At 61.9% G+C, this 57,190-nt stretch carries 51 protein-coding genes and 1 tRNA gene (2 of these 52 running past the window's edge); 24 read left to right on the forward strand and 28 right to left on the reverse strand.

Annotated features, from left to right (window positions below):
- Positions 1-355, reverse strand: partial view of a tripartite tricarboxylate transporter TctB family protein gene (locus AC1RQ5_RS24660; RefSeq protein WP_398482500.1) — the 5' portion only. The gene continues 131 nt to the left of window position 1, outside the view; the window shows 355 of its 486 coding nt (coding positions 1-355); it begins with the start codon at positions 353-355; the stop codon falls past the left edge of the window.
- A 161-nt stretch (positions 356-516) separates the two neighbouring features.
- Positions 517-1,461, reverse strand: a complete 945-nt coding sequence (locus AC1RQ5_RS24665; RefSeq protein WP_493203553.1) for a tripartite tricarboxylate transporter substrate binding protein — start codon at positions 1,459-1,461, stop codon at positions 517-519.
- Between the two features lie 369 nt (positions 1,462-1,830).
- Between AC1RQ5_RS24665 and AC1RQ5_RS24670 the strand changes: the two genes are divergently transcribed.
- The 3 genes from AC1RQ5_RS24670 (at position 1,831) to AC1RQ5_RS24680 (ending at position 3,000) form a co-directional block, all read left to right on the forward strand.
- Entirely contained in the window at positions 1,831-2,250 is a 420-nt protein-coding gene (locus AC1RQ5_RS24670) for a VOC family protein (protein WP_493202484.1), read from the forward strand.
- Positions 2,251-2,264: 14 nt separating this feature from the next.
- The gene (locus AC1RQ5_RS24675) at positions 2,265-2,744 is read left to right on the forward strand and encodes a VOC family protein (protein WP_493202486.1); all 480 of its coding nucleotides are present in this window, start codon (positions 2,265-2,267) and stop codon (positions 2,742-2,744) included.
- A 179-nt stretch (positions 2,745-2,923) separates the two neighbouring features.
- Positions 2,924-3,000, forward strand: a tRNA-Met gene (locus AC1RQ5_RS24680).
- A gap of 98 nt (positions 3,001-3,098) precedes the next feature.
- Here the strand turns inward: AC1RQ5_RS24680 and AC1RQ5_RS24685 are convergent.
- A complete protein-coding gene (locus tag AC1RQ5_RS24685; protein WP_493202488.1) occupies positions 3,099-4,853 on the reverse strand; it encodes an acyl-CoA dehydrogenase family protein in 1,755 nt (584 codons plus the stop codon).
- Positions 4,854-4,945: 92 nt separating this feature from the next.
- Between AC1RQ5_RS24685 and AC1RQ5_RS24690 the strand changes: the two genes are divergently transcribed.
- A complete protein-coding gene (locus AC1RQ5_RS24690) occupies positions 4,946-5,647 on the forward strand; it encodes an SDR family NAD(P)-dependent oxidoreductase (RefSeq protein ID WP_493202490.1) in 702 nt (233 codons plus the stop codon).
- A gap of 136 nt (positions 5,648-5,783) precedes the next feature.
- Here the strand turns inward: AC1RQ5_RS24690 and AC1RQ5_RS24695 are convergent, their stop codons facing one another.
- Positions 5,784-6,674, reverse strand: a complete 891-nt coding sequence (locus AC1RQ5_RS24695; protein ID WP_398479233.1) for a LysR family transcriptional regulator — start codon at positions 6,672-6,674, stop codon at positions 5,784-5,786.
- A 119-nt stretch (positions 6,675-6,793) separates the two neighbouring features.
- Between AC1RQ5_RS24695 and AC1RQ5_RS24700 the strand changes: the two genes are divergently transcribed.
- Positions 6,794-7,633 carry an oxidoreductase gene (locus AC1RQ5_RS24700; RefSeq protein ID WP_493202492.1) on the forward strand — a complete coding sequence of 280 codons (840 nt, stop codon included), beginning with the start codon at positions 6,794-6,796 and terminating at the stop codon, positions 7,631-7,633.
- Here AC1RQ5_RS24700 and AC1RQ5_RS24705 read toward each other — a convergent pair whose 3' ends face one another.
- Positions 7,634-8,248 carry a GNAT family N-acetyltransferase gene (locus tag AC1RQ5_RS24705; RefSeq protein WP_493202494.1) on the reverse strand — a complete coding sequence of 205 codons (615 nt, stop codon included), beginning with the start codon at positions 8,246-8,248 and terminating at the stop codon, positions 7,634-7,636.
- A gap of 25 nt (positions 8,249-8,273) precedes the next feature.
- Positions 8,274-8,477, reverse strand: coding sequence for a DUF1127 domain-containing protein (locus AC1RQ5_RS24710; protein WP_493202496.1), 204 nt, complete (start codon positions 8,475-8,477; stop codon positions 8,274-8,276).
- A 128-nt stretch (positions 8,478-8,605) separates the two neighbouring features.
- On the opposite strand from AC1RQ5_RS24710, the gene AC1RQ5_RS24715 reads away from it, so the two are divergent.
- From AC1RQ5_RS24715 to AC1RQ5_RS24730, 4 genes are all read left to right on the forward strand, one after another.
- A complete protein-coding gene (locus tag AC1RQ5_RS24715) occupies positions 8,606-9,505 on the forward strand; it encodes a transcriptional regulator GcvA (RefSeq protein WP_493202498.1) in 900 nt (299 codons plus the stop codon).
- A 113-nt stretch (positions 9,506-9,618) separates the two neighbouring features.
- The gene (locus AC1RQ5_RS24720; protein WP_398479223.1) at positions 9,619-10,944 is read left to right on the forward strand and encodes an MFS transporter; all 1,326 of its coding nucleotides are present in this window, start codon (positions 9,619-9,621) and stop codon (positions 10,942-10,944) included.
- An 82-nt stretch (positions 10,945-11,026) separates the two neighbouring features.
- The gene (locus AC1RQ5_RS24725) at positions 11,027-11,965 is read left to right on the forward strand and encodes an MBL fold metallo-hydrolase (protein ID WP_493202501.1); all 939 of its coding nucleotides are present in this window, start codon (positions 11,027-11,029) and stop codon (positions 11,963-11,965) included.
- Positions 11,965-12,453, forward strand: a complete 489-nt coding sequence (locus tag AC1RQ5_RS24730) for a CinA family protein (RefSeq protein ID WP_493202502.1) — start codon at positions 11,965-11,967, stop codon at positions 12,451-12,453. Before AC1RQ5_RS24725 ends, AC1RQ5_RS24730 begins: the two co-directional genes overlap by 1 nt.
- Before the next feature lie 103 nt (positions 12,454-12,556).
- Here AC1RQ5_RS24730 and AC1RQ5_RS24735 read toward each other — a convergent pair whose 3' ends face one another.
- The 7 genes from AC1RQ5_RS24735 to AC1RQ5_RS24765 all read right to left on the reverse strand — a co-directional run bounded on the left by AC1RQ5_RS24735 (position 12,557) and on the right by AC1RQ5_RS24765 (position 19,843).
- Positions 12,557-13,531 carry an ABC transporter ATP-binding protein gene (locus tag AC1RQ5_RS24735; RefSeq protein ID WP_398479217.1) on the reverse strand — a complete coding sequence of 325 codons (975 nt, stop codon included), beginning with the start codon at positions 13,529-13,531 and terminating at the stop codon, positions 12,557-12,559.
- Positions 13,528-14,943, reverse strand: a complete 1,416-nt coding sequence (locus AC1RQ5_RS24740; RefSeq protein WP_493202504.1) for an amidase — start codon at positions 14,941-14,943, stop codon at positions 13,528-13,530. Before AC1RQ5_RS24740 ends, AC1RQ5_RS24735 begins: the two co-directional genes overlap by 4 nt.
- Positions 14,940-15,137, reverse strand: coding sequence for a hypothetical protein (locus AC1RQ5_RS24745; RefSeq protein ID WP_493202506.1), 198 nt, complete (start codon positions 15,135-15,137; stop codon positions 14,940-14,942). The genes AC1RQ5_RS24740 and AC1RQ5_RS24745 overlap by 4 nt, the downstream gene beginning before the upstream one ends.
- 1 nt (position 15,138) lies before the next feature.
- Positions 15,139-16,203, reverse strand: a complete 1,065-nt coding sequence (locus AC1RQ5_RS24750) for an ABC transporter ATP-binding protein (RefSeq protein WP_493202508.1) — start codon at positions 16,201-16,203, stop codon at positions 15,139-15,141.
- A gap of 4 nt (positions 16,204-16,207) precedes the next feature.
- Positions 16,208-17,095 (reverse strand): ABC transporter permease, encoded by an 888-nt coding sequence (locus AC1RQ5_RS24755; RefSeq protein WP_398479209.1) that lies wholly within the window; start codon positions 17,093-17,095, stop codon positions 16,208-16,210.
- A gap of 4 nt (positions 17,096-17,099) precedes the next feature.
- Positions 17,100-18,053, reverse strand: a complete 954-nt coding sequence (locus AC1RQ5_RS24760; protein WP_398479207.1) for an ABC transporter permease — start codon at positions 18,051-18,053, stop codon at positions 17,100-17,102.
- Between the two features lie 170 nt (positions 18,054-18,223).
- Entirely contained in the window at positions 18,224-19,843 is a 1,620-nt protein-coding gene (locus AC1RQ5_RS24765; protein ID WP_493203555.1) for an ABC transporter substrate-binding protein, read from the reverse strand.
- Positions 19,844-20,100: 257 nt separating this feature from the next.
- Between AC1RQ5_RS24765 and AC1RQ5_RS24770 the strand changes: the two genes are divergently transcribed.
- Positions 20,101-21,699 carry an ABC transporter substrate-binding protein gene (locus tag AC1RQ5_RS24770; protein ID WP_398479205.1) on the forward strand — a complete coding sequence of 533 codons (1,599 nt, stop codon included), beginning with the start codon at positions 20,101-20,103 and terminating at the stop codon, positions 21,697-21,699.
- A 143-nt stretch (positions 21,700-21,842) separates the two neighbouring features.
- On the opposite strand, the gene AC1RQ5_RS24775 is transcribed toward AC1RQ5_RS24770, so the two are convergent.
- The 3 genes from AC1RQ5_RS24775 to rocF all read right to left on the reverse strand — a co-directional run bounded on the left by AC1RQ5_RS24775 (position 21,843) and on the right by rocF (position 24,998).
- Positions 21,843-23,429 carry an alpha-amylase family glycosyl hydrolase gene (locus AC1RQ5_RS24775; protein ID WP_493202511.1) on the reverse strand — a complete coding sequence of 529 codons (1,587 nt, stop codon included), beginning with the start codon at positions 23,427-23,429 and terminating at the stop codon, positions 21,843-21,845.
- Between the two features lie 90 nt (positions 23,430-23,519).
- Positions 23,520-23,798, reverse strand: a complete 279-nt coding sequence (locus AC1RQ5_RS24780; protein WP_398479201.1) for a hypothetical protein — start codon at positions 23,796-23,798, stop codon at positions 23,520-23,522.
- A 234-nt stretch (positions 23,799-24,032) separates the two neighbouring features.
- Positions 24,033-24,998: an arginase gene (gene rocF, locus AC1RQ5_RS24785; RefSeq protein ID WP_493202512.1), complete on the reverse strand. Its 966-nt coding sequence runs from the start codon at positions 24,996-24,998 to the stop codon at positions 24,033-24,035.
- Between the two features lie 154 nt (positions 24,999-25,152).
- Between rocF and glgX the strand changes: the two genes are divergently transcribed.
- Positions 25,153-27,255: a glycogen debranching protein GlgX gene (gene glgX, locus AC1RQ5_RS24790; protein ID WP_493202514.1), complete on the forward strand. Its 2,103-nt coding sequence runs from the start codon at positions 25,153-25,155 to the stop codon at positions 27,253-27,255.
- 139 nt (positions 27,256-27,394) lie between these two features.
- Complete coding sequence (locus tag AC1RQ5_RS24795; protein ID WP_493202516.1) at positions 27,395-28,231, forward strand: transglutaminase-like domain-containing protein; 837 nt, start codon at positions 27,395-27,397, stop codon at positions 28,229-28,231.
- 1 nt (position 28,232) lies between these two features.
- Here the strand turns inward: AC1RQ5_RS24795 and AC1RQ5_RS24800 are convergent, their stop codons facing one another.
- Positions 28,233-29,756, reverse strand: coding sequence for a permease (locus tag AC1RQ5_RS24800; RefSeq protein WP_493202517.1), 1,524 nt, complete (start codon positions 29,754-29,756; stop codon positions 28,233-28,235).
- A complete protein-coding gene (locus AC1RQ5_RS24805) occupies positions 29,753-30,505 on the reverse strand; it encodes an ABC transporter ATP-binding protein (RefSeq protein ID WP_493202519.1) in 753 nt (250 codons plus the stop codon). The genes AC1RQ5_RS24800 and AC1RQ5_RS24805 overlap by 4 nt, the downstream gene beginning before the upstream one ends.
- 265 nt (positions 30,506-30,770) lie before the next feature.
- On the opposite strand from AC1RQ5_RS24805, the gene AC1RQ5_RS24810 reads away from it, so the two are divergent.
- The 3 genes from AC1RQ5_RS24810 to AC1RQ5_RS24820 all read left to right on the forward strand — a co-directional run bounded on the left by AC1RQ5_RS24810 (position 30,771) and on the right by AC1RQ5_RS24820 (position 35,772).
- The gene (locus AC1RQ5_RS24810) at positions 30,771-31,466 is read left to right on the forward strand and encodes a Crp/Fnr family transcriptional regulator (protein WP_398479188.1); all 696 of its coding nucleotides are present in this window, start codon (positions 30,771-30,773) and stop codon (positions 31,464-31,466) included.
- A gap of 179 nt (positions 31,467-31,645) precedes the next feature.
- Positions 31,646-33,607 carry a methyl-accepting chemotaxis protein gene (locus tag AC1RQ5_RS24815; RefSeq protein WP_493202521.1) on the forward strand — a complete coding sequence of 654 codons (1,962 nt, stop codon included), beginning with the start codon at positions 31,646-31,648 and terminating at the stop codon, positions 33,605-33,607.
- A 35-nt stretch (positions 33,608-33,642) separates the two neighbouring features.
- The gene (locus tag AC1RQ5_RS24820) at positions 33,643-35,772 is read left to right on the forward strand and encodes an ATP-dependent helicase (protein ID WP_493202523.1); all 2,130 of its coding nucleotides are present in this window, start codon (positions 33,643-33,645) and stop codon (positions 35,770-35,772) included.
- An 86-nt stretch (positions 35,773-35,858) separates the two neighbouring features.
- Here the strand turns inward: AC1RQ5_RS24820 and AC1RQ5_RS24825 are convergent, their stop codons facing one another.
- Positions 35,859-36,767, reverse strand: coding sequence for a LysR family transcriptional regulator (locus AC1RQ5_RS24825; protein WP_493202525.1), 909 nt, complete (start codon positions 36,765-36,767; stop codon positions 35,859-35,861).
- A gap of 262 nt (positions 36,768-37,029) precedes the next feature.
- On the opposite strand from AC1RQ5_RS24825, the gene AC1RQ5_RS24830 reads away from it, so the two are divergent.
- Both AC1RQ5_RS24830 and AC1RQ5_RS24835 read left to right on the forward strand, forming a co-directional pair.
- Positions 37,030-37,971, forward strand: a complete 942-nt coding sequence (locus AC1RQ5_RS24830) for a ring-cleaving dioxygenase (RefSeq protein ID WP_493202526.1) — start codon at positions 37,030-37,032, stop codon at positions 37,969-37,971.
- Positions 37,968-38,603: an alpha/beta hydrolase gene (locus tag AC1RQ5_RS24835; RefSeq protein ID WP_493202528.1), complete on the forward strand. Its 636-nt coding sequence runs from the start codon at positions 37,968-37,970 to the stop codon at positions 38,601-38,603. The genes AC1RQ5_RS24830 and AC1RQ5_RS24835 overlap by 4 nt, the downstream gene beginning before the upstream one ends.
- A gap of 164 nt (positions 38,604-38,767) precedes the next feature.
- Here AC1RQ5_RS24835 and AC1RQ5_RS24840 read toward each other — a convergent pair whose 3' ends face one another.
- From AC1RQ5_RS24840 to AC1RQ5_RS24850, 3 genes are all read right to left on the reverse strand, one after another.
- A complete protein-coding gene (locus AC1RQ5_RS24840; protein ID WP_493202529.1) occupies positions 38,768-40,429 on the reverse strand; it encodes a thiamine pyrophosphate-binding protein in 1,662 nt (553 codons plus the stop codon).
- A 218-nt stretch (positions 40,430-40,647) separates the two neighbouring features.
- On the reverse strand, positions 40,648-40,968 hold the full coding sequence (locus tag AC1RQ5_RS24845) for a hypothetical protein (protein ID WP_493202531.1): 321 nt from the start codon (positions 40,966-40,968) through the stop codon (positions 40,648-40,650).
- A 222-nt stretch (positions 40,969-41,190) separates the two neighbouring features.
- Positions 41,191-42,198: a class 1 fructose-bisphosphatase gene (locus tag AC1RQ5_RS24850; RefSeq protein WP_493202533.1), complete on the reverse strand. Its 1,008-nt coding sequence runs from the start codon at positions 42,196-42,198 to the stop codon at positions 41,191-41,193.
- Positions 42,199-42,351: 153 nt separating this feature from the next.
- On the opposite strand from AC1RQ5_RS24850, the gene AC1RQ5_RS24855 reads away from it, so the two are divergent.
- On the forward strand, positions 42,352-43,017 hold the full coding sequence (locus AC1RQ5_RS24855) for a biliverdin-producing heme oxygenase (protein ID WP_493202535.1): 666 nt from the start codon (positions 42,352-42,354) through the stop codon (positions 43,015-43,017).
- Between the two features lie 109 nt (positions 43,018-43,126).
- Here the strand turns inward: AC1RQ5_RS24855 and hemF are convergent, their stop codons facing one another.
- Positions 43,127-44,008 (reverse strand): oxygen-dependent coproporphyrinogen oxidase, encoded by an 882-nt coding sequence (gene hemF, locus AC1RQ5_RS24860; protein ID WP_493203556.1) that lies wholly within the window; start codon positions 44,006-44,008, stop codon positions 43,127-43,129.
- A gap of 178 nt (positions 44,009-44,186) precedes the next feature.
- Between hemF and hemE the strand changes: the two genes are divergently transcribed.
- From hemE to AC1RQ5_RS24880, 4 genes are all read left to right on the forward strand, one after another.
- Complete coding sequence (gene hemE, locus AC1RQ5_RS24865; RefSeq protein WP_493202537.1) at positions 44,187-45,227, forward strand: uroporphyrinogen decarboxylase; 1,041 nt, start codon at positions 44,187-44,189, stop codon at positions 45,225-45,227.
- 865 nt (positions 45,228-46,092) lie between these two features.
- Positions 46,093-46,329: a hypothetical protein gene (locus AC1RQ5_RS24870; RefSeq protein ID WP_398484452.1), complete on the forward strand. Its 237-nt coding sequence runs from the start codon at positions 46,093-46,095 to the stop codon at positions 46,327-46,329.
- 174 nt (positions 46,330-46,503) lie between these two features.
- Positions 46,504-47,808: a hypothetical protein gene (locus AC1RQ5_RS24875; protein WP_493202539.1), complete on the forward strand. Its 1,305-nt coding sequence runs from the start codon at positions 46,504-46,506 to the stop codon at positions 47,806-47,808.
- A 300-nt stretch (positions 47,809-48,108) separates the two neighbouring features.
- Positions 48,109-48,534: a DUF4145 domain-containing protein gene (locus AC1RQ5_RS24880; protein ID WP_493202541.1), complete on the forward strand. Its 426-nt coding sequence runs from the start codon at positions 48,109-48,111 to the stop codon at positions 48,532-48,534.
- Between the two features lie 212 nt (positions 48,535-48,746).
- On the opposite strand, the gene AC1RQ5_RS24885 is transcribed toward AC1RQ5_RS24880, so the two are convergent.
- The 4 genes from AC1RQ5_RS24885 to dnaG form a co-directional block, all read right to left on the reverse strand.
- Positions 48,747-49,310, reverse strand: a complete 564-nt coding sequence (locus AC1RQ5_RS24885) for a type 1 glutamine amidotransferase domain-containing protein (RefSeq protein WP_493202543.1) — start codon at positions 49,308-49,310, stop codon at positions 48,747-48,749.
- 481 nt (positions 49,311-49,791) lie between these two features.
- On the reverse strand, positions 49,792-50,037 hold the full coding sequence (locus tag AC1RQ5_RS24890; protein WP_398484667.1) for a hypothetical protein: 246 nt from the start codon (positions 50,035-50,037) through the stop codon (positions 49,792-49,794).
- A 218-nt stretch (positions 50,038-50,255) separates the two neighbouring features.
- On the reverse strand, positions 50,256-52,376 hold the full coding sequence (gene rpoD / locus AC1RQ5_RS24895) for an RNA polymerase sigma factor RpoD (RefSeq protein WP_493202545.1): 2,121 nt from the start codon (positions 52,374-52,376) through the stop codon (positions 50,256-50,258).
- A gap of 307 nt (positions 52,377-52,683) precedes the next feature.
- Positions 52,684-54,669, reverse strand: coding sequence for a DNA primase (gene dnaG, locus AC1RQ5_RS24900; RefSeq protein WP_493202547.1), 1,986 nt, complete (start codon positions 54,667-54,669; stop codon positions 52,684-52,686).
- Between the two features lie 263 nt (positions 54,670-54,932).
- Between dnaG and AC1RQ5_RS24905 the strand changes: the two genes are divergently transcribed.
- Both AC1RQ5_RS24905 and AC1RQ5_RS24910 read left to right on the forward strand, forming a co-directional pair.
- Positions 54,933-55,487 (forward strand): chlorite dismutase family protein, encoded by a 555-nt coding sequence (locus tag AC1RQ5_RS24905; protein ID WP_493202549.1) that lies wholly within the window; start codon positions 54,933-54,935, stop codon positions 55,485-55,487.
- A gap of 130 nt (positions 55,488-55,617) precedes the next feature.
- Positions 55,618-56,835, forward strand: coding sequence for an MFS transporter (locus tag AC1RQ5_RS24910; protein ID WP_493202551.1), 1,218 nt, complete (start codon positions 55,618-55,620; stop codon positions 56,833-56,835).
- Here the strand turns inward: AC1RQ5_RS24910 and AC1RQ5_RS24915 are convergent.
- Positions 56,832-57,190 carry the 3' portion of a gamma-glutamylcyclotransferase family protein gene (locus AC1RQ5_RS24915; RefSeq protein ID WP_493202552.1) on the reverse strand. It continues 37 nt past the right edge of the window, so the window shows 359 of its 396 coding nt (coding positions 38-396); the start codon falls outside the window, past its right edge — the gene reads right to left on this strand; it ends in the stop codon at positions 56,832-56,834. The genes AC1RQ5_RS24910 and AC1RQ5_RS24915 overlap by 4 nt on opposite strands.

The raw sequence follows: 57,190 nt of genomic DNA on the forward strand, positions 1-57,190 counted from the left end.
ACAAGAGCAGCATCAACGGAATGGTCGCGATCAGAAAGCCGAGCGGCTCCAATGCAAACGCATAAGCGATCAGGCACGCGATGATCAGCACCGGCTTGCTCCAGCGCGCATCCTCCCAGCGCGAGCCGAAGGTCGGGCCGCCTTCCGTCACCGATGCCAGGACGATGGTGACGGCGAACGCGCACATCAGGATGCCGATATAGAACAGCATGAAGCCGGAGCCGGGATCATTGATGGTGCCGAGCTTCAATTTGAGCCCGGAGCGGATCACGAACACGCCAAGCCCAAGGCCGATCACCCCGGTCCAGAATTCGGAATTGTTGAGACGGAAGGGAGGACGGGTGGTGGAGGCCATGGAGGAGCTTTCGGTCGTTCCACAATCACCGCTTCGTCCCCGCGCAGGCGGGGATCCATACACGCTGGCGATATGTGGCGGCGGATTGGAGAGGTCTTGCTTGCACGACAATGTCGGAGGGTATGGGTCCCCGCTTTCGCGGGGACGACACCTGGGATCTCCTACTTCTTCGCGAGCCCGATGCTGTCGATCACCTTGCGCTCCGACGCCGTCACCTCGACCACGAACTTCTTGTAGTCTTCGGTGTTCTTGTAATTCGGCACCATGTCATATTTCGCCAGCGTCGCGACGACGGCGGGATCCTCGATCGCCTTCTTGAAGGCATCATGCAGCTTGGCGACGATCTTCGGGTCCATGCCCTTTGGCCCGGCAATGCCGAATGGCGAGTCATAGACCATCGGATAGCCGCTCTCCTTCAGAGTCGGCGCATCCGGGAAATTCGGCGAGCGCTTGTCGGTCCACACCATCAAAAGACGCAGCTTGCCGGCATCGACCAGCGGTCGCCAGCCGGTGGAATCCGCCTGCAGCATGGTGTGATTGCCGAGCACTGCCGCGTTGGTCTCGGCGCCGCCCTTGAACGGCACCTGGGTCAACTTGATGCCGGCCAGTGCCGCGATCTGCTCCATGCCCACATGCAGCGAGGTGCCGGTGCCCGGCGTCGCATAGGTCACCTTGCCCGGATTGGCCTTGGCGAAATCGACCACGTCCTTCCAGGTCTTGAACTGCGAGTCCGCATTCGTCGTGATGCCGAAGGTGTAGCCGGTGAGATGGATGATGTAGGAAAAATCCTTGTCGGGATTCCACGACACTTCCTGCATCAACGGCAGGCGGAACACCGTGATCGGAATCTGCGAGATGGTGTAACCATCCGGCTTCGCCGCCGCCGCCATGGTCGCGGGGCCGACCGTGCCGCCGCCGCCGCCTTTGTTGTCGATGGCGATGGGCTGGCCGAGATGTTTCGACGCCGCATCCGCAATGGCGCGCATCGAGATGTCGGTGGAGCCGCCGGCAGGCCATGGCACGATCAGCGTGATCGGCTTGGTCGGATATTCCTGTGCGCGGACAATGGTGGCCGTGCCGAGCGTGGCAATCGCGGCGGCGGCCATGGCGACAGACAATGGAAGTGCAAAGCGACTGCGCTGCAGCATGAATTCTCTCCCTCTTTTATCTCTTGGCGGCCGCGGCTCATGACCGGACCTTTGTTGTGACGGCAGTGTAACGTCTAAATCCGTGTCGGAAAGTGCGTCTTCCGTCGTATCGCTGCCGTGTTGGCAATGAACGATGATTTGCCCGCGGTCGCAATTCCGATGGTGCAACGCGCATGCGACATACCGTCCGCATGACCTTGCACGTCATGGTGGAAAAGCGGCGGCTGTCGCATTGAAAATGCCGCCACAAAAAATGTCGGCACCATGTCGGATCGATATCGCCAGCTTCGTCCTTGGGACGACACCACATCATGCGAGGAAAACAACATGCCCAAGATGATCTTCGTGAACCTGCCGGTCAGCGACCTGCCCCGCGCGGTTGCCTTCTATGAGGCAGTCGGCGCGACCAAGAACCCGCAATTCTCCGACGACACCGCCGCCTGCATGGTGTTCTCCGACACCATCCACGCGATGCTGCTGACACACGACAAGTACAAGCAGTTCACCTCGAAGACGATCGTCGATGCGAAGACATCGAGCGAGGTGCTGATCTGCATCTCCGCCGACAGCCGCGACGAGATCGATGCGCTGGTGAGGAAGGCGACGGATGCCGGCGGCACGCCGGATCCGACCCCGACCCAGGATTTCGGCTTCATGTATGGCCGCAGCTATGAAGACCCGGACGGCCATATCTGGGAAGTGATGTGGATGGACATGGCGGCCGCCGAAGCCGCGATGGCGACCTGAGCGGAGGACGCGCGATGTCGAAGATTTCCCCTTGCATCTGGTACGAAACCGAGGCCGAAGAGGCCGCAAAATTCTACTGCTCGCTGGTGCCGAATTCCTCCATCGACCGCGTGCAGCGCGCGCCCATTGATTATCCCGGCGGCAAAGCTGGCCATGTGCTGGTCGTCGGCTTCACGCTGGCTGGCCAGAGCTTCATCGGCCTCAATGGCGGCAGCCCCGCCACCTTCAGCACGGCCGTGTCCTTCACCATCCATTGCGAGGATCAGGCGGAGGTCGATCGTGTCTGGGACGCCATTCTGGCCAATGGCGGCAAGGAAAATGCCTGCGGCTGGATCAACGACCGCTGGAGCGTGCCGTGGCAGATCGTCCCCAATGGCTTTACGGAACTGCTCGCCAGCGAGAATGGCGAGGGCGCCAAGCGGGCCATGGCCGCCATGATGGGCATGATCAAGCTCGATATGGCCGCGCTGCAAAAGGCCTTTGACGGCGTTTAGGGCGCGACCGAAGGCTCTCAAGCCGTTGGCAGAGCGCCGTAATCGGCGCTCTGCCGGAGACCGGCTAACCGAATGGCGGAAAAGCGGATTTTCGGTGGTCGCCTTGCTTGACAGGGCGTCCTCCCCGTCCCTATAAGCGGCCCGTTCGCGACGCGGCATTCTGGCCGTCGTGACCCTGTGGCGGGGTAGCTCAGCTGGTTAGAGCACGGGAATCATAATCCTGGGGTCGGGGGTTCGAGTCCCTCTCCCGCTACCAAATTCCTGCAACATCTCCAGCATGTCACCCAGCCCGCCGCCAAGCGGGCTTTCGATGTCGTGTTGGCGAACAACGCCGATTCCGCCACCAGTCACGGCTCACGCCGTCACCAGCCGTCCCGCCTCATCCATGCTCACATCGCGCTCGCCGAGCAGATGCGCGACAATGGCCCTCTGCACATCATTCTCCACCACCGCGAACGGATCCGGCGCCAGCAGACGATGCTCGATGACGAGGCGCGACATCAGCAGGCGGCGGGCATCGCCGCGCTGGAAGTGAATGCGATGCGCTTCCCACGCCATCGCGACGGCACTCGCCACGTGATAGAGCGCACTGGTGGCACGACGCGCATCACCCTCGTTGTCCGCGCGGGATGCAACCTCGCGGGCAAACGAGATCGCGCGGTCGGATAGCGCATGCAGCCGATCGCGCCAGGCTTGTGGGACACTCCGGGATTCGTTGAGCCGATTGTGCAGATCAGCGGCCAGCGCCGCTTCCGCACCATGCCGCCCAACAGCGCGCATCAGCGCGTCCAGGGCCACGATATTGCCGGTGCCTTCCCAGATCGAGCCGAGATGCGCGTCGCGCAGCAGACGTGCCGTGGCGAATTCCTCGATGTAACCGACACCACCGCGCATCTCCATCGCGTCGCCACAGACCTTGCGCGCATCACGCGTCGCGCGGAATTTCAAGACCGGCGTCAGGATGCGCAGCAGCGCCGCCGCATCCTGACTGCCGGCCTCCGCACGATCCAGTGCATCAGCGGTGACAAAGCTCATGGAGAGCCCCTGCTCCGTCGCCAGCAGGATCTTCATCAGCTGCCGCCGCGCCAGCGGCATATCGATGATGCGCTGGCCGAATACCACGCGGTTGCGGGCCACGGTGATCGCATCATGCCAGGCCCGGCGCATCAGCGCCGTGGACTTCACGCCATTGGAGAGGCGCGATGAATTCACCATCTCCGCCATCTGCACAAAACCGCGATCGAGCTTGCCGACCGCATAGCAGATTGCGCCTTCCAGCTTGATCTCGCCCGAGGCCATCGAGCGGGTGCCGAGCTTGTCCTTCAGACGCACGATCCGATAGTGGTTCTGCGTGCCGTCATCGAGGAAGCGCGGCATCAGGAACAGGCCGACGCCCTTGGTGCCGCCGACGGCGCCTTCCGGCCGCGCCAGCAGCATCACCACTTTCGCGTCGGCATTGGAGCAGAACCATTTCTCGCCATACAGCCGCCAGTGATCGCCTTCCTGCACGGCACGCGCTGTCAGCTTGCCGACATCGGAACCGCCTTCCTTCTCCGTCATGAACTGACCGCCTTGCGTGAGCTTGCTCATGTCGGTCTGCGTCAGCCCGTCCAGATATTTGGCCTGCAGCGCTTCGTCGCCGAATTTCGACAGCAGTTTCGCGGCGCCATCGGTGACATTGATCGGGCAGCCCATGCCGAATTCAGACTGGTTGAACAGGAACGTGAATGCGTGCTTCGCCGCCACCGGATAGGTCGATGGCCAGCCCATGATGCCCTTGCGATGCGACAGCGCGTGAATGCCGAACTGGCCAAAGGCGGCATTTTCCAGCTCGCGATAGGCCGGGTGATATTCCACCCACTGCGCATCCTGGCCGAACTTGTCGCGCTGGTGCAGCACCGGCCCATGCCGATCGGCCATCCGCCCCGCTTCATCCAGCGGCCCACCAACCAGTTCGCCCAGTTTTTCCAGATGCGGCTGGATGTGCTTGAACAGATCCTCCGGCAGATGAATGCGCAGGAGGTCGCGCAGCGCGGGATCAGCGTGGTAAAAATTCATCCCGGACGTATCCGGCGCGATCAGATTTTTGTTTTGCGCATGGGCGTTCATGGCGGCCTCTTGTGATGGGCTGATAGCGTTTCCATTTGCATCATGCACCCGCAACGCATGCGGATAAAGTGCTTAAGCCGGAGCGTAGGACCATGGATATCCCGCAATACGAAACGGCCCTGATCGTCGGCGCCGGCGAAGGCATCAGCGCATCGCTGGCGCGGCTGTTGTCGAAGCAAGGCATTCGCGTGGCGCTTGCCGCCCGCAACAGCGGCAAGCTTGACGGGCTAGCCCGCGAGACGGGCGCCAAAACATTTGCTTGTGATGCGACGCAAGCGGACGATGTCGCAAAACTTTTCGAGGATGTCGAAGCGCAGATCGGCAAGATCGACATCGTCGTCTACAATGCCAGCCAACGCGCCCGCGGCCCCTTCGTCGAACTGGCACCGAGCGACGTTGCGCAATCCATCGCTGTCAGCGCCTTCGGCGGCTTCCTCGTCGCGCAGCAGGCATTGCAGCGGATGCTGCCGAACAAGCATGGCGCCATCCTGTTCACCGGCGCGTCTGCCAGCATCAAGGGTTTTGCGCAATCGGCGCCTTTTGCCATGGGCAAATTCGCATTGCGCGGCCTCGCGCAGTCGCTCGCTCGCGAATTCGCGCCACAGGGCATCCATGTCGCGCATTTTGTGATCGATGGCGGCATCCGAAGTTCGGTGCGCACGGAGTCTGCGGACAAACCGGACTCGCTGCTCGATCCCGACGCCATCGCAGCAAACTATTGGCATGTGCTGCAGCAGTCGCGCAGTGCGTGGAGTTCCGAGCTGGAAATCCGGCCGTGGGTGGAGAAATTCTAGCGCGATGCCGTATCTCGATGCCGTAGGATGGGTTGAGCGCAGCGAGAACCCATCGGCGGAATCTGCCGCAACGACCGAATGATGGGTTTCGCTCCGGCGCTTCGCGCCTCCGCTCAACCCATCCTACGATCCCGCTCTACTTCGCCGCCTTCACGAAATCCACAAACGCCCGCAGCGCTGCCGGCAATTGTCGGCGGCTTGGGTAATACATGAAGAAGCCGGGATAGGCCGGGCACCAATCCGCTAGCACGCGCACCAGCTTCCGCTTCGCAATCAGGTCCTCGACCTGTTTCTCGAACACGTAAGCGAGCCCGGCACCGTCCAGCGCCGCATCCACCATCAGATCCTGATCATTCAGTGTCAGCGGACCCGCGACATCGATTTCCAATGCGACACCGCCGCGCTCGAATTCCCAGCGATACAGCGCCCCACCCCAGAAGCGGAAACGAATGCATGGCAGGTCTTTCAGTTCATGCGGCGTCCGCGGCTGTTTGTACTTTTTGAAAAACGCCGGCGTCCCCACCACGGCCGAGCGCTGCCGCGGTCCTATCGGCACGGCGATCATGTCCGCTGCAATCGTTTCACCGAAGCGAATGCCCGCATCGAATCCGGCGGAGACCATATCCACGAGCCCGTCATTCACCGCGATCTCGACATTGATTTCCGGATAGGCCTTCTGGAAGCGCGTCACGAGGGGCAGCAGCACCAGCTGCGCCGATTGCCTGGCCGCATTGAAACGCAACGTGCCGGCGGGCTTGCCGCGAAACGTATTCAGGTCTTCCAGCGCATCGTCGATATCCTGGAACGCCGGACTGACGCGCGCGAACAATCGCTCGCCCGCCTCGGTCAGCGCCACGCTGCGCGTGGTGCGATTGACCAGGCGCAGATCGAGCCGCTCCTCGATATTGCGCAAGGCATGACTGAGCGCCGAGGCGGATACGCCGAGCTCCACCGCCGCCGCGCGAAAACTGCGATGGCGGGCGATGGCCAGAAACGTTGCCAGTTCTGCCGGGCCGATCCGGTTCATTGATGAATTTCGCTCAATAAGACATGAAATAAATAGCGGATTAATTCAATTCTGGCGAGACCCTAGTGTCCCTCCCGTCAGCCCGGCGATGTCGCCGGGCCAGCCAAGGAGAGACGATCATGCGTGTCTGGTTCATCACAGGAGCATCCCGCGGTTTCGGCGCCCTCATTGCGGCCGAGGCACTCGCACGAGGCGACGCCGTGGTCGCCACTGCGCGCGATCCCGCGGCTGTCACCGCCCGCCTCGGCAGCCACGAGCGCCTGCTTGCCACCCGCCTTGACGTCACCAAGGAGGATCAGGCGCACGAAGCCGCCGGCCTCGCGGTGAAGACCTTCGGCCGCATCGATGTGCTGGTGAACAATGCTGGCTACGGCCTGCTCGGCGCCATCGAGGAATCCAGCGCCGCGGAAGTCGAGCGGATCTATGCAACGAACGTGTTCGGCCTGCTCTCTGTCACCCGCGCGGTTCTCCCGCATATGCGCCGGCAACGCGCGGGCCACATCATAAATGTCTCATCGATCGGTGGCTATGCGGGCTTCCAGGGCTGGGGTGTCTATGGCTCGACCAAGTTCGCGGTCGAAGGCATCAGCGAAGCATTGGGTGCCGAAGTTGCGCCGCTCGGCATCCATGTCACCGTCGTCGAGCCCGGCTTCTTCCGCACCGATTTCCTCGATGACAAGCCGCTCGTGCGCACCGGCATCGAGATCGACGATTATCACGACACCGTAGGCAAGACGCGCGTGCATGCCGCCGATGCCAATCATGCGCAGCCCGGCGATCCCAGCAAACTTGCGCAAGCCTTCATGCAGCTTGTGGCGGCAAAGGCGCCCCCGACACGCCTGCCGCTCGGCAGCGATACGGTGGCGCGCATCGAAGCCAAGCACGTCCATGTGGAGACGGAGCTCGCCGCCTGGCGCGATCTCGCCACCTCGACGGACTTTGCGAACGTGCCCGCCTGACTACTGCACGCCATGCGCACTGGCGGTCATCGCCGCCAGTCGCCAGCTCACGCAGGGAATATCCTGCGGCGCGAGCAAGATTTTCTTCGCGAAACGGATCTGCTTCCAATCACCCGGTGTCGGCGCAAGGGCAAATCCTGCCTTGCGCGCCAGCGCCAGCATCGCATCATTGGAGCGAAGCGTATCGCCAAGCAGGCGATCGGCACCAAGCGCTGCCGCACGGCATTCGAGATTGTCGAGCAGTGCCGCGCCGATGCCCTGCCCCTGCATCGTGTCATCGACGGACAGACCGATCTCAAGACTGCTGCTGTCTTCATCGACCGCATACCGGGCTTCGCCGATAATCAACTCGACGCCATCGCGCTTTGTGGTCGCGACAAGCGAAAAGCCGTCGTCTTCGCCCACATGGATGAAGCGATCGAGTTGGCCTGCCGGCAGCTCGCTCGCAGCCCCCATCAGCCGATTGTAGCGCGACTGCGCAGACAGACCGCGAAAATAGGATTGCAGCGCGTCAGCGTCTGTAAGTTCGGCGAAGCGCAAGGTGACTACCTCGTCACCACGCGACAGCAGGACATCGGAATACCGCCCGAGATTTTGCAGATCGATATGCTTCATGACATCCTCCTGCGCGACTGCTTGCTCAGGCCCGCCAGAACGGCTTGTCGGCTTCTGCCAGCATGTCCGACCAGCTGAGGCCGAGATCGTGCAGATCGCGTTCGGTCCACTGCGCCAGTTCGCGCCGCTGCTGATAGCGCTCGCGCCACACCCGGAGCGTCTCGGTGACGCCGGACAAAGCGGTATTCGCATGATGATTTGTCATCGATCCATGGGTGCAAATAGACATGTCGCTCTCCTGAAGCTAAATCTATGCGCATAGATATCTGCCTGAACGGCGCGTCCGACAAACGACATTGTGCGCCGCAACACATGAGATAAACTCATGGTTGAGATTGGGCTGCCGGGAGATGAGCGATGAGCCCCAGATTGCCGTCTTTGAATGGCCTGCGCGCCTTCGAGGCAGCTGCGCGGCATCTCAGCTTCACCCTCGCGGCGGAAGAACTGAACGTCACGCAGACGGCCATCAGCCATCAGATCAAGCGGCTGGAAGGAGAACTCGGCGTCAAACTCTTCATCCGGCAGAACCGCACTCTGGCACTCACCGAACAGGGCCGCGATTACCTGCCGGGTATACGCGCTGCATTTAATGATCTGCGCCTGGCCACTGATCGCCTGCTGCATCGCGACCGCGATCATGTGCTCACTGTCAGCACACTCGCGTCCTTCGCTTCAAAATGGCTGCTGCCGCGCTTGTCCGCTTTCCAGCAAGCAAATCCGCATATCGATGTGCGCATCACCACCTCAACCGCATTGGTCGATTTCAAGAGTGGCGATGTCGATGCCGCGATCCGCTACGGCCGCGGCCAGTGGCCCGGCCTGCGCGCGGACTGGCTGACGGCGGATCATCTGTTTCCGGTGTGCAGTCCTAAATTATTGATGGGCGATCGGCCGTTGCGAAAGCCCCAGGATCTCGCGCGCTACACATTGCTGCACACCAATGCCAGCCACGACGACGACTGGCGTCTCTGGCTGACGGCTGCGGGGTTACCGAATAATATCTCCAAGCAACCCGCGCTCGGCTTCGATCTGATCTTCATGACCCTGCAAGCCGCCATCGACGGCCTCGGCGTCGCCGTCGGACGCACGACCTATGTGGAAGGCGACCTCGCCTCCGGCCGCCTGGTGATGCCATTCGATATCAAGCTGCCGGCCGATGCCGGGTTTTATCTCGTCTCTCCGGAGGTCAGCGCGGACAGTCCCAACCTGCGCGCCTTCCGGCAATGGCTTCAGTCTCAGGTTCCACCTCGAATCTGATCGGTTTCGGCTTGGCCCACCCCGCCAGACTGTGGCATATTGCCGCAGATCGGCAGTTCAAAGCTGCCTGGCCGCGCATTTTGCCGGCCTCAATATTGCCGGGAGAAAGCCACATGGATGCCGCAAGAAATACCGCGCAAGACGCGGTTTCGACACCCGAAATCAAGTCACGTCTTGCGGCAATCTTGCGGGCAACCAGTGGCAATTTCCTGGAGCAGTTCGACTTCTTCCTGTTCGGCTTCTATGCCAGCGCCATCGCAAAGGCGTTCTTTCCGTCCGAGAACGAGACAGCAGCCCTCCTCAATACGTTTGGCGTGTTCTGGCTCGGCGCCCTGATGCGCCCGGTCGGTGCCATTGTGCTCGGCGCTTACATCGACCAGATCGGTCGCCGGAAGGGGCTGATCGTCACCCTTGCCATCATGGCCGCCGGCACCGTCACCATTGCGGTGTGTCCGACCTATGCCAGCATTGGCGTCGCGGCGCCGATCATCGTGCTGATCGGGCGATTGCTGCAGGGCTTCTCCGCCGGCGTCGAGCTTGGCGGTGTGTCGGTTTATCTCTCGGAGATTTCGACGCCCGGCAATCGCGGCTTCTACACCTCGTTCCAGTCGTCGAGTCAGCAGGTGGCGATCTTCGTCGCGGCCGTGCTGGGCTTCATCCTTAGCGAGTTGATGCCGAAGGATGTCGTTGATGCCTGGGGCTGGCGAATTCCGTTCTTCATCGGCTGCATCATCATCCCGTTCCTGTTCTTCCTGCGCCGCACGCTGGAAGAGACGCCGGAATTTCTGAAGATGAAGAAGCATCCGACCGCCAGCGAAGTGTTCGCTTCGGCCGCCGCCAACTGGCGCATCGTGCTGCTCGGCATGATGCTGGCAACCATGACGACGGTGACGTTCTATTTCGTCACCGTCTACACGCCGACATTTGGCAAGAACGTGCTGAAGCTCTCCACGCAGGACGCGCTCATCGTCACTTGCCTGATCGCGATCACGAATTTTATCTGGAATCCGGTCGGCGGCGCCTTGTCTGATCGCATCGGCCGCAAGCCGGTGCTGCTCACCATTACCATTCTCGCCTTTTTCACCGCCTATCCCGCATTGAGCTGGCTGGTGAGCGCACCGAGTTTCGGCAAGATGCTGGCCGTTGAAATGCTGTTCTCGTTCTATTTCGGCGTCTACAGCGGCACCATGCTGGGCGCCCTGGTGGAAATCGTGCCAGCGCATGTGCGCACGACCTGCTTCTCTCTGGCCTTCGCGCTGGCTGCCGGCCTGCTCGGCACGTTTACGCCCTTTGCCTCGACCTGGCTGATCGAGCACACCGGCAACCGCGCCTCACCCGGTTTCTGGCTGATGGCGGCTGCCGCAAGCGGCGCGATTGCGGCACTCGTGATTTATCGCAAGGGCAGCGAGGCCTTGGCGCCGAAGCCGGTCACCATATGAGGCACGGCGATTTGAACGCATAAGGGGATGGACATGGACGCTGGCGTGCTAAGACGTCAGCGTTCTATCTTTGGAGTCCCCCATGCGCAGCCTTGCGATCGTTCTCGCCAGCACCTTATTCGCTTTCGCCCCGCCCGCATTTGCGCAGCAGACGCCGCCAGCACCGCCGCCTCCGGATTTCTCCAAGGTGGACATCAAGTCCACCGATCTTGGCGACGGCGTCTACATGCTGGAAGGCATGGGCGGCAACATGACGCTCGCCACAGCGAAGGTCGGCGCCATCCTCATCGACAGCCAGTTTGCGCCGCTGCATGACAAGATCAAGGCGGCGATCGCCAAGATCACCCCGCAGCCTGTGAGATATGTGGTCAACACGCATTTTCACGGCGACCACACCGGCGGCAACGAAGCCTTCGTCAAGGAAGGCGCAACCATCGTCGCCAATATCAAAGTGCGGACGCGTCTTGCGAAGGGCACAGCGAATTTTCTGACAGGCGCGCAGAACGCGCCGGCACCGAAAGCTGCGCTGCCAACGCGGACTTTTCCGAACCGACTGTCGCTGAGCCTGCGTGGCCGCATCGCTGAACTCCGGCATATCAAGGACGCTCATACGGACGGTGATAGTTACGTCTACTTCAAGAGCGCCAATGTGATCTCGACCGGCGACACCTTCACCAATGGCCGCTACCCAAACATCGACACGCTCAATGGTGGCAATATCAAAGGCATGATCGCTGCGACCGACACCTATCTGAAGCTGGCCAATGACAAGACCAAGATCGTGCCCGGCCACGGCCCGCTCGGCGACAAGGCGGCCCTCGCCGCCTATCGCGACATGCTCATCACCGCGCGGGATCGCATGACGAAGCTGGTCAAGGACGGCAAGACCGAAGACGAAGTGCAGGCCGCAAAGCCCTTCGCCGACCTTGATGCGAAGTGGGCGCCGAACGAGACGGCAGCAAAGAATTTTGTTCGCGCCGTCTATGGATCGCTGGCGCCGAAGAAGGCGGGAGTGAAGTGATGAAGGACCTTCTCCCGCTTGCCGAGAAAGTCGCGATCGAGCTGATCGCGCGCAAGCAGACCATTGGCGTGGCCGAGTCCTCCACCGGCGGATTGATCTCGGCGGCGCTGCTCGCGGTGCCCGGCGCGTCCGCCTATTTCATCGGCGGCGGCGTGATCTATACGCGCGATGCGCGGCGGGTGTTGATGGATATCTTAGATGACGCGTTTCGGGTGCCGGGCATGCGCTCGTCTTCCGAGCCCTATGCGCAACTGCTGGCGGGAACGATCCGTGAGCGATTGGGATGTGATTGGGGATTGTCGGAGACGGGAGCCACAGGGCCAAGCGGCAATCGCTACGGCGATGCCGCGGGGCATAGCTGTATCGCCGTCGCAGGGCCGACGAATGAGGTGATGACACTAGAGACGGGCAGCAGCGACCGGCAGGAGAACATGCAGGTGTTTGCCCAGACGGCGCTGACGTTCTTGCTGAAGAATCTGAAGGCGTAGAAACGACGCTCGCGTAGGATGGGTTGAGCGTCAGCGATACCCATCACCACAAGCGTCGGTGTTTGTGGTGATGGGTATCGCTGACGCTCAACCCATCCTACGACTATGCGGCAGCAACCGTTTCCGCTCGGATACACCGCACCACGCGATCACCCGCGAGCTCCACATTCGGCGGCAGAGCTTCCGTACAACGGTCCTGCACAAACTTGCAGCGTGGCGCGAATGAGCAGCTCGCTGGCTTCGTGTCGAGCGAGGGCGGCGTGCCCGGAATGGTCTCCAGGCGCTCGCCGCGCTTGGCACCATGCACCGTCGATGACAGCAGGCCCTTTGGATACGGATGAACTGCCGAGCGCACGATCTGGCTCGTAGTGCCCTGCTCCACGATCTGGCCGGCATACATGACGGCGACGCGGTCACAGATTTCGATAGCGACGCCAATATCGTGGGTCACGAAAATGATCGACATGCCGAATTCGCGCTGCAGCTCGCGCAGCAGCAGCAGGATCTGGATCTGCACCGTGGCATCCAGCGCCGTGGTCGGCTCATCCGCCAGCAGGATCTTTGGTTTGCAGGCCAGTGCGAGCGCAATCATCGCACGCTGGCGCATGCCGCCACTCATCTCATGCGGATAGGCATCGAGACGACGCTTGGCCGATGGAATGCGCACCACTTCAAGCATCTCGAGTGCGCGCTTCATGCCGTCGGCCTGGCTCTTGCCCTCATGGCGCATCACGCTTTCGGCAATCTGCTGGCCGATGGTGTAGACGGGATCCAGCGCCAGCGCCGGTTCCTGAAAAATCATCGACACACTCTGGCCGCGGAATTTTGACAACTCGTCGTCATCGAGCGCCAGTACATCCTTGCCCAGCACATTGATGCTGCCGGTGATCTGCGTGCGCTTCTTCGGCAAGAGCCGCATCAGCGCGCGCAAGGTGACGCTCTTGCCCGAACCGGATTCGCCGAGCAGGCCAAGCACCTCACCCTGCTTCACCGACAGGCTGAGATCGTTCACCGCATAGACGGTGCGTTCGCCGCGGAAGGTGACATTGAGATTGCGGACGTCGATCAGATTGGTCATGACAGTTCCGGACATTTCAGATGGTGATCGGTCGCGCGCTGGAATGTGGCGCCGATGGTCAGCAGCGTCGATTCGTCGAACGGCTTGCCGATGAGCTGCATGCCGACCGGCAGCTTCGCCTTGGTGAAGCCGGTAGGAATCGAAAGCGCGGGCAGACCGAGATAATTGATCGGGCGTGTGAAGCGCGTGATGCGCTGGATCAGCGCCTCGGCACCTGGGCCGTTGCCGATATCGGTCTCGTCGATCCGGGGCGCCGCCATCGGCGACACCGGGGCGAGAATGGCATCGACGCCGGCGGCCGCCGCGAGATGCGCCGCGAGTGCAGGACCGCGCCAGCGCAAGGCTTCGAGATAAGCCACGCCGGTGACGGCGAGACCGTTTTCGAGACGCATCAAAACCTGCGGGCCGTAATCCTGCGGGCGCTCGATCATCCAGCGCTTGTGCAAAGCTGCGGCCTCAGTGGCCACGACGAATTGCGAGGCGGCGGTGAGCTGCGGCTGATTGGGCAGATCGATCTCGACGATCTGGATGCCCTCATCCTTCAGCGCTGCGATCGTGTTCTGCAGGATCGCGGCGACCTCGGGATCGAGATCGTCCACATAGAACGCCTTGGGAATGCCGACGGTCATGCCCTTCGCGGACGCCTTGGTGGCGGCCATGTAATCCGGAACATCGCGCGTGCTGGTGGTGGGATCGAGCGGGTCGGCACCGGCCATCAAGCCCGTGATGAGCGCGCAATCCTCGACAGTGCGCGCCAGCGGGCCAACGGTGTCGAGCGATTGCGACAGCGGCATCGCCCCAGCGCGGCTAACGAGGCCTGCGGTGGTCTTGAGACCGGACACGCCACAGAAATGCGCCGGCATCCGGATCGAGCCGCCGGTGTCCGAGCCGAGCGCTGCAAAGGTCAGGCGCGCGGCGACCGCCGAGCCGGAGCCCGAAGACGAGCCGCCGGTGGCATGCGCGACATTCCATGGATTGCGAACCGGACCGTAATGCGTGTTGTGGCCGAGTGGCCCGAAGGCGAACTCGACCATCTGCAGGGAGCCCAGACGGACGGTGCCAGCATCCTTGAGGCGCTGCAGCGAAGTGGCCGTGGTCTTGGCCACCCAATCCTTGCGGATCTTGGAGCCGCAGGTCACCACATGACCCTCATCGTAATACATATCCTTATGCGCCATCGGGACGCCATGCAGCACGCCATGGTTCTCGCCTTTGGCGAGCGCGGCATCCGCCGCGTCAGCAGCCTTGAGCGCAGCATCGGCCTCGATGGACATATAGGCGTTGAGATGCGGCTGCCATTTGGCGACGCGATCAAGACAGGATTGCGTGGCTTCGCGCGACGAGATTGTCTTGTCGGCGATGGCCGCTGCGATCTCTGTGACCGACAGCAATGCGGGTTCGGTGGCGCTCATTTGCCGGCCTTTCCGTTCTGAACCGCGAGATAGGTCGCGGGTTCGAGGTCGAGCGGCAATGTCCCGGCGATAGCGGCAAAATTCTCGAAGGCTGGCCCCATGGAGACGGCAATGCGCTCGGCGGTCTCATCGGAAGCCGGCACACCGGTCACTTCGGACAGAACCTTGATCTGCCTGGCAGATGGTTTCGCCATGTCACTGCACTCCCGCGCTGGGCGCCTTGCTGTGACCGGAGCCCGGGATCGCCATGAAGCACGCGGCCTGATGACCGCTCGCGGTGATCTCCGTTAGCAATGGTTTGCTCCCGCCGCACATGGCTTCGGCAAACGCACATCGCGTGTGGAAACGGCAACCGGATGGCGGGTCGATCGGGTTCGGCGGATCGCCGGTGATCGGCGGCACTTCGGTGCGGTTATCGGGATCGGTGGACGGCATCGCCGCCAGCAGCGCGCGCGTATAGGGATGTGCCGGCGCGTCCCAGACGTCATCCACCGGGCCGAGTTCAACCACTTCTCCGAGATACATCACCAGCACGCGGTCGGAGATGTAGCGCACCACGTTGAGGTCGTGGCTGATGAAGAGATAGGTCAGGCCGAATTCGCGCTTGAGGTCGACCAGCAGATTGAGAACCTGCGCTTCGACAGATTTGTCGAGTGCCGACACGGCTTCGTCGAGAATGACGAGGCGTGGTGACAGCGCCAGCGCACGGGCGATGTTGACGCGCTGGCGCTGGCCACCGGAGACTTCGTGCGGATAGCGATTGGCAAAGGTCTCGGGCCGCAGGCCGACCTTGCCGAGCAGATCGCGGGCCAGCGCACGCGACTCCTTGTCGGACATGCCATGCACCTTGGGTCCGAAGGCGATGGATTCCTCGATCGTGAGACGGGGGTTCAGCGACGCGTAGCTATCCTGAAACACCATCTGCATGCCGCGGCGCAGTTCGCGCAGCGTCAGTTCGCGGCCGACAGCGCGGCCATCAAAAATGATGTCGCCGGAATTGCGATCCATCAGATGCATGAGGAGACGCGCTGTGGTGGACTTGCCGCAACCGGACTCGCCGACGATACCGACGGTCTCGCCCTTGCCGATAGCAAAAGACACGTCATCGACCGCACGCACGGTCTTGCTCGGCGCGAACAGCCCGCCGCGCACCGGAAAATGTTTTGTCAGGCCTTTGACGTTGAGCAAAGGCTGCGCTTCGCCGCCGATGTCTTCCAGCGGTTCAAGCATCTTGTCGGTGATTTCGAGTGCATCTGTCATGGCGTCAATTCCGGATATCCATGGCGCTGCGCATGCCGTCGCTCAGCAGGTTGAAGCAGATCGACACGGCGAAGATCATCACGCCAGGCAGCGCTGCCACCCACGGATTGACATAGATCGCGGTGCGCAGCGTGTTCAGCATCAGGCCCCATTCCGGCTCTGGCGGCTTGGTGCCGAGACCGAGGAACGACAGACCAGCGGCAAGGATCATGGACACCGAGATCAGGCCCGTCGCATAGACGAAGATCGAGCCGAGCACATTGCCCAGCATGTGCACCCGCATAATCGTGAAAGTGCCCGCACCCGAGGCGCGCGCGGCTTCCACATAGTCCATGTTGCGCACGCCGGTGGTGACACTCTCAGCCACGCGGGTGATCTGCGGGACAAACACGATGGTGAGCGAGACGATGGAGTTGACGATGCCGGCGCCGAGCGCGCCGGAGATCGCGATCGCCAGCAGCACCGATGGGAAAGCGTAGAACACGTCGATGGTGCGCATGATGGCGGTGTTGAGCTTGCCGCCGACATAGCCGGCGACGAGGCCGAGCGATGTGCCGATGATGAAAGCCAGGATCACCGGCAGGATGCCGATGAGCAGCGACAGGCGGCCGCCATAGATCAGGCGGGCCAGCATGTCGCGGCCGAGTTCATCGGTGCCGAGCGGATAGTTCGGCGTACCGATGGCGCGCAGGCGGCGGATCATCGAGCCCTGATAGGGATCGGCGAGACCGAGATAGGGCGCGAAGATTGCGGCAAGCAGGATCAGCAGCAGGATCGCCGCGCAGGCCATGGAGACCTTGTCGCGGCGGATGCGGCGACCGACCGTGGCCCAATAGCCGCGGGCTTTGTTGACGGGAGCTGCTTGCAAGGCGTTGTCGGTGAGAACGGTCATGGCGTCAGGCCCGCTTGATGCGCGGATCGATGGACGCCTGCGCGATATCGACCAGAAGATTGAGGAAGACGAAGAACAGCGCCAGCACCAGAATCGTGCCCTGCAGCAGCGGCAAATCGCGCTGGAAGATCGCCGAGTTCAGCAGCAGACCGGAGCCGGGCCAGGAAAACACGGTCTCGATCAGGATCGAGCCGCCAAGCATATAGCCGAGCTGCAGGCCCATCACGGCCAGCGCCGTGGGCGCAGCATTCTTGATGACGTGCTTGAACACCTTGAATTCCTGCAGGCCTTTTGCCCGCAGCGCCTCGACGAAATCCTGCGAGAGGATGTCACCGGTCAGCGCACGCACGGTGCGGGTGACGATGCCCATGGGGATCACCGATGTCGTGACAGCCGGGAGGATGAGATACTTCATGTGCTCCCAGTCCCACGCCCAGGCAGCGGAGCCACCGGAGCCGGCGCCCACGGCGGGAAGCCAGTTGAGCTGCACCGAGAAGATGATGACCAGCACCATGCCGAGCCAGTAATGCGGCACGGACACGCCGGCGATGGCGATGGAGGTGGCGACCTTGTCGACCCAAGTGTCGCGGAAGTAGCCGGCGATCAGGCCGAAGAAAAGGCCGAGGGTGAAACCGATTGCGGCAGCGAACACCGCGAGCATCACGGTGTTGCGGACGGCGTTCATGACTTCCGCGAGCACCGGACGGCCGGTCGCGATGGAGGCACCGAGATCGCCATGCAATGCGCGCCACAGCCACAGGCCGAACTGCACCGGCAGCGGCTTGTCGAAGCCGTAGGCAACGCGCAGCTGCTGCGCGAGCTCTTGCGACGCATCAGCCGGGAGCACGGCGACCAGGGGATCGCCAGGGGTGATGTGCACCAGCAGGAAACACACCAGCGCGACGCTGAGAATGATGGGGATCGCGTAAACGACGCGGCGCGCTGCATAACTGAACAAGGGGCACCTTTGCTTTCTTCCCCTCGCCCGCGAAGCGGGAGAGGGTGCCTGAGCGGAGCGAAGGCGGGAGAGGGAGCAACAAAGCACTGCGCTCGTGGTCCCTCTCCCGTCTCAATCCCGCTTCGCGTGATTGATCCACCCTCTCCCGCAAGCGGGAGAGGGGAAGAGAGTTACGGCGTCATCGTCATCGTCGAGAAATCGACGAACCAGCTCTTCGGCTGCACAAAGCCCTTGATCTTCGGGCTGAGCGCGCGCGGGCCGACATCGTGGGCGACGTAGAGGAACGCCGCATCATCCACCGAAGCGGCATGCAGTTCGGCCAGCGCCTTGTCGCGCTCACCGGCCTCAAACGTGGTGCGTGCCTTCTTCACCAACTCGTCGAATTTGGGATTGTTGATGAAACCCCAATTATTCGAGGTCGGAGGTGCCATCGACGACTGCAGGAAGCGGACCAGCGCGAAGAACGGATCCATCGCTGCATAAGTGACGTTGGTTGCGTTCGCGCCATTCGCCGTCGGGTCCTTGGCGCCGCGGCGCCAATTGGTGAATAGCGTATTCCACTCGATGACGTCGAGCTTGACGTCGAAGTAACATTCCGCCAGCGCCTGCTGCATATATTCGTTCATCGGCAGCGGCTGCATCTGGCCGGAGCCCGATGCCGAGGTCTGCGTCTTCACGGTGAGCTTCTTGTTCGGGCCGTAGCCGGCCTCCGTCATCAGCTTCTGCGCTTCCTTCAGATCATATTTGATCTTGAAGGACGGGTTGCCATACCAGGGATGGCCGGGCTCGAAGGTCCCGGTGGCAGGCACCATCAGGCCGGCGAGCAGGCCATCACGCAGACCTTCGCGATCGATGCACAGATTGGCAGCCTTGCGGACGCGGATGTCGTTCCAGGGCGAGCCTTCGATGCGCGAGAACTGCCACGGCCACACATGCGGCTGTTCGTTCTTTTCGATCTTGAAGCCGCGTGCGGTGATTTCCTTCACCGCATCCGGCGCCGGTGCTTCGGCCCAGTCGATCTGGCCCGACAGCAGTGCCGCAGTACGCGCATTGGCTTCGGGCATCGGCAACAGCACGAGGCGATCGACCTTCGGCACGCGCGCCTTGTCCCAATAGCCATCGTTCTTCACCAGTTCGAGACGCTCGCGCGGCGTGAACTTGGCCATCTTCCATGCACCGGTGCCCGATGCATCCTTGGAGAACGCATCCCATGCCGCGGTCGTCTTCGCCTTGGCATCAGCCCCCTGCGCCTTGTCATAGAATGACTGCCACTTGGTCGGGCTTGCCATGAAGAGATTGGTCAGATTGATCGGCAGAAAGGAGTCCGGCTCCTTCGTCGTCAGCTCGACGGTCATGTCGTCGATTTTCTTCGCCGACACCAGGGTCGGCATGCGCGACGCGGTGACGCCGACCTGGCTGGCATCGAATTGCGGCGCATCCTGCTTCAGCACCTTGTCGACGTTCCACACCACGGCATCGGCATTGAAGTCGCTGCCATCGTGGAATTTGACGCCAGGACGCAGCTTGAAGGTCCACTTGGTCTTGTCGCTATCGTTAACTGCCCATTCCGTAGCCAATCCGGGGATCACAACGCTCGGCTTGGTGGCAGACGAGAGGTCCCACAGCGTGAGACCCTCATACATCGTGTTGCCGGTGAAGCGATTGCCTTCGAAGCCCTGATCCGGCTGGCCGAGCGTGCGCGGGATATCCGCGGCCGTCATGCCGATCTTCACGACGGTTTCAGCGAGAGCAAATTGCGGCAGCGTCAGCGCTGTCGCGACGGTCAGCATCGCGAGAGCGGTCTTCAATCGGCCCGTGACTGGTTTGTGGATACGCATTCTGACTAGTCCCCTTCGTGTGAACGAAATTCAGTTGGCTAATTCTGATGCAGTGCAATGCAACGCGCGTGCCACAAATCAGAGCAACGTGCGCTTGTGGTGTACACCCCCTTCGCCCGCGACCGACTGGCACAGGCCTCGCGAGAGGTAAGAGTGTGGCATTAAGCTTGCTTGCATGCCAGCGACTGTATCCAGATCAGGAGTTGGGGATGAGTTTTAGATTTTCTTTCGCAGGCGCGGCGTTGGCGGCTGTTATCGGCCTCACTGCACCCGCGAAAGCCGAGACCGTTGTGCGCTACGGCATTTCCATGGCCGATGTGCCGCTGACCACTGGTCAGCCGGATCGCGGTGCGGGCGGCTATCAATTTACCGGCTACACGATTTATGACCCGCTGGTCGCGTGGGAGATGGATGTCGCCGATCGCCCCGGCAAACTCATCCCCGGCCTCGCCACCGAATGGAAAGTGGACGACAAGGACAAGACCAAGTGGCGCTTCACCCTGCGCAAGGGCGTCAAGTTCCACGATGGCAGCGACTTCAATGCCGATGCGGTGATCTGGAATCTCGACAAGGTGCTCAATGAAAAGGCACCGCAATTCGACAAGCGCCAGAGCGCACAGGTGAAGACCCGCCTGCCCTCAGTCGCAAGCTATGCCAAGATTGATGACGGCACAGTGGAAATCACCACCAAGGCCGTCGATAGCTTCTTCCCCTACCAGATGCTCTGGTTCCTCGTCTCCAGCCCCGCGCAATATGAGAAGGTCGGCAAGGACTGGGACAAGTTCGCGTCGCAGCCCTCGGGCACGGGTCCGTTCAAATTGACAAAGCTCGTTCCGCGTGAACAGGCAGAGCTCAGCAAGAACGTCGATTACTGGGACAAGAAGCGTATTCCGAAAGCGGACAAGCTGGTGCTGATCCCGATGCCGGAAGCACTGACCCGCACCAATGCGCTGCTCGCCGGTCAGGTCGATCTGATCGAGACCCCGGCTCCCGATGCCGTGCCGCAGCTCAAGGGCGCCGGCATGAAGATCGTCGACAACGTCACGCCGCATGTCTGGAATTATCATCTCAGCGTGCTGCCCGGCTCGCCGTGGACGGATATTCGCCTGCGCAAGGCTCTCAATCTCGCCATCGATCGTGATGGCGTCGTTGCCCTGATGAACGGCCTCGCCAAGCCGGCCATCGGCCAGGTCGATCCGTCCAGCCCGTGGTTCGGCAAGCCGAACTTCAAGATCAAATATGATCTCGCCGAAGCCAAGAAGCTGGTGAAGGAAGCCGGCTACGGCCCGGAGAAGCCGCTGAAGGCAACCTTCATCATCGCCAATGGCGGCACCGGCCAGATGCTGTCGCTGCCGATCAACGAATTCCTGCAGCAGAGCTTCAAGGAAATCGGCGTCGAGGTCGAATTCAAGGTCGTCGAGCTCGAGGTTCTCTATACCGCGTGGCGCAAAGGCGCGGCCGATGAGAGCATGAAGGGGATCACCTCGAACAACATCGCTTACGTCACTTCGGATCCGCTCTACGCCATCGTGCGCTTCTTTCATTCCGGCCAGATCGCACCGGTCGGCGTGAACTGGGGTGGCTACAAGAATCCGAAGGTCGACGCGCTGATCGACGAGGCGAAGAACAATTTCGACGTCAAGAAGCAGGACGAGTTGCTCGCCGAAGCCCATGCACAGATCGTCGACGACGCCGTGCTGGTCTGGGTCGTGCACGACACCAACCCGCACGCACTGTCACCGAAGGTGAAGAAGTTCGTGCAGGCGCAGCACTGGTTCCAGGATCTGACAACGATCGGTCTGGATTAAACCAACCACATATCTGTCGTCACCCGGCTCGACCGGGTGACCTAGTGGACTCACCGCTGATGCATAACCGCTGAAGCCCGCGTTTACTGGATCCCCCGCTTTCGCGGGGGATGACATCTTTGCGCAGCAGCAACACCAACGAACTACCTAAGCCTGACGATCACACCTTCATTGCCGCGTAGCTCGAGCGGCCCCGGAACATTCTCGCCTTCGCGATCCAGTTCCGTCGAGACCAGCACCTCGCCCGCCCCCACATGCAACGAGGCCGGCTCGCTGGTGAAATTCAGCGCGATCAGGACCGACTGGTCATCATAGGTCCGCCGATAGGCCAGTACGGCCTCCTGCGTCTCCATCGGATCATAACTGCCGAAGACCAGCTCCGGCGTCCGCTTTCGCAAAGCGATCAGCTTCACATAGAGCGTAAGGATAGATTGCGGATCGACGGCAAGCGCTACGGCATTGTTCTCGCGATAGTCGTCACCGAGTGGCAGCCATGGCACGCCACTGGTAAAGCCGGCATGCGTCTCTGACGCCCATTGCATCGGCGTGCGGCAACCATCGCGGCCGACACCTATACCGGGCACGTTCTTCTCGAACGGGTCCTGTACCTGATCGGGCGCGATCGGCACCTGTTTCATGCCGATCTCGTCGCCGTAATACAGCGTCGGCGTGCCGCGCAACGTCAGCAGCAGCATCGCCGCGACGCGCGCCTGCGCTTCTCCCACGCGCGTCGCCACCCGCGGCCGGTCATGATTACCGAGCACCCAGTTCGGCCAGGCACCAAGCGGCAAGGCCGCCTCATAGCGTTCGATCAGATCGGCGATATCAGGCGCATGCCATGGCGCCGACAGCAGCGCAAAATTGAACGGCAGATGCGCGCCGCCAAGGTTTTCGCCGTAATAGGCGACCAGACGATCGATCGGCAGATAGACCTCGCCGATCAACACGCGGTCCTCGAACTCGTCGACCACCTGACGCATCTCGGCGACGACATCCTGCGTCTCCGGACGATCGGCGGAATAGAGCGTGACCAGCGTTTCATGCGGAGGCCGGCCGGTGACGTAATTCGGGTTGGCGGGATTGTCGCGAAACTGGTCGTCCTTGATCAGATGCCAGATCACATCGACGCGGAAGCCATCGACGCCGCGGCGCATCCAGAACCGCATCACCTCATAGATCGCATCGCGCACATCGGGATTGCGCCAGTTGAGATCGGGCTGCCGGTCGAGAAAGGCGTGATAGTAATATTGCCCCGTCGCTTCGTCATATTGCCACGCGCTTCCGCCGAATTCCGACAACCAGTTGGTCGGCGCGCTGCCGTCGGGTTTTGGATCGCGCCAGATATACCAGTCGCGCTTCGGATTATCTCGTGATGAGCGGCTGCCGACAAACCACGGATGCTCATTGGAAGTGTGGTTGGGCACGAGGTCCAGAATGACCTTCAGCCCGCTCTCATGCGCAGCTTCCACCAGCGCATCGAAATCATCCAGCGTGCCGAACAGCGGATGGATGTCGATATAGTCCGATATGTCGTAGCCGAAATCCGCCATGGGCGACGGGAAGATCGGCGAGATCCAGATCGCATCGACGCCGAGCCGGCGCAGATAAGGCAAGCGTCCGACGATCCCCTTGAGATCACCGATGCCATCACCGTTGGAGTCCTGAAACGAGCGCGGATAAATTTGATAGATGGTGCCGGCCTGCCACCACACGGATGCTGCTTTATTCATGATGCGGATTGAACCCGACCGAATGAGCGGAAATCGGCACGAAAAAGCGGCCCTTCCGAGGAAGGGCCGCCGAATCGCGCTGTCAGTAACTTAGTAGCGTTCGATGACAGTTCGACGCTCGACGCCGCCATCATAGTAGCCGCGATCGCGGTTACGCTTGATGATTACCGTCTCGTTGCGGTCGCGGCGATCACGATAGTAATCGCGATCATAGTCGCGATCACGATAACGATCGCGGCCCACGGCGCCTACGGTAACACCGCCTGGGCCGACGCCCACGCCGATTTCCTGTGCGCTCGCGGTGGTCACCGGAAGTGCGGTACCAATGGACGCCGCAGCCACGGCGATGATGGCAAGATTCCTAATCATGACGTGCCTCCTCATTTGTTATTCGATGAGGAAGCAATCCATGGTGGCGGGGTTCGTTCCGGGGCGGTGTTACGAATCCGTTAGATAAAGGCCGGGATGCGCGAGGAACCAATTGCGGGTCAGCTGCGCGAAGATGAACGGAGCCGTAGGATGGGTTGAGCGCAGCGAAAACCCATCAATCTTATGAATTGCGGCTGATGGGTTTTCGCGAAGACGCTCAACCCATCCTACGACTCACTCTCCTGCGGTGATCGCATTGGTCGGCGTCGGCCGATCCGTAATCTGCTGACCAAACAGACTGCCGACGAGTTCAACCATCACCCGCGCCGTGCGGCCGCGCTCATCGAGGAACGGGTTGAGCTCCACCACATCCAGCGAACACATCAAGCCGCTGTCGTGCAGCAGCTCCATGATGAGATGCGCCTCGCGATAGGTCGTCCCACCCTGCACCATGGTGCCCACGCCGGGCGCGGTGATGGGATCGAGGAAATCCACATCCAGCGAGACATGCAGCAAGCCATTGCGCGCTTTCACGCGCTCGATGACACGGCGGATCAAAACGCCGACGCCGAATTCGTCGATCTGGCGCATGTCGATCAGCGAGATGCCGCGCTGCTTCACCAACTCCTTCTCAAGCTTGTCGATGGAGCGGATGCCGAACAGATCGAGATGATCCGGCGTGATGGATGCGCGTGGCTCGTTGCCAAGCAGGCCATCAAGACCGGGCTCCCCGCACAGAAACGCCGCCGACATGCCGTGCATATTGCCGCTGATGGTGGTGGCCGGCGTGTTGTAGTCGGCATGGGCATCGAGCCACAGCACGAACAGTTCGCGCCCCTGCGCCTGCCAGTGCCGCGCAACGCCATTGACGGAGCCCATGGACAGGCTGTGATCACCACCGATGAAGATGGGCAAGGCACCGGACGCAGCGAGCGTATACGCCCGCCCGCTGAGCGCCTGAACGTAGGCCTGGATGTCACGGTAGTGTTTTGCATTGGCAGGCGGCGCATCATCGCTTGTCGGCGTCGGCATCGCCATATTGCCGTGATCCTCCACGGCGAAGCCCAGCTCTTCCAGCAGCGGCTTTAGCCCAGCCGTCCGCATGGCATCCGGCCCCATCAGCGTGCCGAGCTGCGATGCGCCGATCTCGACAGGAGCGCCCAGCAAGGCGATACGGTTCGGGCGGAAAGGCTTGCTCATGCATGGGCTCCTGAATGGCTGCCGCGTTTGTCATCATCGCGCGGCGAAATCGTGAAAATATTGTCCGAAATGCGCTTTCCGCAGTGCAACGCAATCGAACCATCGTCGTTATAATGCGCGTTTCATTCCAATATTTTGACCGAACGGGGCAATCGTGAGCAAAGCTGTTGAAGAAGGCCTTCCCTATCCGCTGGGCGCGCATTGGGACGGCAACGGCACCAATTTCGCGTTGTTCTCAGCGAACGCCACCAAGGTTGAGATCTGCCTGTTCGACGGCGATAAAGAAACCCGGATCGAACTGCCGGAATATACCGATGAGATCTTCCATGGCTATTTGCCCGATGTCGGACCCGGCCAGTATTATGGCTATCGCGTCCACGGCCCCTACGAGCCCGAGAAGGGTCATCGCTTCAATCCCAACAAGCTGCTGCTCGATCCCTATGCGCGCGCCCATGCGGGCACCCTGAAATGGGACCCGGCCGTGTTCGGCTACAAGATGGAGACCGGCGACGATCTCACTTTCGACGAGCGCGACTCCGCGCCCTTCATGCCGAAATGCGTGATCGTCGATCAGGATTTCGACTGGACCGGTGAAGCCGGCCGCCAGCCTGTGCCGTGGGATCGCACCATCGTCTACGAGACCCATGTGAAGGGCTTCACCAAGCTGCATCCGGATGTGCCGGAGAAGCTGCGCGGCACCTATGCCGGCTTCGGCACCAAGCCCGTGGTCAACTATCTCGTCGATCTCGGCATCACCTCGGTCGAGCTGCTGCCGGTGCACACCTTCATCAATGACGACTATCTGCTGAAGAAGAAGCTTGTCAATTACTGGGGCTACAACACCATCGGCTTCTTCGCGCCGGATCCGCGATATGCGTCGGACGTGCCGAACTCACTGCGCGAGTTCAAGGAGATGGTGGCGAAGCTGCATGCCGGCGGGCTCGAGGTCATTCTCGACGTTGTCTATAACCACACCGCCGAAGGCAATGAGCTTGGCCCGACGCTGTCCTTCAAGGGCATCGACAATGCCAGCTACTACCGGCTGATGCCGGACAAGCCGCGCTATTACATCAACGACACCGGCACCGGCAACACCGTCAATCTCTCCAATGCGCGCGTTATCCAGATGGTGGCCGACAGCCTGCGCTACTGGGTGCGCGAGATGCACATCGACGGCTTCCGCTTCGATCTCGGCACCATTCTCGCCCGCGAGGTCTATGGCTTCACCGAACAGAGCGGCTTCCTCAAGGCCGTCGATCAGGACCCGCTGCTCACCACCGTGAAGCTGATCGCCGAGCCGTGGGACATCGGGCCCGGCGGCTACCAGGTCGGCGGCTTTCCGCCGGGCTGGGCGGAATGGAACGACAAGTTTCGCGATACGGCGCGTGACTTCTGGCGCGGCGAGGCACCGGTCGCGGAGCTTGCGCCGCGGCTCGTCGCCTCCGGTGACATGTTCAATCATCAGGGCCGCCGTGCCTGGGCCAGCGTCAATTTCGTCACCGCCCATGACGGCTTCACGCTGAATGATAATTTCAGCTACAACGAGAAGCACAACGAGGCGAATGGCGAGGACAACAAGGATGGTCACTCGCATAACCGCTCGTGGAATTGCGGTGTCGAAGGCCCGACCGACGATAAGGACATTATTGCGCTGCGCGAACGCCAGAAGCGCAACATGCTGGCAACCCTGCTGTTCGCGCAGGGCACGCCGATGCTGCTCGGCGGCGACGAATTCGGCCGCACCCAGAAGGGCAATAACAATGCCTATTGCCAGGACAGCGAGATTTCCTGGTTCGACTGGAAATGGACCGAAGACGGCAAGGACCTGCACGCCTTCACCAAGCGACTGATCAAGCTGCTGGCCGACTGTTCGGTGCTGCGCCGCTCGCGCTTCCTGACCGGCGAGCACGATCCGCATCTGGATGTCCGTGACGTCACATGGATCAACGCCAATGGCGGACCGATGCAGGAGGAGCACTGGAAGGATGGCAACGTCAAATGTTTCGGCATGCTGCTCGATGGCCGCGCGCAGAAGACGGGCATCCGCAAACAGGCGAACGATCAAACCATGCTGCTGATCCTGAACGGTTTCGAAGGGCTGGTGGATTTCACCATGCCGGAAGCCTTCGGCGGAAAGGGCTGGGAGCTATTGGTCGATACCAATATCCCGGATGCACCGGGCGGCCAGACTTTCCCGTTCGGCGAGATGTATCAGGTGACCGGACGTTCGCTGCTGTTGCTGACACTGCAGAAGTAGTGATCGGGCAGCGGCGGCTCGGCCGCTGCTGCCCACAATTCCCGCAGATTGCATCCGTTTTGTCGCGGAACGATGTTTCATGCGTGAACTTGTCTGACATAATCTATGCATGTGGCAATGCGGCCATGGGAGACGTCAGGTGCACATCCGCGCTGGCTACGATATTGCATTCGAATTCGACAAGGAGACTGCGGTGGTGCTGATGCTCAGCATCCATCCCGATCGCGAGCAGGACCTGCTCAGCCCGCATCAGATCCGCATCTCCCCCGAACTCCCGACGCACGACTATCACGACATCTATGGCAACACGTGCACCCGCCTGGTCGCGCCGAAGGGGCCGCTGACCATCAGCAACAACTTCTTGATCTCCGACAGCGGCCTTCCCGAACTGACACCGCCACCAGGAAAACTGACATCGGTCGGTGATCTGCCGGACGATGTTCTCATCTATCTCCTGGGCAGTCGCTATTGCGATACGCAAAAGCTGTTCGATCTCGCTCTGGCGGAATTCAACGGCATCGAGGATGGCGCACAGCTGGTGCAGGCCATCGTCGATTATGCGCATAACCGGATCGAATTCGGTTATCACCACGCTCGCAATGATCGCACCGGCTTCGAGGCGCATGAAGAGCGTATCGGTGTGTGCCGCGACTTCGCGCATCTCGCCGTCACGCTCTGCCGCTGCATGAATATTCCGGCGCGCTATTGCACCGGCTATCTCGGCGATATCGGCGTCCCCATCGATCCCGCGCCGATGGATTTCAGCGCCTGGTTCGAGGTCTATCTACTGGGTCAATGGTACACATTCGACGCCCGCCACAACGAGCCGCGGATCGGCCGCATCGTCATGGCCCGCGGTCGTGATGCCGCCGATGTCGCCATCTCCACCGCTTTTGGCAAGCCACTGCTGACGCGTTTCGAGGTGGTCACCGATGAGGTGACAGACGAAACGATATCAGCGCAGCGGGTCGCCTGACTTAAGCCCGCGACGGGCTGAGCTTCCACGCCAGCGCAACGATGCCCGCCGTGAGCACGCCGGAGATTGTGCCAGCCACCGGCAAGATCAGCGTCAGCACCGCAGTCGCTGCCCATCCAATGGACGAGAATGCTTCGGCAAACGTCGCGATGCGCGATGAGGTCTGGCGCCGCCGGAACTGACTCCGCCTCGCCTGTACGCGGAACCAGAGCTGGATCGCCGTTGCGGACGCCGCTGCAATGACCGTCGCGAGCGTGGCGACAAGCGCCATGTGGCCGGAGACGAATGCCAATGCCACGATCAGCGGCGTGAAGATCGCAGCAATACAGATCAGCACGACTTCGATCTTCGCACCGAGCAGCGATGTTGACTGCAACGGCGCCGTCGCGACCAGATCGGCGGCATCTTCGCCGGAAATCGTCAGCCATGCCAGACCGCCAGCGAGTTGCCCGGCCGCCATTACGATCACCGGAACCAGCACGATGAACGCACTCGGGCCGTCGCCAAAGCTGCGCCACAGCATCAGGGCCGGAGGCAGGAGATACAGCAATTGCATCAGCGTCTGCGACATCAGCCAGGGATCGCGCCACAGCAGCTTGAATTCTTTGCGACGCAACGCATGCCGGCGCGACGTCGCGCGAAACGGTCTGGCATTGCCGATCTTGCGCGATGCCAGTTGCGGCGATGCGCTCGCCACATAGCGGCCGAAATGCGGAGAAAACAGCGCCATGGTGACGCCAAGCAAAAGCAGCGCGGCCGCGAGCAATGGCAGCAACACAGCGACATCGCCCAGCATGGCGCGCGCCGGCCACCAGACAATGCTTGATGCGTCGGGCACGGAGCTGATCACCGCGTCCGATGTCAGCACTGCAAAGCGTGACAAGGTGCCGTAAGACAGGATCGCGGCGACTTGCAGCGCGATGACGAAGCCCGCGCCGGTGACAGCGGAAATGATCTGGGCGACCATGCGCGTGCGCGCCGGCCCGCAAAGTTCGAACAGCCCGACCGCGACGGCGATGGCGATCGCGGATGCCGACAGGCCCATGATGACGACCACACCATAGGCCGCGAACCACCGCGCGCCGCCGCCGAACACCAGAACATTGATAAACGGCGTCGCCAGCATCACCGCCATCAGTGTCACGGTGAGCGCAATCGCTGCGATCCGGACGGAGAACACATTGGTGAGCGGCGCCGGTGACGATACGATGAGGTCCAGATCGGCGCGCGCATAGAACACGCGCGTCACCGACTCGATGGCCTGCGACAGGATCAACGCCCAGGCCAGAAACACGCTGGCGGTGATGATGATGGCACTCTGCAGATCCAGCGGCACCTGCACATCGGCAAAGCGACCGACCACGGCATAGGCGGGCAGATGCAGGAAGATCACGAAGACAAACAGCAAGATCGTCGCGCTGCGCGTACGGCGTCGGCGACCGCCGGTCAGCATGCCCAGCATTTCGCGCCAGCCGAGCCGCAGCTCGTGCCGCGCGAACCATAGCGCGCTGACGGCCGCGCTCATGCGGCCGCCGATGCGTTTTCGACCAGCGCGACAAACATCTCCTCGAGACTGGTGTCGCTCTGCCCCATTTTCTGGCGCAACTCGGTCAGCGTGCCTTCGGCGATCAGCCGCCCCGCCGCGATCACGCCGATGCGATCCGCCATGCGCTCGGCCACTTCCAGAATATGCGTGGTCATGATGACGGTGCAGCCGCTGCGCACGCGTGTCTGCAGCAATCCCTTGACGTGACGCGCGGAGACCGCATCGAGGCCAGTCAAGGGCTCGTCGAGAATGATGAGCCTGGGATCGTGCACCAGCGCCCCGGCCAGCGCCACTTTCTGCCGCATCCCCTTGGAAAAACCTTCGCAGCGCTCGTGCATATGCGCGGCAAGGCCGAGCGAGGTGAGCAACTCATGCGCCGCGACATCGGCTGTTGCGGGATCGCAGCCCCACAGGCCCGCGATGAATTCAAGATATTCGAGGGGCGTCAGCTTGTCATAGATCATCGGCTCATCGGAGACCCACGCCATCACCTGCTTGGCGGCAACGGGATCGCCGAGCGCATCGATATCCGTGATCCGGATCGCGCCTGCATCGGGCGGCAACAAGCCGGCCACCATGCGCAGGGTCGTCGTCTTGCCCGCGCCATTGGCGCCGAGCAGCGCATAAAACTCACCGGCATAAACAGTAAGATCGAGCGCATCGACGGCGATCCGATCGAAACGTTTTGTTAACCCCCGCAATTCGAGAGCGGTCGCGCGCGTGGTCATCGTCCGGCTCCGAACCTTCATGCAACATGCGTTGATGCAACCAACATGCGGCGCAGACGTTTCGCCTCGGTGAACGCGATCGTCAGAAGCTGCTACCTGCGCAAAATCATTTGCGTAGTTATGTACCTATCAAAACCGATGGATTCATCATGCGATACGGTTGTTCACTGATCGCTCTTCACAATCGAAATGCAATTATCTAAAACAATCATTAACTAACACAACCTCGACTAGATTCGATCCGACGTGATCCCGGAGAGTGCTGATGACACGCCACGCTGTCCTGCGAATCCCGACCGTTACTGATTTTGATGCGCCCTATTTTCTCTCGACGCCTGGCGCCGGCAAGACGATTGCCGATCACCGGAAGAATCAGATCGTCTTCGGACAAGGCGACCATGCAGATGCCGTGTTCTTCATCCTGCAAGGGCGGGTGAAACTCACGGTACTCTCCGAGCAAGGCAAGGAAGCCGTGGTCGGCCTGCTTGAGCCCGGCCAGTTCTTCGGCGAATGCTGCCTTAACGGAATTCCGGTGCGGACCTCGACGGCAACGACGATGGAAGACAGCATCATCGCGGTCATCAACAAGGCGACGATGCTGGCCACCCTGCGTGATGAGCCCGCGATGTCCGAATTCTTCATGGCCTATCTTCTGGCGCGCAACAGCCGCATCGAGGAAGACCTCATCGACCAGCTGTTCAATTCGAGCGAGAAGCGCCTGGCGCGATTGCTGCTGATCCTTGCCCGCTTCGGCGAGGATGGCAGCAGCCAGCCGATCGATATTGATATCAGTCAGGAAACGCTCGCCGAGATGATCGGCACCACGCGCTCGCGCGTCAGCTATTTCATGAACAAGTTCCGGCGCCTCGGCTTCATCAGCTATGACGCGACAATCCAGGTTCACGAGTCGCTGCTCAACGCGATGTCGAATACTTCGATCGCGGCGCAGAAGGCCTCGTAGACATTCATCAACGACGGCTGTTCGCCAAGCGATCCCGCCTGATCGCAACGCAACACCATATTACCTGATAAACTGAGATGGAAAGGTAATTAAGACCTCTTTCACTGGAAGTCCCTAAGGCTGGATTGGGGATTTACGAACGCGGCATTTTGTTAGCTGCGGCGGAAGGGGCATTTCAGATGTTTGTACTCAAGTCGATTTCGGCGCGCATGATCGTCGCCATCACGCTGGTCGCGGCAGGCTCCTGTGGCGTTCTCGCCGCCTTCAGCATGTGGCAGCAGCAGGCCATCGTCGATACCGCGCTCGAACGCGAATTGCAGAACGACTATCTCAATCTCACCGCCGCGCTGAACGCCGAGACGCGCACCACGCTGTCGATCGCAGAGACGCTGGCGGCGATGCCGCAGATGAAAGACGCCGTGCGCGCCAAGGATCGCGCCGCCACGCTGGCGCTGCTCGACCTGCCCTATGCCAGCATCAAGCCACGCGGCCTCGAACTGATCACCGTCGCCACACCGCCGGGGATCGGCTTTGCCCGCGTGCACAATCCGAAGACCTTCGATGACGACATGACCCCGCGCCGCAAGACGGTGGCGCAGGCGACGAGCACGCGCAAGCCGATCGGCGGCGTCGAGCCGGGCCGCGATGTCCTGAACGTATTCGGCACCGCGCCGATCCTCGATGGCAGCAACATCCTTGGCGTGGTCGATGTCGGCGCGCCGTTCGGCAAGGCTTTCGTCGATAGCATGAAGGCGCGCTTCAAGGTCGATGTGGCCATCCACCAGATGGACGGCCAGGCTGCGAAGACGCTGGCCTCGACCTTTACCGGCGCCGCCGTCGATCCCAATGTGATCCGCCGCGCGCTGGCTGGCGATGTCATCATCCAGCAGGGCGAATTGAACGGGCGTGCGTCAGCGACCTCCTTCGGCCAGATCAAGAACTTCTCCGGCGAACCGGTCGCCGTGTTTGAAATCGTGCGCGATGCCAGCGCCTATCAGGCCCTGACGCGCAGCTCGCTGACCTGGCTCGTTGTCGCCTCGATCTGCGTGCTGTTGCTCGCCGCCGCCGTCGCCACCTTCATGGGTCGCAGCATGGCGAAACCGATCAGCGCCCTTGAGGCCGCCATGCGCAGCATTGCCGGCGGCAATCACACGATCGCCGTGCCGGGCGCCGGCCGCAGCGACGAGATCGGCTCGATGGCAGGCGCCGTCGAGGTGTTCAAGACGGGCCTGATCGAGACCGAGCAGCTGCGCGCCTCGCAGGACGAACAGCGTGCGCGCGCCCAGCATGAGCGCCGGGACACGATGAATGCCCTCGCCGCACGCTTCGAGAATGGCGTCGGCGGCGTTGTCAGCGCTGTCAGCTCGGCCGCGACGGAACTGCGCCACACTGCGCAATCGATGGCAGCCACGGCGGAGGAATCCACCAACCAGACCGCAGCCGTCGCCGCCGCTTCGGAGGAAGCCACCCAAAGCGCACAGGCTGTCGCCGCCGCCGTCGAGGAACTCAACGCCTCGATCAGCGAGATCGCCAAGCAGGTCAATGAATCCGCCCGCGTCGCCGGCGATGCCGTCTCGCAGGCCAATGTCACCAATAGCGAAGTGCAGAGCCTCGCCGAGGCCGCGCAGAAGATCGGCGATGTGGTCAAGCTGATCAGCGAGATCGCGGCGCAGACCAACCTGCTCGCGCTCAACGCCACCATCGAGGCGGCGCGTGCCGGTGAAGCCGGCCGCGGCTTCGCGGTCGTCGCCTCCGAAGTGAAGGCACTGGCGACCCAGACCTCGAAGGCGACCGACGAGATCTCGACCCAGGTCTCGTCGATCCAGAACGCCACCCGCCTGTCGGTGGATTCGATCCAGAATATCACCACCACCATCGGCCGCGTCAGCGAGATCGCCAGCACGATTGCCGCCGCTGTCGAGGAACAGGGCGCCGCCACGCTGGAAATCGCCCGCAATGTCGCCGAGGCCGCACGCGGCACCGGCGAGGTCTCGCAGAACATTGCCGGCGTAAACGACGCCGCCCGCGAAACCGGTGTTGCGGCGTCGCAGGTGGTCGAGTCTGCCGGGGAACTGTCGCGCAATGGCGAAGACCTGAAGACCCAGGTGGATGCGTTCCTGCGCGAAGTGCGCGCGGCTTAAATACAGGTGTCGTCCCCGCCTATGCGGGGACGACAATGATTGCGAACAGAACGGGAATCAGCGAGCGTGATTCGTCACCTCGGATCGCTCCCTTGCTCGCTTCAGCTGCCTATCTCGACACGCTCAATCCGGAACAACGCGCCGCCGTGGAACACGGCGTGCGCGAACGCGACACCACGCCATCGGCGCCGCTGCTGGTGATCGCAGGCGCCGGTTCCGGCAAGACCAACACGCTGGCGCATCGCGTCGCACATCTGATCGTCCATGGCGCCGATCCGCGCCGCATCCTCCTGATGACCTTCTCACGCCGTGCCGCCAGCGAGATGGGTCGCCGCGTTGAGCGCATCGCGCGAAAAGTGCTCGGCAACAATGCCGGCGTGATGACCGATGCGTTGAGCTGGGCCGGCACCTTTCACGGCATCGGCGCGCGCCTGCTGCGCGACTATGCGGAACAGATCGGCCTCGATCCCGCTTTCACGATCCATGATCGCGAAGACTCCGCCGATCTGATGAATCTGATCCGACACGAACTCGGCTTCTCGAAAACCGAGAACCGCTTTCCCACCAAGGGCACCTGCCTCGCCATCTATTCGCGCTGCGTGAATGCGGAGACACCGCTGGAGCAGGTGCTGGGCGTGAATTTCCCGTGGTGCGCCGGCTGGACAGCCGAACTGCGCGATCTGTTCGCCGGCTATGTCGAGGCCAAGCAGACACAGAACGTGCTCGATTACGACGACCTGCTGCTCTACTGGGCGCAGATGGCGAGCGAGCCTGCCTTGGCCGAACATATCGGTGGCCGCTTCGATCATGTGCTGGTCGACGAATATCAGGACACCAACCGCCTGCAATCGACCATCCTGATGGCGCTGAAGCCTGATGGCCATGGGCTCACCGTGGTCGGCGACGACGCACAATCGATCTATTCGTTTCGCGCCGCCACCGTGCGCAACATTCTCGATTTTCCGACGCAGTTCTCGCCGCCGGCAACCATCGTCACCCTTGACCGCAATTATCGCTCGACCCAGCCGATCCTTGCCGCTGCGAACGGCGTCATCGGCCTCGCCCGCGAGCGCTTCACCAAGAATCTTCGCACCGAGCGCGAATCGTCGGCGAAGCCGCAGATCATCACGATCAGGGATGAAGCCGACCAGGCGCGCGCCATCGTCGAGCACGTGCTGGATCACCGCGAGGGCGGTGCGCGGCTCAAGGAACAGGCCGTGCTGTTCCGCACCTCATCCCATAGCGGTCCGCTCGAGATCGAGCTGACGCGGCAGAACATTCCCTTCGTCAAATTCGGCGGCCTTAAATTTCTTGATGCCGCGCATGTGAAAGACATGCTGGCACTGCTGCGCTTTATCGAAAATCCGCGCGACCGCGTCGCCGGTTTTCGCCTGATGCAGCTCTTGCCCGGCGTCGGGCCGGCCTCCGCGCAGAAGGCGCTCGATCACATGATCGCATCGCCTGATCCGATCACAGCCCTCGCGCTGGCGCCATCGCCACCACGCGCGGCCCATGACTGGCGCGGCTTTGTCGATGTGATCAGCGAGATCAAGTCCGGCCGTGCCGGATGGCCGGCCGAACTCGAACTGGCACGGCAATGGTACGAGCCGCATCTCGATCGCATCCATGAGGATGCGCCAACGCGCCGCGCCGATCTGATCCAGCTGGAATCGATCGCCGCCGGCTATCCGTCGCGCGAGCGCTTTCTCACCGAGCTGACGCTCGATCCGCCGGATGCGACCAGCGATCAATCCGGCGTGCCGCTGCTCGACGATGACTATCTCATTCTCTCCACCATCCATTCCGCCAAGGGGCAGGAATGGAAATCGGTCTATGTGCTCAATGTGGTCGATGGCTGCATGCCGTCCGATCTCGGCACCGGCACATCGGCGGAGATCGAGGAAGAACGCCGTCTGCTCTATGTGGCGATGACGCGCGCCAAGGACGACCTGCATCTGATGGTGCCGCAGCGCTTCTTCACCCACGGCCAGCAGTCGAATGGCGACCGCCACGTCTATGCGTCGCGCACGCGGTTCATTCCCGAAGCGCTGCTGTATCTGTTCGAGCGCACCAGCTGGCCCCGCGCCGGATCGGAAGCCGCGCGCAGCGCGATGCCCAATGTGCGCTTCGACATCAATTCGCGCATGCGTGCGGTGTGGCGGTGAATTGTAGGATGGGTTGAGCGCAGCGATACCCATCACCGCCAGCGCACGTGGTGATGGGTATCGCTGCGCTCAACCCATCCTACGCGTCAGAGCTTTGCATCCCAGCTCGGCGTCCCACTGAACCGCGTCACCAGGAAATCGATAAACAGCCGTACCTTCACGGCAAGATGGCGTGTCGGCGGATAAATCGCATACAGCGTCAGCGGCGGCGCCTTATAGGGCTTGAGCACGCGCTGCAGCCTGCCGTCGCGCAAGGCGTTGCCTGCGATGAATGTCGGCAGCAGCGCGATGCCCCGCCCCTTCACCGCGGCATCGCACAGGACTTCCGCATTGTTGACGCAGAGCGTCCAGCTCGGCTGGATCCAGTGATCGCCATCCTTGCCGGTCAGCTTCCACTGATTGCCGGTGAGCAGAAAACCGTAGGTCAGCAGGGCGTGCTTGCGCAGATCCTCCGGAAGCTTCGGTGCGCCATGCTCCTTCAGATAATCCGGTGACGCGCAAACGGCGCGATCAATGGCAACGATCTTTCGCGCGATCAGGCTGGACGATTCCAGATCGGCAATGCGCAGCGTGACATCGAACCCGCCCTGCATCGGGTCGACCTGATCGTCGGACAGCACCAGCTGGATCTGCAGCTCCGGGCATTCCGCCATGAAATCCGCCACCGCCGGCCCCAGTTGCAGCGTGCCGAATGACATCGGCGCATTGACCCGCAAAAGCCCCCGCGGCGACGATTGCGCCTGCGCCACGGCCTGATCCGCCGCATCGATGTCGGCAAGGATGGTCATCGCGCGTTCGAAATAGGTCTGACCGCTTTCGGTCGGGCTGGCATGGCGCGTGGTGCGGTTCAGCAGCTGGACGCCGAGGCTCTCTTCCAGCTCGCCGACATATTTCGAGATCGCCGAGCGCGACAGCCGCAACTGCCGCCCGGCTTCCGAAAAGCTCCCGAGTTCGACCACTTTGACGAAGGCCCGCAGGCTGTCGAGTTTGTCCATGCCAGTCCTCACAAACTTCGCCCCTCATGGTGAGGAGGCGCGTAAGCGCCGTCTCGAACCATGAACTGGCTTGGCTCCGAGCATGCCGCCATCCTTCGACACGCGGCCAAATGGCCACTCCACAGGATGAGGGACGGAGCGATCGATTGTCCTCAAATCATAGACAGTCATGTCACATATTGCCAGATTGTCTTTGCGGGAGAACGGACCAATTATCCGGGCAACGGAGGACGAGACGCCCTCCCAAACCGGAGACAAGACCATGTCAGGCATCCATCACGTCACCGCCATCGCCGGCCCCGCGCTGCGCAACTTCGACTTCTACACCCGCGCTCTGGGCCTGCGCTTCGTCAAGAAGACGGTCAATTTCGACGATCCCGGCACCTATCACTTCTATTACGGCGACGAGACCGGCAAGCCGGGCACGATCCTGACCTTCTTCCCGTGGGAGCATGCCGCCCCCGGTCGCGGCGGTGTCGGCCAGACCCAGCAGACTGCGTTCCGCGTGCCGGCGAGTTCGCTCGGCTATTGGACGCACCGCTTCATCGCACAGGGCATCGCCCATGAGGCGCTCGAAAAGCGTTTTGGCGAGAGCGTGCTGCCCTTCACCGATCCGGACGGCATGAGCCTCGCGCTTGTCGGCGTTCCCGGTGCTGAGGGCGAAGCGGGCTGGAGCAATGGCGAGATCCCGGCAGAGCATGCGATCCGTGGCTTCCATGGCGTCACGCTGCTGCTGGAGAAAGCCGGGAAGACGAGCGCGATCCTCACCGACGTATTCGGCTTCAAGGAAGTCGCCCGCGAAGGCTCGATCATCCGCCTGACCGGCGATGCCAGGGAAGGCGCCGTGGTCGATATCTACGAGGCCGGCGGCTTCCTGCCGGGTCGTCAGGGTGTCGGCTCGGTGCATCACGTCGCCTTCCGGGCGAAGGATGACGCCGAGCAGGCCGAGATGAGCCGCAAGCTTGTGGAGGTCCACGGCCAGCATGTGACGGAGCAGAAGGACCGCAACTACTTCCGCTCGGTCTATTTCCGCGAACCCGGCGGCGTGCTGTTCGAGATCGCCACCGATGTCCCCGGCTTTGCCGTGGACGAGCCCGTCGAGTCTCTCGGCGAACATCTGAAGCTGCCGGCTTTTCTTGAGAAGCATCGCAGCGAAATCGAGGGCGTGTTGCCGCCGCTCGTAACCAATGAGGTGTCGGCATGACCGATCTGTCTCACATCCATCGCTTCGTGCCGGGCAACCGGCACGAGGCAGCCCCTCTCCTGCTGCTGCATGGCACGGGTGGCGACGAGAGTGATTTGTTGCCACTCGGGCAGGCGGTTTCGCCGGGTGCCTCGCTGCTGTCGCCGCGTGGCCAGGTGCTAGAACACGGCATGCCGCGCTTCTTCCGCAGGCTTGCGGAAGGCGTGTTCGACGAGGACGATGTGCGTCGCCGCGCCAATGCGCTTGCGGATTTCGTGAATGATGCCCGCAAGCGTTACGACCTGCCGGCGCCGATTGCGCTCGGCTATTCGAACGGTGCGAATATCGCTGCGGCGGTGTTGCAATTGCGACCGGAGACGCTGGCAGGCGCGATCCTGCTGCGCGCGATGGTGCCATTAAGCGATGCGCCCACGGTCGATCTCGCCGGCAAGCCGGTCTTGATCGTATCGGGCCAGTCCGATCCGATCATCCCGGCAAGCAATTCGCAGCAACTGGCCGTGAGATTGGCCAAGGCAGGCGCCGATGTGCAGCATCGCACGCTGCCGATCGGGCATCAGCTGTCGCAGGCGGATTTGACGGTGTCGCAGGAGTGGTTGCGCGGGATTGAACTCACAAAGGACGCTGCTGCTTAACCTCTCCCCGCTTGCGGGGAGAGGTCGGAGGCGAGCGAAGCGGAGCCTTCGGTGAGGGGAAGCCTCCACAAGCTCGGAGCCAGTGGAGAGCCCCCTCACCCGACTTCCACGCGCTCCGCGCGTTACAGTCGACCTCTCCCCGCAAGCGGGAGAGGTATACGGCCCTACAAATTGGCGGCGCCGAAAACTTCCTTGTACCAATCCGCGATCAGCTTCGGATTGATGCGCCCATCGACGATGAAGACGCCTTGCGCGCCGTTCTCGACCCAGTGCTTCACGGCATCGAGATCGGCGAGCGTCTTCACCACGCAACCATCCGCGCCATAGCCGCGTGCGATCGCTGCAAAATCGGTGACCGGAAATTGCGCCATCGCGGCGGAATAGCCTTCGGGCACGAAATGATGCACCTCGGCGCTGTAGGCGCTGTCGTTATAGATGAAGATGCAGATGCGCCTCTTCAATCGCACCGCGGTTTCCAGCTCCGCGATCGACATCAAAAAACCGCCATCGCCGACGGCCAGCACGGTCAGGCGATCCGGCTGCGTCACGGCGGCGCCGATCGCGCCGGCAAGGCCGAGGCCGATGGACTGGAAGGCAATCGGAATACACCAGCCGCGATAGTCCGGCACCGAGAGATAGCGCACCACCCAGCCAACGAAGTGACCGCCATCGACCACGATGGTCCGGTCCTTTGGCAACAGATCGTCCATCGCCTTGCTGAGCGTACGCGGATCGATATGCTCGGCCGTGCTCGTATCGTCATAGACGGAATTGCGATTGCTCTTGGCGTGGATCACGGCGGCAACATCCGGCGTGCGCCAACCGGGGCCAATGTCATTTCCATCGAGTGCATCCAGCAAGGCCGTGGCGACCTGCGATGCATCGCCTTCCAGTTCGAGATCGACCGGACGATGCACACCGATACGTCCCTTCTCGACATCGACCTGCACGAGCTGGGCGTGATCGTCGATCAGCTTGCCCTTCTTCGTGGTCCACATGTTCAGCGACATGCCGAAAGCGAGGATCATGTCGCTTTGCATCATCAGCTCAGTTGCGGCAGGCGACGAGAAGCCGCCCGCAACATCGAGATTCCACGGATGACCGGCAAACATGCCATGCGCCTGCACCGACGTCGCCAGCAGCGCGCCGAGCTTGTCGGCGAGTTGCACCAAAAGTGATTTGGCATCGGCGACGATGGCGCCATGGCCAGCGAGGATCAGTGGACGCCGCGACGATTTGATCGTCGCGACAAGTTCGTCGAGCTTGGTCGCATCAAGCGAACGGCGCGGCGTGAGCGGCGGATGTCGCTTGCCCATGGTCGCCGTGACCGGCATCTCCTGCACATTGATGGGCAGGCTGAGCACCACGGGCTTGCGCTCCTTGATCGCGCGCGCGGCGGCATTCCAGGTTTCAAGATACGCGGTTTGCGGATCGGTGATCTGGCGCCAGTCGCCGCCGACGGCATGCACGAGCTCGGATTGATTAAACGCAAACGCCGATTGCTTGTCGCCGGTGACGACATCGCCGGCGAGCACGAGCAATGGCGTGTCGCTTTTCGCGGCTTCACCGATGCCGGTGATCGCATTGGTGAGACCAGGGCCGGCCGTGACGCTGACCACCACAAGATCCCGTGTCAGGCGCGCGGACACGTCGGCCATGCTCACCGCGCCGCCTTCATGGCGCGCAGGGATGAATTCGACACCGAGATCGGTCAGCGCCAGCGTCACCTTGAAATTGGCGCCGCCGACCAGGCCGAAACAGCGCTTGGCGCCGATATCGGCGATCGCGCGCGCCACGGCGCGCCAGACCGGAATTGAATCGGGCACGTTTGCAACCCGAACTGCTGAAGACGACGTCATGCGGTCACTCTGCTGAAGGCATTGATGGTCGCGACATTCAAGGATCGGGCCAGAAAGTTTAGGCCTAAAGGAATTTAGCAAAATCCCGGCGGTCCCGCCATCAGACTATCGTGACAACGACAAAACCGCCCTCGCCGGTCGCGGCGATGACGGTTTGCAATGCAATAGCTGAATATACGGACGGTTTAAGCTCTGCCGACTGCCGCCATGCTGAGCAGATCATCAACACGGCGCGGCGCCGCCGCGTCTTCGAGCGAGGCGCGCAGGGCTTCGATATCCGTCGCCTGCGGTCGCCAACCACATGGGCAACCGCCATCGTGATGGGCAGCGGCGACTTCGCGATAGGTCTGGCCGAGCGCCGAAGCCAGGAGCTTCATCACCACATCGGGCGGCAGGCGCGAACTGTCCAGCACGCGGCAGAACGTGGTCATGATGGCCTGGTTGAGATAGGTCTGCGCGGAATTCTCGTCGGTGATATCGGCGGCTTTGACCGGCTGTGGCAGCATGAGCTTTCCCTTCGCGACCCCACGCCTGAATAGGCTTTGAGGTCGCACCGCTCAACCGCTTTCCGGGCTCCCGCGCTTAGAAGCCCTGTAGCTTTGAATCGCTCGAAATGTGAACCCGTAGGGCGGATGAGGCGAAGCCGTCATCCGCCGCGGAGTTTCAGCTTTGAATTCGGCCGGCGGATGACGCTGCGCTTATCCGCCCTACGATGCCACCAAGTGTAGTTATTCCGCTGCCTGCACGGCCACACCATCGGCATCGCGATGCAGCGCTTCGAGACAGGCGACTTCATTCTTCGAGCCCATGATCAGCGGAATGCGCTGATGGATTGCGGTCGGTGCCACATCGAGAATGCGCTGGCGGCCGGTTGATGCCGCACCGCCTGCCTGCTCGATGATGAAGGCCATCGGGTGGGCTTCATAGACGAGGCGCAGGCGACCATCGCCGTAGCCCTTGCGCGCATCGCCGGGATACAGGAACACGCCACCGCGCACGAGGATGCGATAGGCTTCGGCGACCAAAGCTGCGATCCAGCGCATGTTGAAGTTCTTCGCCTTCGCGCCCTCTTTGCCGGCAAGGCACTGCTCGACGAAATCGCGCACAGGCGCTTCCCAGTGGCGATGGTTCGAGGCGTTGATGGCGTATTCGGCGCAATCGGCGGTGATCTGCACATTGGCGCGAATGCGCTGATAGCTGCGCGTAGCGCGATCGAGCGTGAAGATGTGGACGCCATCGCCAAGCGTCAGCACCAGCGAGGTCTGCGGACCATAGACGACGAAGCCGGCGGCGATCTGCGTGTGGCCGGGCGACGTGAACGGCACCTTGCCGGCGACGGATGGCACGATCGAGAAGATCGTGCCGACGGTCATGTTGGTTTCGATATTCGACGAGCCGTCGAGCGGATCATAGGCGATATCGATGAGGCCGCCGCCGTCGCGGATATCGGCGGTCTCCGCTTCCTCGGATGCCAGCGCGCCCCATGGGACATCCTTCAGCGCGGCGCGGACCATGTCATCGGCGATGACATCGAGATCCTTCTGCACGTCGCCATCGGCATTCTCGCTGCCCTGGGTCGCGCCCGTGATCCCGGCCAGGGCGCCGCGGCTGATCAGGTCCGAAATTGCGATGGATGCCTTGGCGAGCGCATCGACCGCAGCCGCGGTGGCCTGACGGAGCGGGTCCGTGCCGGCGAATTGGGCGGTGTGGCGGAACAGGTCGAGCGGGGCGGTCATTACGTCTCCGGGAGGCAGGTCTGGCCGTGGTTCTGACACGCAAGGATGCCGCCCGACAAGGCTGGAACCGTTCTAACCCGCGGAAACTTGTGGCATTTCCCGCGGCTGGTATGGTGCCGGCCGCAATTGACGGATGTTCTGACCGGAGACCTCATGACGACGCCCCAGCCCACCGCGCCCATCAGCGTCGTGACCGAGCTTTATCGTTCCACCAAGACCCAGCACACCGACGCCGAGCGTTCCGGCATCATCAATGACATGCTCCGCGGCGAGGCCAGCCGTGAGGGCTATATCCTGCTGCAGCGGAACCTGCTGCCGGCCTATCAGGCGCTGGAGGCCGGGCTCGAGGCGCATCGCGATACGCCGCTGCTGGCCACGCTTGCCGCTTATCGGCTGGATCGCGCATCGGCGCTGAAGGCCGATCTGGAAGCGCTGTGCGGTGGCGATTTTGCGAAGGTGCCGGTGCTTGCGGAAGGCGCTGCCTATGCCAAGCGGATCGAGGATGCGGCGAAGGGCGATGGCGAATTGCTGATCGCCCATGCCTATACGCGCTATCTCGGCGATCTCTCGGGCGGCCAGATTCTGAAGAAGCTGCTCGCGAGGAAGCCGGCGCTAACGCCGAATGAGCTGACCTTCTACGACTTCCCCGCCTATGCCGATCTCGCAGCGCTGAAGAGCGACTATCGCAACGCGCTGGACGAGGCCGGCAAGCGCGCGGTGAATCCGCAGGCGATCGTGGATGAAGGATCGGTGGCGTTCCAGCTCAATACCGATATTTCCTGGGCGGTGCAGGCGGCGATCGAGAACGCGAAGGTTTAGTAGCAACTCTCACTGTCATCACCCGCGAAAGCGGGTGATCCAGTAAACGCAAAGGTCAGTGTCTACTGGATCGCCCGGTCAAGCCGGGCGACGACAGATTGAGTGAGCTTTATCTCCAGCTCACCAGTGGCGGCATCGAGCTCAATATCGTCTCGGTGTTGCCGCCGGTCTGCAGGCCGAACATCGTGCCTTTGTCGTAGAGCAGGTTGAACTCGACATAGAGCCCGCGCGTTTCCAATTGCTGTGCGCGCTCGTCATCCGTCCACGCTTCCTGCATCCGCGCGCGGACGATGCGCGGGTAGACAGCGAGAAACGCCTCGCCGACATCGCGGGTGAAGGCAAAGTCCTTGTCGAAATCATTGCTCAGCTGATCGTAGAAAATGCCGCCGACGCCGCGCGCTGTGCCGCGATGCGGCAGGAAGAAGTAGTCATCGGCCCAGGCCTTGAACTTCCTGTAGTAGCCGGGATCATGCGCATCGCAGGCGGCGCGCATGGCATCGTGAAAGATGATCGTATCCGGCGCATCGTCGCGGCGCTGCGCGGGCAGCATCGGCGTGAGATCCGCACCGCCGCCGAACCAGCCCACCGAGGTCGCGAGAAAGCGCGTGTTCATATGCACCGTGGGCACGCGCGGCGAGCGCGGATGCATGATCAGGCTGATGCTGGTGGAGACGTAATCGAGCTGCCCGCCACCGCCCGGCATGGCGCGCGCCATTTCCGGCGACAGTTTGCCATTGGCCGATGAGGTGTGAATGCCGATCTTCTCGAACAGCCGGCCGCCGGAGAGAAAGCCGCCGACGCCGCCGCCGCTGCCGGTGTTGCGCGTCCATGGCTTGAAGGTGAATTGCGCCGGACTGCCGGGGAACAGCGCCTCCGGCGCCTCGCGCTCCAGCGTCTCGACTGCACTGCAGATGCGATCGCGCAGGGATTCGAACCACACTCTGGCGCGGGCGCGCTGCTGATCAATGGTGGCTGCAATGTCTGAGGTCATCGGCTTCTTGGGAAATGGGATCGTATTGCTCATGCGCGTTATATGCGGCTTTGGTCCGCCATGACACCTTGAGATATATCAAGAATGCGGACACCCTGTGGCGCGCGCCTCGCCAAGCGGCATGCCAGCGTGTATCACGAGCCGCAGATCCTTCGTCCTCACTTGCGGAACATACCCTTTGTCCCAGCCTGCAAAGCCCTTTCTCGATGTTATCTGCGGCGCGCGCGCGAGCACGCCGCCGCTGTGGATGATGCGGCAGGCCGGGCGCTATCTGCCGGAATATCGCAAGGTGCGCGAGACCGCGGGCGGCTTCCTCGATCTCTGCTTCAATCCGGAATTCGCCACCGAAGTGACGCTGCAGCCGATCCGGCGCTTCGGCTTCGATGCGGCGATCATCTTCTCGGACATTCTGGTGATCCCCTATGCGCTCGGCCGCAGCGTGCGCTTCGAGGCCGGCGAAGGGCCGCGGCTCGATCCGCTGGATACGCCCGAGCAGGTGGCGACGCTCGCGCGCGAGGCGGATTTCACCAAGCTCGATCCGGTGTTCGAGGCGCTGCGCCGGGTGCGTGCGGCGCTCGATCCGAAGGTCACGCTGATCGGTTTTTGCGGCGCGCCGTGGACGGTGGCGACCTACATGGTGGCCGGGCGCGGCACCCCCGATCAGGGCCCGGCGCGGATGATGGCCTATCGGCATCCCGACGCCTTCAGCGCGATCATCGATGTGATCGTGGAGAACTCGATTGCGTATCTGCTGCGCCAGCTCGAGGCCGGCGCCGAGGTGCTGCAGATTTTCGATACCTGGGCCGGCGTGCTGCCGGCTGCGGAATTCCAGCGCTGGTCGGTGGAGCCGACCAAGCGCATTGTCGCCGGCGTGCGGGCGAAGGTGCCGGATGCAAAAATCATCGGCTTTCCGCGCGGCGCCGGCGCGCTGCTGCCGTCTTATGTCGCGGCCACCGGCGTCGATGCCGTGAGCATCGACTGGGCGGCGGAGCCCGGCTTCGTGCGCGAGCACGTGCAGAGCCGCGTCGCCGTGCAGGGCAATCTCGATCCCTTGGTGCTGATCGCCGGCGGTGCCGCGCTCGATCGCGCGGTGGATGATGTGCTGGCGAATTATGCGGGCGGACGTTTCATCTTCAATCTCGGCCATGGCATCCAGCCGGAAACGCCGGTGGCGCATGTGGAGCAGATGGTGAAGCGGGTCAGGGATTTTTGCGGGTAGCTCCCTCTTCTCCCTCCCCCAAGCAGCGCAGATGCGCAGCGGGGAGGGTGGTGAGAAGCGAGCGTTCAGCGAGCTTCGCGACGGGTGGGGTCTCTCCCCACGCGACGTCCTTCCGTGGGATTGACCCCACCCGGCGCTACGCGCCACCCTCCCCGCTGCGCGGCTGCGCCGCTTGAGGGAGGGAGTCCACGCGCTTCCGCGCGTCATGGCCTCAACCTGTCAAACAGCCACGTCAGTCCTGAAAACACGCGATTCCTGAAAACACGAGATCGCATTCTCGCGGCGCCCATGGCGTCCGAGCTATGAGCATTTCCCCTCGAAACATGAGGGGAGGCAGCACGCCGTAAGGCGCGTTTGGTAGCTTCTGACGCCATCCGTGCCTGCCGGATCGCCGGCAAACCCGAACGACGCAACGCCTTACGGCGCGCCACCGCGACGTCTTGCCAGCCGAAGGACCGTTCTTCCGGGTACTGGGCGCTCGCTTTTCAGAAAGCCATCCGGCAGGTTTCCCTGCCTTCGCCCGCACCACGTCCAGCCGCGCTAGCGGCAGGGCCCCGTATTGGACCCGGACGGCGACCTCCAGCCGCCCGAGTGCCGGGGGATACGTCCTCCCCCTGCCCGCAGGCGCCGCATCTCACTTCCGCTCAATGACGCCTCATGAAGCGCCCCTCGCGAAGGAGACGGCCGAATAACAACCTAAAGGCGATTTCTTGTCAAGAACAAAATAGGAACATTGAGCGCGCGACACCGGCGCCGGCCGCGCCACGGAGCGGAGACGGCGCCTGCCGCAACGGGCTGTTGATGGCATGCATGCCCTGCGTGCATGGGCTTTGACTCTTGGCACGGCGCCGTCCACAAGCCGCGCATGGCCAAGAAACCCGGTACCAATCCCAAAGGCGAATTCGCCTTTTTCAACGTCACTTATGTGGACGGCTCGCAGCGCTCGAACCGCCGCGTCCCCTCGGAGCTGCTCGGCGGCCTCGACGGCGACGAGCCGGCCAAGCAGGCGATCGCCGACCAGGACGCCGAGATCGCCGAGAAGAGCGGCAAGCCCCCGATCGAGATCGCCAGCGTCGAGCGCGTTGGGGCGAAGAAGAAGTAAGAGCTTCGCACTAGCAGCATTTGGATTTGAAATGGCCGGGCTTTGTCCCGGCTGTTTTGCGTTCAGCATTCACGCTCCGAGGGAGAACAACGCCGCGCTGATAAGACCCACTTGACGAAGATGCGCCGCTCAATTCAAGGTTGCTGATATTTTAAGCGATAGTTGGTGAGTCTTATGGAGCTGTCCCAAATCGCCGTGACTTCACTTCGTTTGAATCCGCACAATGATCGACACGGCGCGCTTCGCGATGAGTCATCGGCAATCCATTGGCTTCTCGAAAATCGTACGATGCATATGCGAGCGCTAGCGACCGACCTCGCCACCACGAAACGCTTATTCGAACATCCCCTCGTTCAGAAGGATGGAGAAACGTACACTGTTTTTGATGGCAACCGCAGAACGTGTTGCATCAAGTTGTTACTTGATCCCACGCGCGCTCCAAGTGAAAGTTGGCATCATTTCTTTTCTGGCTTTAACAGAGAAGAAATAGGTGAAGCTTTCTCGCAGATAGAATGCGAAATTGAGCCTGACATCACCATTATAGACGAGAAGCTTTTCCGGCGGCACACCGGCACTCAAGAAGGCGTGGGCCAAAGCCAATGGGACCCCGAAGGCAAATCCCATTTTCTTCAGAGAACTGGCAAAGACAGCATCGGGCTAGCTGAATCGATCGAGAAGGCACTGAAAGCTGAACGACTGATTGCCATCGACACTCAAATACCCTGGTCTAACCTGGAGCGACTGCTCAGTTCAGAACCCATCAGAAGACGAGCAGGAATCTCGTTTACAAGCGGAAACCTTATCTATTTGGGAGAAAAACAAGACAATCTCCAAACGCTTAAGCGTATTGCATTAGATCTAACAAATCGCCGGATTGTACTGGGCGATCTCTGGAACAATGAAAAGAAAAGCCAATATCTTGACCGCTTAAAAAGCGACGGACTATCGATCGATAAGTTAAGCGCCCCTCGCACTCGTACTCTCGATGCAAATAAACAAGCTACTAACTCGGTCTTAAGGCCCCAAACTAGAACGCGCACTCCGAAAGAAAAGCACTTAATCTCAAGCGCCGACCAAAACCCTTTTGTGCGATTTCCAAACCTAGAACGTGCAGAGAAGATTTGGCGAGAACTTCAGTTCACCCTCCAATTCGAAGAACACGACAACGCTATCGCCGTCTTGATGCGCGTCTTGTTGGAAATTGCGATCAATTACTACGCCAGAGAACAAGGAATCGTATTCTCTCAGAACGACAACTTCGCTCGTCGCGCCTCTGCCGTCGCAGATTCGATGCTGAACCGAGGATTTATCGACAGTCGAGGCCGGAGCATTATTCGAAAGTTCGAGAACGACAAACCTATAGTGTCTGCACATTCGATGCATCAGTACGTTCATAACGCCAACTTCCACCCAGCAAAATCCGACATGAAGGCAATCTGGAACGTAATAAGGCCGCTAGTAATAAACTCCGTAAACTAGACGCTCCATTTTCTATATTGATCTTTTAAGGACCTTCGCTGAATGCAAAGAATTCCGCTCAGTTCCGTTCAAGGATGGCTCGTCATGGGATCTATTAGATTCCCGAGCGCAATCCGATCTCCCTGTCCACGCTGTGGAGAGAAAGTTATATTCGCCCTTGAAGATCGACTAGATGACACTGCAAGATTAGCAGTTGCGTTCAGAGCACGATGCCCCGCCTGTAGGGACTTCACTTCATTTTGGGCAATACGCGGCGATAAAAATCCGTCTGGAGACGATAAAAATCCAGAGGCTATTTTTATGTACCCTGAACTTCAGAACTACTATCCAACGCCTGAATTCTCAAACGATGTTCCAGCACCTCTACAGCGTTCGCTAATATCGACGATCGACGCATTCAATTCGAAAAATTATGTTGCGACCACGGTGGGTCGGCGAACTCTAGAGGGAATCTTCAATTACCTTCTTCCCGAAGAAAAACGAAAGGCATCACTGGCTAAATTGATCGAGTTAGCCAAGAGCGAGATTGATCTAGCTGCACCTTTATCAACTCTATCTCATGCCATACGAGATGGCGGAAATTTGGGCGCTCATTTCGACATGGAAAATGAGCCAAGTGAAATTCTTGCGCGACAGATGGTTGAGCTTTTAAATTACTTGGTTTCGTACTTGTACGTATTACCGAAAGAAATCGAAAAACTGGAACAAAGTTTAGGGCGAGAGTAGCTCGACTTTACCACCCACCTCACGCGATTTCGTTCCATCGTTTTGATTACATCTTTTCGATACTCTTGAACGAGATGCACGGTCCGCTGGCAGCCACAGCTAAGGTCGCTGACTTTTGAAGGAGGGTCAGGAAAGCGGTGATCCACCCGGATCACCGTCTCGCCGTCATGGATTGACGGGTCAAGCCCGACAACGATAGGAGAGCGTACGGATTACGCCGCAGCCCTTTCGTGCTTCGACTCCCTGATCTCCTCGATAATCTTCTTCGAGAACGCTTCAAGGTCGCCCGGATTGCGCGAGGTGACGATGCCGCTGTCGGTGACGACGGGCTTGTCCTCCCACTTCGCACCCGCATTGATCACGTCGGTCTTGATGGAATGATAGGACGTCATCTTGCGGTTCTTCGCGATGCCGGCCTCGACCAGCAGCCACGGCGCATGGCAGATCGCGGCGATCGGTTTGCCGGCGGCGTAGAACGCCTTGATCAGCGCCAAAGCATCTTCATTGACGCGCAGGAGATCCGGATTGATCTGGCCGCCCGGCAGCACCAGCGCGTCGTAATCGCTGTCGGTGGCGCCGGTGAGCGCGACGTCCACCTTCACCGCCTGGCCCCAGTCATCGCCGGACCAGCCGCGAATGACGCCGGCTTCGGGCGAGGCCACATGCACCTCGGCGCCGGCCTCGGTGAGGCGATCGCGCGGCACTTCCAGTTCGGACTGCTCGAAACCATTGGTGGCGAGAATGAGAACGCGCTTGCCGGTGAGTTTGGCTGACATGAAGAACTCCATCGCTGTTGGTGATGCAGGACCAATGACGAGCGATGGGAGACGTTCCCGGCTTCGCGCGATGCGCTTCGCCGGGCGCGGCCCGGAGGGAGGCGTGTCGATGGAACGACGTTGCGTGGGCGTCACGCGGGCCCTCCCCACGAGGGCAGCGTCATCGGATGGGGCGAGGCGTGGCTGAGGATAGCGCTCGGCCTGCATGGTTCGAGACGCCCGCTTCCGCCTTCGCTCTTCGAGCTACGGCGGACAAGTCGCGGGCTCCTCACCATGAGGGTCTTCGGTCGCGCCAAACTCGTCCCTCATCCTGAGGAGCGGCCTTCTCGGGCCGCGTCTCGAAGGATGGCCGCGGGCTGTTGCGACGACCATATGCGATAAGCCTGCCCGCAGGCCGGGGGGAGCACTGCGTGCGGAGCTTGAGGCCACGCAAAACGGCGGATCTCGCGATCCGCCGTTTCGGTGGTCCGGGTAAATTGCGTTATGCGCGGGCGCTGGCGGTTTTTTTCGCGGCGCGGCGCGGTTTTGCGGCCAGTTCGCTCGGGGCGGCGGCTTCGCGCTCGAGACGCTCGGCACGCAGGCGCTCCATATTGGAGTACAGCGCGGCTTGCGTCTTCTCGTGCTCGGCCATGGCCTTTTCAGCGTCCTTCTGACGCATCAGGTTACGTTCAGCTCGCTCAATGGGAGTGAGCTTGTGCGGGACTGATTGTTCAACTTGATCTGTCATGCGGGGATAACGCACGGGAGCGCATCAGGTTCCATGCGTGGCGGAGCTTCTGTCGCATGTCCGCAGGCAACCAATGACCGATGGCACGGATCGTTCCGGACCGCCGGCCAATCGGCGGCGCAACGCAAAACGGCGGACCGAAGTCCGCCGTTGTGACCGGGAGCCTGTCGCCATCCTGCGAGACGCCGCTGCGCGGCTCCTCAGGATGAGGGCTTGCGTTAGTTGTCCAGGAACGAGCGCAGCTTGCGGCTGCGGCTCGGGTGCTTCAGCTTGCGCAGCGCCTTGGCTTCGATCTGGCGAATACGTTCGCGCGTCACCGAGAACTGCTGGCCGACTTCTTCCAGCGTGTGGTCGGTGTTCATGCCGATGCCGAAGCGCATGCGCAGCACGCGCTCCTCGCGCGGCGTGAGCGACGCCAGAACACGCGTCGTGGTCTCGCGCAGGTTCGACTGGATCGCCGCATCGATCGGCAGCACCGCGTTCTTGTCCTCGATGAAATCGCCGAGATGCGAGTCTTCCTCGTCACCCACCGGGGTTTCGAGCGACAGCGGCTCCTTCGCGATCTTCAGAACTTTTCGAACTTTCTCCAGCGGCATGCCCAGCTTCTCAGCCAGTTCCTCAGGGGTCGGTTCGCGGCCGATCTCGTTCAGCATCTGGCGGCTCGTGCGCACGATCTTGTTGATCGTCTCGATCATGTGCACGGGGATGCGGATGGTGCGGGCCTGGTCGGCGATCGAACGGGTGATCGCCTGCCGGATCCACCAGGTGGCATAGGTCGAGAACTTGTAGCCGCGGCGATATTCGAACTTATCGACCGCTTTCATCAGGCCGATATTGCCTTCCTGGATGAGATCGAGGAACTGCAGACCACGGTTGGTGTATTTCTTGGCGATGGAGATCACGAGGCGGAGATTGGCCTCGACCATTTCCTTCTTGGCCTGGCGCGCTTCGCGCTCGCCCTTCTGCACGCCGTGCACGATCTTGCGGAATTCGCCGATCTCGAGGCCGGTCAGTGCCGCGAGCTGCTGGATCTCGCCACGCAGCTCCTTGATGCGGTCCTTCTCGATGGCGACGAAATTCTTCCAGCCCTTGGCCGAGAGCTTCGAGACGCGGTTGAGCCAGCGCGGATCAAGCTCCGAGCCCTGATAGTTGCGCAAAAAGTCTTCGCGGCCGACGCCGTGGCTGTCGCCGAGACGCATCAGGCGGCCCTCGAACGACACGAGGCGCTTGTTGATGTCGTAGAGTTGCTCGACGAGGCTGTCGATACGCGCCTGGTTGAGGCGCAGCGACTTCACCTCGACGACGATTTCGTCCTTGAGCTTCTTGTATTTGCGCTCCTGCGACGGCGACAGCGACGGACCCTGCGACGAGCTTTCCAGCTGGTTCGCGATGTCCTGTTCCTGCAGCTTGCGCAGCTTCTTGTATTCGGATGCGATCTTGTCGAAGGTCTCGACCACCTTCGGCTTCAGCTCGGCCTCGATGGCGGCGAGCGACATCTGGTTTTCGAACTCGTCGTCGTCCATGTCGCCGTCGGCGGCGCCTTCGGACGTGCTGTCGCCGGCAGGCTGGGCTGCCGGCTGCGGACGGCCGCCCTGGGCGGGACGGAACGGGGTCGGCTGCGCCGGTGCAGAAGGCGGTGCCGCGACGGCGCTCTCGCCCTCGCCGCCTTCACCGTCGCCGGTGGGGCCGGCGATCATCGCAGGATTGACGCCGCCCTTGCCTTCGGGGCCGGCGTACGTCGCTTCGAGATCGATGATGTCGCGGAGGAAGATCTTGCCTTCGGCGAGTTCGTCGCGCCAGATGATGATGGCCTGGAAGGTCAGCGGGCTTTCGCAGAGGCCTGCGATCATGGCCTCGCGGCCAGCCTCGATGCGCTTGGCGATGGCGATTTCGCCTTCGCGCGACAAGAGCTCGACGGTGCCCATCTCGCGCAGATACATGCGCACGGGATCGTCAGTGCGCTCGCCCGGCTCCGACTTCTTGACTTCGGTGACGGCCTTGGAGGTGACTTCAACGAGTTCGTTATCGGTCTCGTCGTCGTCTTCCTGCTTCTCCTCGTCGTCCGAGTCGTCGTTCTCGGACACGTTGATGCCCATCTCGGAGAGCATCGACATGATGTCTTCGATCTGTTCGGGCGAGGTCTGGTCGGAGGGCAGCACTTCATTGAGCTGATCGAACGTCACGAAGCCGCGCTTCTTGGCGTTCTTGATCATCTTCTTGACGGCAGCGTCGGACAAATCCAGCAAAGGCGACGGCGCGTCGGCGGCATCCTTCTCGGGCGTATCCGCTGCCGCGTTTTCCTTGTCCTTGGTCTGCAGCGTCTTTGCCTTGGTGGCCATTCAATGCTCCTGAAACGCGCTCACGCCGGGGGCGCATCCGCACCCCACCATCTCATCTCGTGCCGGTCGACTTGCTCATCACTTGCGTGACGGTCACTTGCATGACGGGATGACGCGCAAAGGGCGGCGCTGGTCTTTCGCCACCCTCATCGTCATACCCGGTTTGTCGAACGCGGCTATTCAATCTCTGCTCAAGGCTTTACCCGTGAAGGGCTTAAGCCCGGATTAACCCTGTTTGTGCCGCCAAACCATGGTTTTGGCGAGTCTTTTTGCCCTTGGCAACCGTTCCGTCCGCAGCAAATGTTGGTCACTGGCTACGCTGGAACCGGCCGGACAACTCGCCAAATCCCTCGATCAGCGCCTCGGTCCCGTCCACCTCGGCAAGCCGTGCCTTCACGTCGCGGAGCCAACCATAATGGGTTTCACTGGCCTCCGCGCCCAGAGCGAGCTCGGCATCCTTCAGCTCCCTAAGTAGTGAATGGTACTGGCGATGCAAGGCGACGAGCTGCATCCAGGTGGCCAAAACATCCTCGCGCGCAGCGCCGGGCTGCGAGGCCCACACCGCCTGGACGGTGATCGCCTGCTCAACCTTCTGTAATTGCTCGGAAAATCCTGCCTTTACCAGGTCTTCACGCATTTCCGCGCTTTGCTCGGCTTCGTCGCCATGATGATGCTCGTGGGCGAAGGCAGCGATGATCCCTGCATGCAGGCGGTGCATTTCCGGATGCGCCAGTTCGAGGGCGGCGACCTCCTCAAGGCGGTCGTGCAGGAGCCAGGGGTGGTTGATCAGGGATTGCAGGATCAGCGCCTCGCGCCGCGAGATGGCGCTGCGCTGACCGCGCATGATCGACGATGTGGCGAGCTGCGCACTGACGGCCTGATAAGGTCCGCGGCCCAGAACCTGGCTCGCGGTGAGCGGCACACCACGATTATTGGCACTGATTCGCGGGACGAAAGGCTGGCGCGCGGCACGCTGGAAGTTGCCCTGCTGGCCGCCGCGAGTCCCGCCACCGCTGCGCGCGCCACCGCCGAACTGGCGATAGAGGCGCTCGGCCAGATCCTGGCGATAATATTTCTTCACGACATCGTCGCGGATGCCGTTGGAGATCTCCCCGATCCGCGCCTCCAGCGCCGCGCGGCGCTCGGGGGTGGAGAAATCACCGGCGGCGATCTCGCGGGCCCAGATCAGATCCGACAGCGTGCCGGCCGCGGCGATGACATCCTCGATGGCCCCGCGGCCGCCGGAGCGGGCGAGATCGTCGGGGTCCTGCCCTTCCGGCAGCAGCGCAAAGCGCAGGCTCTTGCCGGGCTTGAGATGCGGCAGCGCCAGCTCGGCCGCACGCCAGGCGGCCTTCTGGCCGGCGCGGTCGCCGTCGAAGCAGAGGATGGGCTCATCCACCATCTTCCATAGCAGCTGCAACTGGTTTTCGGTAAGCGCGGTGCCGAGCGGCGCGACCGCGCCGGGGAAGCCGACGCCGACCATGGCGATGACGTCCACATAGCCTTCGACCACAATGATGGGCGCGCCGTCATGGGCGGCTTTGCGGGCCATGGGGAAATTGTAGAGATTGTCGCCCTTGTGGAAGAGCGGCGTTTCCGGCGAATTCAGATACTTTGCCGGCACGTCCTTCTTCAGCGCGCGACCACCGAAGGCGATGATGCGGCCGCGGGCATCGGTGATGGGAAACATCACGCGATCCCGGAAGCGATCATAGGGCACCGGGATGTCGTCGCCGCCGATCAGCATGCCGGTCTCGATCATGTCGGGCACGGGAATGCCGGCAGCACCAAGATGCTCCTTCAGCGCGAAACGATCTTCCGGCGCATAGCCCATGCGGAACTGGAGCTGGGTCTGCGGGCCGATGCCGCGATCGGCGAGATAGCCGCGCGCCTGTGCGCCATGGCGCGAGGTCAGCGTGTCCTGGAAGAATTTTGCGGCGATCTCCATGACGTCGTGCAGCGTCTTGCGGCGCTGCTCCTGCCGTGCGGCATCGGGCGTGGCCGCAGGGATCGGCATGCCCGCCATGGAGGCGAGCCGCTCGACGGCCTCGACGAAACCGACGCCTTCGGTCTCCATCACGAAATCAAAGATGTTGCCGTGCTTGCCGGTGGAGAAGTCGTGGTAAAACTGCTTCTGGTCGTTCACCGTGAAGGACGGCGTCTTCTCCTGATGGAACGGCGACAGCCCCTTCCACTCCCGCCCCGCCTTCTTCAGCTTGACGCGTTTGCTCACGACTTCCGAAACCGGAAGCCGGGCGCGCAGTTCTTCGAGGAAATGGGGCGTGAAACGCATGATGGCCCATGCATATAGGGCCTCGGGTGGTTTAGGCCAGATATTGCGGGATCGGGCCCGTTATTCACAGGGGAACCGGATGGCGCCACAGCCTCCGCCCTCATCCTGAGGAGCCGCGCAGCGGCGTCTCGAAGGATGGCCGCACACTCCGACCAGGCCATGCATGGTTCGAGACGGCGCTTCGCGCCTCCTCACCATGAGGGCTGAGTGCGTGGCCAAATGTTGCCCTTGAATTCTCCGCAGTTCCCCTTTTAACAAGCCCCATGTTCACGACTTTCCGAGGTGGCCAGACCGGCACGTGGCGGGTGCTCTCCGTCGCGCCCGTGACGGGCGAGACGCTGCCGACCATGCCCGCATTGTCCGTCACCCATGCCGACGCCATTTCGCTGCCGCCGGCGCCATCGAGCAGTTCGTGGCGCCTGATCGGCGTCGCCAGCCATGTCCGCTATGTGGAGCGTCTCGAGAAGATCGCACTCAACAAGGTGCAGGCCGGGCTCGGCCGCCCGGAGGCGACCTGCGCCGCGCTGATCCCGATCCGCAAGAACAGCGCGTGGTGGCTGATGAGCCAGAACGAGCGGCGCCGGATTTTCGAGGACAAGTCCCGCCATATCGCCGACAGCCTGAAATACCTGCCGGCGATTGCCCGCCAGCTCTATCATTCCCGCGATCTCGGCGGGCCCTTCGATTTCCTCACCTGGTTCGAATATGCGCCGGCCCATGCCGAGCGTTTCGAGGAGCTGGTCGCGATGCTGCGCGAGAGCGAGGAATGGCAGTTCGTGGAGCGGGAGGTGGATGTAAGGCTGGCGCGGGTGACGTAGCGGCGCGCACCGCCCTCGCGGCAGGCGCCCGAGAATCCAACCTGCATGGCTCCCATCCAAGATGGCGGCTTACAGTGTGGCTAGGCATGGGTCATATCGGATCAGCCCTCCCGCCCGCCTGAAAGTCTCCATGCCCTCTCCCGCCGAACACCACGCTTCTGCCGAAGGTCCCGGCGGCTGGCTGATCCTCGCATTTGCCATCGCCTGCGGCATCACCGTCGCCAATATCTATTACGCGCAGCCGCTGGTCGGGCCGATCAGCGAGAGCTTTGGCCTCGATTTGTCGAGCGCCGGCGTGATGCTGACCATGGTGATGTTCGGCTATGTGCTTGGCCTGTTGTTTCTCGCGCCGCTTGGCGATCTCGTCGAGAACAAGGCGCTGATCCTGACCACGCTGGGCGCGCTGGTCGTGAGCCTGCTGATCGCGGCCGCGGCGCCGAGTGCCGGCGTGTTCATCGCATCGACGATGCTGGTCGGCCTCACGGCTGTCGCCACACAGATGATCCTGCCGGTGGTCGCGCATCTCGCACCGGAACGGCGGCGCGGACAGATCGTCGGCACCGTCATGAGCGGATTGCTGTTCGGCATCCTGCTGTCGCGGCCGCTTGCCACCATGGTCGCCGGTTCGTTCGGCTGGCGCGCGGTGTTCGTGATGTCGGCGGCGCTGATGTGCGGCGTGCTCGTCTTGATGATGATCACGCTGCCGCGGCGCCAGCCCGAGCACAGCCTGACCTATGTGCGGTTGATCCGGTCATTGTGGACGCTGGCATTGACCACCCGCGTGCTGCAGCAACGCGCGACCTATCAATGCCTGCTTTATGGCTCGTTCAGCCTGTTCTGGACGGCGATGCCGCTGGTGCTTGAGCAAGCGCCCTTCTCGTTCGGACACATCGCCATGTCAGCCTTCCTGCTCTCCGGTGCCGGAGGTGCGCTGATCGCACCCTGGGCCGGCAAGCTCGCCGATCACGGCCGCGGCGATCTCGTGACGGTGACCGCCATGTTGCTGGTGCTGGCGAGCTTCGTGGTGACCTGGATCGGGGGGCATGCAGGCGGCGCCACCGCAGTGATCCTGTTCGTAATCGCGGGCATTCTGATCGACGCGGGAACGCAGAGCAATGTGGTGGCCGGTCAGCGCGCGATCTATGCGCTGGCGTCGGCCACGCGCAGCAGGCTCAACGCGCTGTTCCTGGCCGGCGCCTTTTTCGGCGGCGCCGTCGGTTCGGGCTTCAGCGGATTTGCCGTTGCACGTGGCGGCACGACGATGATCGCCGTCATCGGCATGGGCGCTTCACTGCTGGCACTGGCGCTGTTCGGGCTGGAAGTGGCAAGCCGGACGAAGCGGAGCTAGGGCGCGAGGAAACGGCCGGACACGATGCGCTTCGCCTCATCCACGGGGCGGTTGTAGATATAGGTCCACGCCTGCACGACGCTGCCGTCACCGAACGTCACCGGCAGCAGTTCGCGCAGATAAAGCATGGGCTCTTCCTGCTCCGGTCCGATACTTTCGTAATCGTCGAGCACGGCGAGCAGCGTGTCGGGATCGCGCATCCGGAACAGATCGCCATGGACGATGTCGGCTTCGGCAGCTGCATGGAGCAGGCCCGGATAATGGGTGATCATGTAGAGCCTGCCGCCGCATGAGGCGTCGCCGAGAAAATCTGCGGATGATGCCAGCAGCTTCGACATCGGATGATCGAAACCGC

It is taken from the genome of Tardiphaga sp. GW821-FHT12E02 (assembly GCF_058807155.1).

Coding starts and splice junctions, on each gene's coding strand:
- dnaG (WP_493202547.1), bottom strand. CDS start 54,669: ATGCGTTTCACGCCCCATTTCCTCGAAGAACTGCGCGCCCGGCTTCCG.
- AC1RQ5_RS24870 (WP_398484452.1), top strand. CDS start 46,093: ATGGCCAAGAAACCCGGTACCAATCCCAAAGGCGAATTCGCCTTTTTC.
- AC1RQ5_RS24675 (WP_493202486.1), top strand. CDS start 2,265: ATGTCGAAGATTTCCCCTTGCATCTGGTACGAAACCGAGGCCGAAGAG.
- AC1RQ5_RS24800 (WP_493202517.1), bottom strand. CDS start 29,756: ATGAGCGCGGCCGTCAGCGCGCTATGGTTCGCGCGGCACGAGCTGCGG.
- AC1RQ5_RS24725 (WP_493202501.1), top strand. CDS start 11,027: ATGCGCAGCCTTGCGATCGTTCTCGCCAGCACCTTATTCGCTTTCGCC.
- AC1RQ5_RS24815 (WP_493202521.1), top strand. CDS start 31,646: ATGTTTGTACTCAAGTCGATTTCGGCGCGCATGATCGTCGCCATCACG.
- AC1RQ5_RS24740 (WP_493202504.1), bottom strand. CDS start 14,943: ATGAGCGCCACCGAACCCGCATTGCTGTCGGTCACAGAGATCGCAGCG.
- AC1RQ5_RS24825 (WP_493202525.1), bottom strand. CDS start 36,767: ATGGACAAACTCGACAGCCTGCGGGCCTTCGTCAAAGTGGTCGAACTC.
- AC1RQ5_RS24730 (WP_493202502.1), top strand. CDS start 11,965: ATGAAGGACCTTCTCCCGCTTGCCGAGAAAGTCGCGATCGAGCTGATC.
- AC1RQ5_RS24780 (WP_398479201.1), bottom strand. CDS start 23,798: ATGATTAGGAATCTTGCCATCATCGCCGTGGCTGCGGCGTCCATTGGT.
- AC1RQ5_RS24715 (WP_493202498.1), top strand. CDS start 8,606: ATGAGCCCCAGATTGCCGTCTTTGAATGGCCTGCGCGCCTTCGAGGCA.
- rpoD (WP_493202545.1), bottom strand. CDS start 52,376: ATGGCCACCAAGGCAAAGACGCTGCAGACCAAGGACAAGGAAAACGCG.
- AC1RQ5_RS24775 (WP_493202511.1), bottom strand. CDS start 23,429: ATGAATAAAGCAGCATCCGTGTGGTGGCAGGCCGGCACCATCTATCAA.
- AC1RQ5_RS24875 (WP_493202539.1), top strand. CDS start 46,504: ATGGAGCTGTCCCAAATCGCCGTGACTTCACTTCGTTTGAATCCGCAC.
- AC1RQ5_RS24690 (WP_493202490.1), top strand. CDS start 4,946: ATGGATATCCCGCAATACGAAACGGCCCTGATCGTCGGCGCCGGCGAA.
- AC1RQ5_RS24810 (WP_398479188.1), top strand. CDS start 30,771: ATGACACGCCACGCTGTCCTGCGAATCCCGACCGTTACTGATTTTGAT.
- AC1RQ5_RS24750 (WP_493202508.1), bottom strand. CDS start 16,203: ATGACAGATGCACTCGAAATCACCGACAAGATGCTTGAACCGCTGGAA.
- AC1RQ5_RS24885 (WP_493202543.1), bottom strand. CDS start 49,310: ATGTCAGCCAAACTCACCGGCAAGCGCGTTCTCATTCTCGCCACCAAT.
- AC1RQ5_RS24770 (WP_398479205.1), top strand. CDS start 20,101: ATGAGTTTTAGATTTTCTTTCGCAGGCGCGGCGTTGGCGGCTGTTATC.
- AC1RQ5_RS24910 (WP_493202551.1), top strand. CDS start 55,618: ATGCCCTCTCCCGCCGAACACCACGCTTCTGCCGAAGGTCCCGGCGGC.
- AC1RQ5_RS24845 (WP_493202531.1), bottom strand. CDS start 40,968: ATGCTGCCACAGCCGGTCAAAGCCGCCGATATCACCGACGAGAATTCC.
- hemF (WP_493203556.1), bottom strand. CDS start 44,008: ATGACCTCAGACATTGCAGCCACCATTGATCAGCAGCGCGCCCGCGCC.
- AC1RQ5_RS24670 (WP_493202484.1), top strand. CDS start 1,831: ATGCCCAAGATGATCTTCGTGAACCTGCCGGTCAGCGACCTGCCCCGC.
- AC1RQ5_RS24830 (WP_493202526.1), top strand. CDS start 37,030: ATGTCAGGCATCCATCACGTCACCGCCATCGCCGGCCCCGCGCTGCGC.
- AC1RQ5_RS24665 (WP_493203553.1), bottom strand. CDS start 1,461: ATGGCCGCCGCCGCGATTGCCACGCTCGGCACGGCCACCATTGTCCGC.
- AC1RQ5_RS24765 (WP_493203555.1), bottom strand. CDS start 19,843: ATGCTGACCGTCGCGACAGCGCTGACGCTGCCGCAATTTGCTCTCGCT.
- AC1RQ5_RS24720 (WP_398479223.1), top strand. CDS start 9,619: ATGGATGCCGCAAGAAATACCGCGCAAGACGCGGTTTCGACACCCGAA.
- AC1RQ5_RS24735 (WP_398479217.1), bottom strand. CDS start 13,531: ATGACCAATCTGATCGACGTCCGCAATCTCAATGTCACCTTCCGCGGC.
- AC1RQ5_RS24835 (WP_493202528.1), top strand. CDS start 37,968: ATGACCGATCTGTCTCACATCCATCGCTTCGTGCCGGGCAACCGGCAC.
- AC1RQ5_RS24755 (WP_398479209.1), bottom strand. CDS start 17,095: ATGACCGTTCTCACCGACAACGCCTTGCAAGCAGCTCCCGTCAACAAA.
- AC1RQ5_RS24700 (WP_493202492.1), top strand. CDS start 6,794: ATGCGTGTCTGGTTCATCACAGGAGCATCCCGCGGTTTCGGCGCCCTC.
- rocF (WP_493202512.1), bottom strand. CDS start 24,998: ATGAGCAAGCCTTTCCGCCCGAACCGTATCGCCTTGCTGGGCGCTCCT.
- AC1RQ5_RS24705 (WP_493202494.1), bottom strand. CDS start 8,248: ATGAAGCATATCGATCTGCAAAATCTCGGGCGGTATTCCGATGTCCTG.
- AC1RQ5_RS24855 (WP_493202535.1), top strand. CDS start 42,352: ATGACGACGCCCCAGCCCACCGCGCCCATCAGCGTCGTGACCGAGCTT.
- AC1RQ5_RS24820 (WP_493202523.1), top strand. CDS start 33,643: ATGATTGCGAACAGAACGGGAATCAGCGAGCGTGATTCGTCACCTCGG.
- AC1RQ5_RS24695 (WP_398479233.1), bottom strand. CDS start 6,674: ATGAACCGGATCGGCCCGGCAGAACTGGCAACGTTTCTGGCCATCGCC.
- AC1RQ5_RS24805 (WP_493202519.1), bottom strand. CDS start 30,505: ATGACCACGCGCGCGACCGCTCTCGAATTGCGGGGGTTAACAAAACGT.
- AC1RQ5_RS24685 (WP_493202488.1), bottom strand. CDS start 4,853: ATGAACGCCCATGCGCAAAACAAAAATCTGATCGCGCCGGATACGTCC.
- AC1RQ5_RS24850 (WP_493202533.1), bottom strand. CDS start 42,198: ATGACCGCCCCGCTCGACCTGTTCCGCCACACCGCCCAATTCGCCGGC.
- AC1RQ5_RS24880 (WP_493202541.1), top strand. CDS start 48,109: ATGTACCCTGAACTTCAGAACTACTATCCAACGCCTGAATTCTCAAAC.
- AC1RQ5_RS24905 (WP_493202549.1), top strand. CDS start 54,933: ATGTTCACGACTTTCCGAGGTGGCCAGACCGGCACGTGGCGGGTGCTC.
- AC1RQ5_RS24745 (WP_493202506.1), bottom strand. CDS start 15,137: ATGGCGAAACCATCTGCCAGGCAGATCAAGGTTCTGTCCGAAGTGACC.
- AC1RQ5_RS24710 (WP_493202496.1), bottom strand. CDS start 8,477: ATGTCTATTTGCACCCATGGATCGATGACAAATCATCATGCGAATACC.
- AC1RQ5_RS24890 (WP_398484667.1), bottom strand. CDS start 50,037: ATGACAGATCAAGTTGAACAATCAGTCCCGCACAAGCTCACTCCCATT.